At 58.3% G+C, this 57,452-nt stretch carries 63 protein-coding genes and 2 pseudogenes (1 of these 65 running past the window's edge); 53 read left to right on the forward strand and 12 right to left on the reverse strand.

Annotation, left to right across the window (positions count from 1 at the left end; all coding sequences use genetic code 11):
- Positions 1-62 precede the first annotated feature (62 nt).
- From N2315_00005 to pseC, 35 genes and pseudogenes are all read left to right on the forward strand, one after another.
- Positions 63-347: a DALR anticodon-binding domain-containing protein gene (locus tag N2315_00005; protein ID MCX7827584.1), complete on the forward strand. Its 285-nt coding sequence runs from the start codon at positions 63-65 to the stop codon at positions 345-347.
- A complete protein-coding gene (locus N2315_00010) occupies positions 348-647 on the forward strand; it encodes a septum formation initiator family protein (protein MCX7827585.1) in 300 nt (99 codons plus the stop codon).
- 81 nt (positions 648-728) lie between these two features.
- On the forward strand, positions 729-1,013 hold the full coding sequence (gene rpsF / locus N2315_00015) for a 30S ribosomal protein S6 (GenBank protein MCX7827586.1): 285 nt from the start codon (positions 729-731) through the stop codon (positions 1,011-1,013).
- A 21-nt stretch (positions 1,014-1,034) separates the two neighbouring features.
- Complete coding sequence (gene ssb / locus N2315_00020; GenBank protein ID MCX7827587.1) at positions 1,035-1,532, forward strand: single-stranded DNA-binding protein; 498 nt, start codon at positions 1,035-1,037, stop codon at positions 1,530-1,532.
- Between the two features lie 97 nt (positions 1,533-1,629).
- The gene (rpsR, locus tag N2315_00025; protein ID MCX7827588.1) at positions 1,630-1,890 is read left to right on the forward strand and encodes a 30S ribosomal protein S18; all 261 of its coding nucleotides are present in this window, start codon (positions 1,630-1,632) and stop codon (positions 1,888-1,890) included.
- Positions 1,891-1,993: 103 nt separating this feature from the next.
- Positions 1,994-2,953 (forward strand): YybS family protein, encoded by a 960-nt coding sequence (locus tag N2315_00030; GenBank protein ID MCX7827589.1) that lies wholly within the window; start codon positions 1,994-1,996, stop codon positions 2,951-2,953.
- A gap of 2 nt (positions 2,954-2,955) precedes the next feature.
- Complete coding sequence (gene rplI / locus N2315_00035; protein ID MCX7827590.1) at positions 2,956-3,390, forward strand: 50S ribosomal protein L9; 435 nt, start codon at positions 2,956-2,958, stop codon at positions 3,388-3,390.
- Positions 3,391-3,394: 4 nt separating this feature from the next.
- Positions 3,395-4,738 carry a replicative DNA helicase gene (gene dnaB, locus N2315_00040; protein MCX7827591.1) on the forward strand — a complete coding sequence of 448 codons (1,344 nt, stop codon included), beginning with the start codon at positions 3,395-3,397 and terminating at the stop codon, positions 4,736-4,738.
- A gap of 74 nt (positions 4,739-4,812) precedes the next feature.
- Positions 4,813-5,952 carry a ParB/RepB/Spo0J family partition protein gene (locus N2315_00045; protein ID MCX7827592.1) on the forward strand — a complete coding sequence of 380 codons (1,140 nt, stop codon included), beginning with the start codon at positions 4,813-4,815 and terminating at the stop codon, positions 5,950-5,952.
- Positions 5,936-7,750, forward strand: a complete 1,815-nt coding sequence (locus N2315_00050; protein ID MCX7827593.1) for an O-antigen ligase family protein — start codon at positions 5,936-5,938, stop codon at positions 7,748-7,750. Before N2315_00045 ends, N2315_00050 begins: the two co-directional genes overlap by 17 nt.
- A gap of 131 nt (positions 7,751-7,881) precedes the next feature.
- Positions 7,882-9,075 (forward strand): DUF3084 domain-containing protein, encoded by a 1,194-nt coding sequence (locus N2315_00055; protein ID MCX7827594.1) that lies wholly within the window; start codon positions 7,882-7,884, stop codon positions 9,073-9,075.
- 18 nt (positions 9,076-9,093) lie between these two features.
- On the forward strand, positions 9,094-9,300 hold the full coding sequence (locus tag N2315_00060; protein ID MCX7827595.1) for a hypothetical protein: 207 nt from the start codon (positions 9,094-9,096) through the stop codon (positions 9,298-9,300).
- 20 nt (positions 9,301-9,320) lie between these two features.
- Positions 9,321-9,746 carry a GNAT family N-acetyltransferase gene (locus N2315_00065; protein MCX7827596.1) on the forward strand — a complete coding sequence of 142 codons (426 nt, stop codon included), beginning with the start codon at positions 9,321-9,323 and terminating at the stop codon, positions 9,744-9,746.
- A gap of 86 nt (positions 9,747-9,832) precedes the next feature.
- Entirely contained in the window at positions 9,833-11,047 is a 1,215-nt protein-coding gene (gene metK / locus N2315_00070; protein ID MCX7827597.1) for a methionine adenosyltransferase, read from the forward strand.
- A 17-nt stretch (positions 11,048-11,064) separates the two neighbouring features.
- Entirely contained in the window at positions 11,065-11,727 is a 663-nt protein-coding gene (locus N2315_00075; GenBank protein MCX7827598.1) for a phosphoribosyltransferase family protein, read from the forward strand.
- 6 nt (positions 11,728-11,733) lie between these two features.
- A complete protein-coding gene (locus tag N2315_00080) occupies positions 11,734-12,087 on the forward strand; it encodes a hypothetical protein (protein ID MCX7827599.1) in 354 nt (117 codons plus the stop codon).
- Positions 12,088-12,175: 88 nt separating this feature from the next.
- Positions 12,176-12,457 carry a flagellar biosynthesis anti-sigma factor FlgM gene (flgM, locus tag N2315_00085; GenBank protein MCX7827600.1) on the forward strand — a complete coding sequence of 94 codons (282 nt, stop codon included), beginning with the start codon at positions 12,176-12,178 and terminating at the stop codon, positions 12,455-12,457.
- Positions 12,458-12,460: 3 nt separating this feature from the next.
- Positions 12,461-12,907: a flagellar protein FlgN gene (locus tag N2315_00090; protein ID MCX7827601.1), complete on the forward strand. Its 447-nt coding sequence runs from the start codon at positions 12,461-12,463 to the stop codon at positions 12,905-12,907.
- A gap of 12 nt (positions 12,908-12,919) precedes the next feature.
- Complete coding sequence (gene flgK / locus N2315_00095) at positions 12,920-15,502, forward strand: flagellar hook-associated protein FlgK (GenBank protein MCX7827602.1); 2,583 nt, start codon at positions 12,920-12,922, stop codon at positions 15,500-15,502.
- 13 nt (positions 15,503-15,515) lie between these two features.
- Positions 15,516-18,557 (forward strand): flagellar hook-associated protein FlgL, encoded by a 3,042-nt coding sequence (gene flgL, locus N2315_00100; protein ID MCX7827603.1) that lies wholly within the window; start codon positions 15,516-15,518, stop codon positions 18,555-18,557.
- A 7-nt stretch (positions 18,558-18,564) separates the two neighbouring features.
- Complete coding sequence (locus N2315_00105) at positions 18,565-19,047, forward strand: flagellar assembly protein FliW (GenBank protein MCX7827604.1); 483 nt, start codon at positions 18,565-18,567, stop codon at positions 19,045-19,047.
- Positions 19,047-19,304, forward strand: coding sequence for a carbon storage regulator CsrA (gene csrA / locus N2315_00110; protein MCX7827605.1), 258 nt, complete (start codon positions 19,047-19,049; stop codon positions 19,302-19,304). The genes N2315_00105 and csrA overlap by 1 nt, the downstream gene beginning before the upstream one ends.
- A 5-nt stretch (positions 19,305-19,309) precedes the next feature.
- Complete coding sequence (locus tag N2315_00115) at positions 19,310-21,991, forward strand: DUF115 domain-containing protein (protein MCX7827606.1); 2,682 nt, start codon at positions 19,310-19,312, stop codon at positions 21,989-21,991.
- Positions 21,992-22,161: 170 nt separating this feature from the next.
- Positions 22,162-22,578, forward strand: a pseudogene (locus N2315_00120) (flagellin).
- 1,545 nt (positions 22,579-24,123) lie between these two features.
- Positions 24,124-24,507: pseudogene (locus tag N2315_00125) on the forward strand (flagellin).
- A gap of 88 nt (positions 24,508-24,595) precedes the next feature.
- Positions 24,596-24,964, forward strand: a complete 369-nt coding sequence (locus N2315_00130; protein ID MCX7827607.1) for a flagellar protein FlaG — start codon at positions 24,596-24,598, stop codon at positions 24,962-24,964.
- A 113-nt stretch (positions 24,965-25,077) separates the two neighbouring features.
- Positions 25,078-25,956, forward strand: a complete 879-nt coding sequence (locus N2315_00135; protein MCX7827608.1) for an aldo/keto reductase — start codon at positions 25,078-25,080, stop codon at positions 25,954-25,956.
- Between the two features lie 8 nt (positions 25,957-25,964).
- The gene (locus N2315_00140; protein MCX7827609.1) at positions 25,965-27,143 is read left to right on the forward strand and encodes an N-acetyl sugar amidotransferase; all 1,179 of its coding nucleotides are present in this window, start codon (positions 25,965-25,967) and stop codon (positions 27,141-27,143) included.
- Positions 27,140-27,772 (forward strand): imidazole glycerol phosphate synthase subunit HisH, encoded by a 633-nt coding sequence (hisH, locus tag N2315_00145; GenBank protein ID MCX7827610.1) that lies wholly within the window; start codon positions 27,140-27,142, stop codon positions 27,770-27,772. The genes N2315_00140 and hisH overlap by 4 nt, the downstream gene beginning before the upstream one ends.
- On the forward strand, positions 27,769-28,530 hold the full coding sequence (locus N2315_00150) for an imidazole glycerol phosphate synthase cyclase subunit (GenBank protein ID MCX7827611.1): 762 nt from the start codon (positions 27,769-27,771) through the stop codon (positions 28,528-28,530). The genes hisH and N2315_00150 overlap by 4 nt, the downstream gene beginning before the upstream one ends.
- A gap of 3 nt (positions 28,531-28,533) precedes the next feature.
- Positions 28,534-29,037, forward strand: a complete 504-nt coding sequence (locus N2315_00155) for a GNAT family N-acetyltransferase (protein MCX7827612.1) — start codon at positions 28,534-28,536, stop codon at positions 29,035-29,037.
- A gap of 24 nt (positions 29,038-29,061) precedes the next feature.
- Complete coding sequence (locus tag N2315_00160) at positions 29,062-29,850, forward strand: glycosyltransferase family protein (protein MCX7827613.1); 789 nt, start codon at positions 29,062-29,064, stop codon at positions 29,848-29,850.
- Positions 29,837-31,156 (forward strand): aminotransferase class III-fold pyridoxal phosphate-dependent enzyme, encoded by a 1,320-nt coding sequence (locus N2315_00165; GenBank protein MCX7827614.1) that lies wholly within the window; start codon positions 29,837-29,839, stop codon positions 31,154-31,156. Before N2315_00160 ends, N2315_00165 begins: the two co-directional genes overlap by 14 nt.
- 54 nt (positions 31,157-31,210) lie before the next feature.
- A complete protein-coding gene (gene pseB / locus N2315_00170; GenBank protein ID MCX7827615.1) occupies positions 31,211-32,203 on the forward strand; it encodes a UDP-N-acetylglucosamine 4,6-dehydratase (inverting) in 993 nt (330 codons plus the stop codon).
- A 47-nt stretch (positions 32,204-32,250) separates the two neighbouring features.
- The gene (pseC, locus tag N2315_00175) at positions 32,251-33,393 is read left to right on the forward strand and encodes a UDP-4-amino-4,6-dideoxy-N-acetyl-beta-L-altrosamine transaminase (GenBank protein ID MCX7827616.1); all 1,143 of its coding nucleotides are present in this window, start codon (positions 32,251-32,253) and stop codon (positions 33,391-33,393) included.
- 26 nt (positions 33,394-33,419) lie between these two features.
- Here pseC and N2315_00180 read toward each other — a convergent pair whose 3' ends face one another.
- The gene (locus N2315_00180; GenBank protein ID MCX7827617.1) at positions 33,420-33,635 is read right to left on the reverse strand and encodes a DUF3343 domain-containing protein; all 216 of its coding nucleotides are present in this window, start codon (positions 33,633-33,635) and stop codon (positions 33,420-33,422) included.
- 123 nt (positions 33,636-33,758) lie between these two features.
- Here N2315_00180 and N2315_00185 point away from each other — a divergent pair, with 123 nt between their 5' ends.
- The gene (locus N2315_00185) at positions 33,759-34,199 is read left to right on the forward strand and encodes an OmpH family outer membrane protein (GenBank protein ID MCX7827618.1); all 441 of its coding nucleotides are present in this window, start codon (positions 33,759-33,761) and stop codon (positions 34,197-34,199) included.
- 104 nt (positions 34,200-34,303) lie between these two features.
- Here the strand turns inward: N2315_00185 and N2315_00190 are convergent, their stop codons facing one another.
- From N2315_00190 to N2315_00205, 4 genes are read right to left on the reverse strand one after another with little or no spacing between them, the layout of a single operon-like run.
- Positions 34,304-35,038: an ABC transporter ATP-binding protein gene (locus tag N2315_00190; GenBank protein ID MCX7827619.1), complete on the reverse strand. Its 735-nt coding sequence runs from the start codon at positions 35,036-35,038 to the stop codon at positions 34,304-34,306.
- Between the two features lie 5 nt (positions 35,039-35,043).
- Positions 35,044-35,811, reverse strand: a complete 768-nt coding sequence (locus tag N2315_00195; GenBank protein MCX7827620.1) for an ABC transporter ATP-binding protein — start codon at positions 35,809-35,811, stop codon at positions 35,044-35,046.
- A 2-nt stretch (positions 35,812-35,813) separates the two neighbouring features.
- Positions 35,814-36,686 (reverse strand): branched-chain amino acid ABC transporter permease, encoded by an 873-nt coding sequence (locus N2315_00200; GenBank protein MCX7827621.1) that lies wholly within the window; start codon positions 36,684-36,686, stop codon positions 35,814-35,816.
- 11 nt (positions 36,687-36,697) lie between these two features.
- Positions 36,698-37,582, reverse strand: coding sequence for a branched-chain amino acid ABC transporter permease (locus tag N2315_00205; GenBank protein MCX7827622.1), 885 nt, complete (start codon positions 37,580-37,582; stop codon positions 36,698-36,700).
- Positions 37,583-37,931: 349 nt separating this feature from the next.
- On the opposite strand from N2315_00205, the gene N2315_00210 reads away from it, so the two are divergent.
- Positions 37,932-38,426, forward strand: coding sequence for an adenosine-specific kinase (locus N2315_00210; protein MCX7827623.1), 495 nt, complete (start codon positions 37,932-37,934; stop codon positions 38,424-38,426).
- Here the strand turns inward: N2315_00210 and N2315_00215 are convergent.
- Entirely contained in the window at positions 38,414-39,802 is a 1,389-nt protein-coding gene (locus N2315_00215; GenBank protein MCX7827624.1) for a sodium:solute symporter family protein, read from the reverse strand. The two genes, N2315_00210 and N2315_00215, sit on opposite strands and share 13 nt — an antisense overlap.
- 139 nt (positions 39,803-39,941) lie before the next feature.
- On the opposite strand from N2315_00215, the gene N2315_00220 reads away from it, so the two are divergent.
- The 11 genes from N2315_00220 to N2315_00270 all read left to right on the forward strand — a co-directional run bounded on the left by N2315_00220 (position 39,942) and on the right by N2315_00270 (position 50,550).
- On the forward strand, positions 39,942-41,102 hold the full coding sequence (locus tag N2315_00220; protein ID MCX7827625.1) for an ABC transporter substrate-binding protein: 1,161 nt from the start codon (positions 39,942-39,944) through the stop codon (positions 41,100-41,102).
- 90 nt (positions 41,103-41,192) lie between these two features.
- Entirely contained in the window at positions 41,193-41,555 is a 363-nt protein-coding gene (locus N2315_00225) for a DRTGG domain-containing protein (protein ID MCX7827626.1), read from the forward strand.
- Positions 41,556-41,561: 6 nt separating this feature from the next.
- Positions 41,562-41,990: a hypothetical protein gene (locus N2315_00230; protein ID MCX7827627.1), complete on the forward strand. Its 429-nt coding sequence runs from the start codon at positions 41,562-41,564 to the stop codon at positions 41,988-41,990.
- A 47-nt stretch (positions 41,991-42,037) separates the two neighbouring features.
- Complete coding sequence (locus N2315_00235; protein ID MCX7827628.1) at positions 42,038-43,342, forward strand: 4Fe-4S dicluster domain-containing protein; 1,305 nt, start codon at positions 42,038-42,040, stop codon at positions 43,340-43,342.
- A gap of 7 nt (positions 43,343-43,349) precedes the next feature.
- On the forward strand, positions 43,350-43,685 hold the full coding sequence (locus N2315_00240; GenBank protein MCX7827629.1) for a hypothetical protein: 336 nt from the start codon (positions 43,350-43,352) through the stop codon (positions 43,683-43,685).
- Positions 43,685-44,473: a PHP domain-containing protein gene (locus N2315_00245; GenBank protein ID MCX7827630.1), complete on the forward strand. Its 789-nt coding sequence runs from the start codon at positions 43,685-43,687 to the stop codon at positions 44,471-44,473. The genes N2315_00240 and N2315_00245 overlap by 1 nt, the downstream gene beginning before the upstream one ends.
- A gap of 10 nt (positions 44,474-44,483) precedes the next feature.
- Positions 44,484-45,851, forward strand: a complete 1,368-nt coding sequence (radA, locus tag N2315_00250) for a DNA repair protein RadA (protein ID MCX7827631.1) — start codon at positions 44,484-44,486, stop codon at positions 45,849-45,851.
- Between the two features lie 46 nt (positions 45,852-45,897).
- A complete protein-coding gene (locus N2315_00255; GenBank protein ID MCX7827632.1) occupies positions 45,898-46,224 on the forward strand; it encodes an NfeD family protein in 327 nt (108 codons plus the stop codon).
- Positions 46,225-47,001, forward strand: coding sequence for a slipin family protein (locus tag N2315_00260; GenBank protein ID MCX7827633.1), 777 nt, complete (start codon positions 46,225-46,227; stop codon positions 46,999-47,001).
- Between the two features lie 142 nt (positions 47,002-47,143).
- Positions 47,144-49,633: a leucine--tRNA ligase gene (leuS, locus tag N2315_00265; protein MCX7827634.1), complete on the forward strand. Its 2,490-nt coding sequence runs from the start codon at positions 47,144-47,146 to the stop codon at positions 49,631-49,633.
- A gap of 71 nt (positions 49,634-49,704) precedes the next feature.
- Complete coding sequence (locus N2315_00270) at positions 49,705-50,550, forward strand: hypothetical protein (GenBank protein ID MCX7827635.1); 846 nt, start codon at positions 49,705-49,707, stop codon at positions 50,548-50,550.
- 120 nt (positions 50,551-50,670) lie between these two features.
- Here the strand turns inward: N2315_00270 and rpsT are convergent, their stop codons facing one another.
- A complete protein-coding gene (gene rpsT, locus N2315_00275) occupies positions 50,671-50,949 on the reverse strand; it encodes a 30S ribosomal protein S20 (GenBank protein MCX7827636.1) in 279 nt (92 codons plus the stop codon).
- A gap of 167 nt (positions 50,950-51,116) precedes the next feature.
- Here rpsT and rpmH point away from each other — a divergent pair, with 167 nt between their 5' ends.
- From rpmH to N2315_00300, 5 genes are all read left to right on the forward strand, one after another.
- Positions 51,117-51,251 (forward strand): 50S ribosomal protein L34, encoded by a 135-nt coding sequence (rpmH, locus tag N2315_00280; GenBank protein ID MCX7827637.1) that lies wholly within the window; start codon positions 51,117-51,119, stop codon positions 51,249-51,251.
- A 5-nt stretch (positions 51,252-51,256) separates the two neighbouring features.
- Positions 51,257-51,685, forward strand: a complete 429-nt coding sequence (gene rnpA / locus N2315_00285) for a ribonuclease P protein component (GenBank protein MCX7827638.1) — start codon at positions 51,257-51,259, stop codon at positions 51,683-51,685.
- Between the two features lie 4 nt (positions 51,686-51,689).
- Positions 51,690-51,920 (forward strand): membrane protein insertion efficiency factor YidD, encoded by a 231-nt coding sequence (yidD, locus tag N2315_00290; protein ID MCX7827639.1) that lies wholly within the window; start codon positions 51,690-51,692, stop codon positions 51,918-51,920.
- Between the two features lie 91 nt (positions 51,921-52,011).
- On the forward strand, positions 52,012-52,815 hold the full coding sequence (locus N2315_00295; protein MCX7827640.1) for a YidC/Oxa1 family membrane protein insertase: 804 nt from the start codon (positions 52,012-52,014) through the stop codon (positions 52,813-52,815).
- Between the two features lie 76 nt (positions 52,816-52,891).
- Positions 52,892-53,563 (forward strand): KH domain-containing protein, encoded by a 672-nt coding sequence (locus N2315_00300; protein ID MCX7827641.1) that lies wholly within the window; start codon positions 52,892-52,894, stop codon positions 53,561-53,563.
- A gap of 90 nt (positions 53,564-53,653) precedes the next feature.
- On the opposite strand, the gene N2315_00305 is transcribed toward N2315_00300, so the two are convergent.
- The 5 genes from N2315_00305 to N2315_00325 all read right to left on the reverse strand — a co-directional run.
- Positions 53,654-54,463 (reverse strand): putative hydro-lyase, encoded by an 810-nt coding sequence (locus N2315_00305; protein MCX7827642.1) that lies wholly within the window; start codon positions 54,461-54,463, stop codon positions 53,654-53,656.
- Positions 54,464-54,468: 5 nt separating this feature from the next.
- Entirely contained in the window at positions 54,469-55,242 is a 774-nt protein-coding gene (locus N2315_00310) for a LamB/YcsF family protein (protein ID MCX7827643.1), read from the reverse strand.
- Between the two features lie 52 nt (positions 55,243-55,294).
- Positions 55,295-56,383 carry a biotin-dependent carboxyltransferase family protein gene (locus tag N2315_00315; protein ID MCX7827644.1) on the reverse strand — a complete coding sequence of 363 codons (1,089 nt, stop codon included), beginning with the start codon at positions 56,381-56,383 and terminating at the stop codon, positions 55,295-55,297.
- Entirely contained in the window at positions 56,367-57,119 is a 753-nt protein-coding gene (gene pxpB / locus N2315_00320) for a 5-oxoprolinase subunit PxpB (GenBank protein ID MCX7827645.1), read from the reverse strand. Before pxpB ends, N2315_00315 begins: the two co-directional genes overlap by 17 nt.
- A gap of 118 nt (positions 57,120-57,237) precedes the next feature.
- On the reverse strand, positions 57,238-57,452 hold the end of the coding sequence (locus tag N2315_00325; GenBank protein ID MCX7827646.1) for a divalent metal cation transporter. It continues 1,000 nt past the right edge of the window; only the last 215 of its 1,215 coding nucleotides appear in the window; its start codon lies beyond the right edge, outside the window; it ends in the stop codon at positions 57,238-57,240.

Raw genomic sequence — 57,452 nt, forward strand, 5'->3', positions numbered from 1 at the left:
CGCTCGTCGGCAGCGTCAGATGTGTATAAGAGACAGGCCTTGAGAAGCCCACCCTCAAGGATCTGGATCCCGGGGCGTTCACCCTTCCGGAGGAGGTCAGGCTTGCCACTGTGATCGCCAAGTTCCCGGAGGAGATTCGCAAGGCCGCCCGGGATCTGGCGCCTCACAGGATGGCTTACTACGCCCAGGAGCTGTCCGAGGCCTTTCATTCCTTCTACAACGTGGCCCGCATAATAGGCGAGGAGGAGCGTTTGAGGAAGAACCGCATGCTCCTTATGGAGGCCGCCAGGATAACCCTTAGGAACGTGTTGGGAATACTGGGGGTCAGGGCCCCGGAGAGGATGTAGATGCCAAAGCTCCGTTGGGTGCTCTTTTGGTCTGCGTCGTCGTTGGTGGTGGCCATATTGGCCACCGCCTTTGTCATGGAGACCCGCAAGGTGGACCGCCTTGCCGCTCTGGTTGACAAGCGGATGGATGAGCTGGTGGCCCTAAACCGTAAAAACCAGGAGATGGAGCGCAAGATCCGTTACTATGCCACAGACGAGGGATTGGCCCGACTTGCCAGGGAGGAGTTCAACCTGTTCTTTCCCAACGAGGTGGTCTATCGCATAGAGGTGGTTCCGGAGAAACCCTTGCGGAGAAAATAGAAAGGCCATATAATCCCTTGATGTATGTCCCTGCCTTCCGTTTGGCGGAAGGCCTAAGTCCGTAGGGAGGAGGTGAAAGTCGTGAGGCCATACGAGTTGGTTGTCATTCTCACGGCGGATTTGGAGGATCCCAAGTCCGCGGCGGAGGAGCTGGCGGAGGTTCTCAAGTCCCAGGGTGCGGATGTGGAGAAGGTGGACCTTTGGGGCAAGAGGCGTCTTGCCTATCCCATAGCCAAGAAGTCCGAGGGTGTTTACGCCCTTTATACCTTCAAGCAGAAGCCCTCCATGATAAAGGAGATGGAGCGGGTTCTTCGTCTTAAGCCCCAGGTGATGCGTCACCTGGTGATAAGCCGCGACGAGAAGTAGTCATCTGGGGGGTGTTCTTGGATGTCCCGTGGCTTTAACAAGGTGATACTCATGGGCAACCTGGCCAGGGATCCGGATGTCAGGTACACGCCGAGCAAGCAGAAGGTGGCCCGGATAACCGTGGCGGTGGGACGTCAGTGGAAGTCCGCCAACGGGGAGGTTCAGAACCAAACGGACTTCGTCCCCGTTGTCTTGTGGGGATCTCTTGCGGACATATGCGAGAGGTACCTGAGGAAGGGCCGTCCCGTGTTGATTGAGGGACGCATATCCGTTCGGGATTTTGACGACCCAAAGAGCGGGCAGCGCCGTTGGATAACCGAGGTGGTGGCCAGCGGGCTTACCTTGCTGTCCGGTGGCAGGAGGGATGAAGAGGCTTCGCCTTTCCAGCCCGGATCTTCCAGGGGATCCTATGGGGACTTTGGCAGCCTCAGGGACGACAAGGACTTTGGCGATGAATTCCCGATGGACATATCCACCCTGTCGGAGGGTGACGAGGAACAGCCGGACATACCCTTTTAGTCGCGGCTTGTCATGGCGGATTTCTTGGCGGGGTTTGGACCCTGCCGTTCGATTGCGTTGAGCGATGCTGCTCTTCCGTGGAAGGGAGGGAATAGGTGTGAACGATCGTTACAGCAACAGCAACGGGAATAACAACCGCAAGCGCAGGAAGCGGCGTCCCAAGGTGTGTCATTTCTGCGTGGACAAGGTTGAGAAGGTTGATTACAAGGAGTTCGACAAGCTTCGCAAGTACGTTACCGAGAGGGGCAAGATAGTTCCCCGCAGGGTGACCGGTACCTGTGCCAAGCATCAGCGGCAGCTAACCAGGGCCATAAAGAGGGCTAGGATCCTGGCTCTGCTCCCCTTCACGGCGGACTAGTTCTTTTGGATCCTTAGGTTGTGACAGGTGGGGGGCGAAAGCTCCCCATCGGTCTTTTTGGGGCTTTGCCCCGGAGCACGCTTTTGCTTTTGGGAGGACAGATATGACGCCCATAAGGTCTTTGGTGGAGTCGGCCCTTCTTTCGGCCCTCGGGGCGGCCCTTTTCTTGGCCAGCAACTTCATCCCCGTGGCGGGAGCCTTCCTTACCCTTTTGTGTCCTGCCCCCCTGGTCATACTTGGGCTCAGGCACAGTCTTAAGAACGCGGTGCTTGGAATGTCCGTGGCATCGCTGGTCTCGGTGCTTTTCCTTGGCATTCAGGGGGGGCTTTTCTTCTTCCTGGGGTTCGGGGTTCTTGGGGTAGGGTTGGGAGCTTTAGCTAGGAGCAGGGAGAGAGGAGTTGAGATCCTGTTTTACGGGGTCTTGATATCCCTGGTCAGCAAGTTGGCCCTCGTGGCGGTGATGGTTAAGCTCACCGGCGTGAACCCCTTTTCCTTTGGGGATCCTGCTCAGATGGAGGCGGTGGTGGATCGGGTGTTCCGGTTCTACGCCAGCCACGGAATGGATCCGAAGTCCCTTGAACAGGTGAAGGCACAGTTGATGCAGACCTTCCGCATGTTGCCGGACATGTTCCCAGCCCTTATAACCATGGCCTCTGCGTTGGATACTTACCTTTCCTACACGGTGACCCGTGCGCTGTCCCTAAGGGTTTCCATGGGGTCGTTGCCTGCCTTGCCCAAGTTCTCCCGATGGCGGTTCCCCAAGAGCGTCCTTTGGGCCTTTCTCTTTTCGGTGGTGTTGTCCGTGGCGGCTGGGCCCGAGGGTCGTGGGGTACTGGCCCAGGGAGCTTTAAACCTTCGGATCGTACTTCAGATGCTGTTCTTCCTTCAGGGGGCGGCGGTTATGTGGTATTTTTTAGAGCGGCGCGGGGTGTCCAGGGGTTTCAGGTTTTTGTTGGCCGCGTTGTTGGTGTTGGTGCCCTTTTTGTCCGGCGGTGCCATAATGGTTGGGCTTCTGGACATATGGTGGGATTTTAGGACCCGTTTTGGAGGTGATGTGGCTTGAAGGTGGTTCTCAAGGAGGACGTGAGCAAGCTGGGACGGAAGGGCGATTTGGTGGAGGTGTCCGACGGGTACTTCCGCAACTTTCTTTTGCCCCGTGGGTTGGCGGAGGAGGCCACTCCCGGCAAGCTCAAGGAGATAGAGGAGAAGCGCAGGAGCAACGCCGCCCGGGAGGCGAAGCTCATGGCTCAGGCCAAGGAGAACGCCGCGGTTTTGGGAGGAAAGCGGGTGGTGGTTAAGGCCTCCGCTGGTGAGTCCGGCAAGCTCTTTGGCGCGGTGACCGCTCAGCAGGTGGCGGATGCCATAGAGGCCCAGCACGGGGTGAAGGTGGACAAGAGAGACGTCAAGATGGATCAGGTCAAGCAGATCGGGGAGTACCGCTTCAAGGTGAGGCTTTACCAAGGGGTAGAAGCGGAGATGTTCCTTTCGGTGGAGGCCTAGGGCTTTGGCGGAGCCCTCTTTCGATAGGATTCCGCCCCACAACCTGGAGGCAGAGCGGGCCGCTTTGGGGGCCTGTCTTTTGGACCGGGAGGCCATGTTGGCGGTTACGGAGACTTTAAACCCCCAGGATTTTTACGACCATCGGCATAGGCTCATATTTGAGCTCATCCAGGACATGGCCCGGAAGGACAAGCCGGTGGACGCCCTTACCTTTTTGGACGAAGCTCAAGGCAAGGGGCTTTTGGAGAGGATGGGAGGGCGGGCGTTCGTGGCTGCCCTGGCTGACTCGGTGACCACCACCGCCAACGCGGAGTACCACGCCCGCATGGTGAAGGATAAGGCGGTGCACCGTCGCCTTATTCAGGTGGGGAGTGAGATAACCCGGCTGGGTTATCAGGAGGACCGGGAAAAGGAAGAGATCCTGGATGAGGCGGAGCGCCTGGTCTTTGAGATAGGCACCGGTGCCTCGGGGGTATCCTTTAAACCCTTAAGGTCCGTGCTGGGAGAGACCTTCCGTCAGATAGAGGAGCGATTTAACTCCGGCAGTCTGGTCACCGGGGTTCCCACCGGTTTTGATGACTTTGACCGCCTTACCGGTGGCCTCCAGCCGGGTAGTTTGAACATCCTGGCCGCCAGGCCATCCATGGGGAAGACCGCCTTTGCGCTGAACATAGCTCAGAACGCGGCGATTCGGGCAGGAATGCCGGTGGTCGTATTCAGCCTGGAGATGGGGGCGGAGCAGTTGGTCCAGCGGTTGCTGGGTGCCGAGGCGGGGGTGAACATCCACGACTTGAGGACCGGTCGTTTCCCCGAGAGTTCCTGGGAGAAGCTGGCCAGGGCGGCGGGGATGTTGAGCGAGGCCCCCTTGTTCATAGACGACAGTTCCATGTTGTCCACCTTGGAGATGCGGGCCCGCTGCAGGCGTTTCAAGGCCCGTTATGGGGACTTGGGGCTGGTGGTGGTAGACTATCTTCAGCTTATGAGCCTGCCGGGCCGGGCGGACAACAAGCAGCAGGAAGTGGCGGAGATATCCAGGGCTTTGAAGGGGATAGCCCGGGAGTTCAACGTGCCGGTTTTGGCCCTTTCGCAGCTCTCCCGGGCGGTGGAGCTGCGTAACGACAAGCGGCCCCAGCTGTCGGATCTAAGGGACAGCGGCGCCATAGAGCAGGATGCGGATCTGGTGATATTGCTGTACCGCCCGGGTTATTACGACCGGGATCAGGCGGATACCAACATACAGGCGGAGGCCATCGTGGCCAAGCACAGGAACGGCCCCACCGGGAAGGTGGATTTGGTGTTCCTGAAGGAGTTTGCCAAGTTTGAGAGCCTAGAGAGGCGGTACAGTTAAGGGCGGCGGTTCCCGCCCTTGGCTTTATAAGCTAGGCGCCCCAGGAGGCGTAAAAGGAGGGTCTTCCCTTGGCGGTGGACAAGATGTGGGATGTTCTGCGATTTCTTAGGACCCCCCAGAAGGAGGAGGAGCCCCAAAGGGCCGAGGAATCCTCGCTGCCCCCGGAGGAGGCTAAGCATCGTATAGATTCCAAGCTGGAGGAGGCCCTTAAAGCGGCGGAAGAGATGGTGGACCTTTACTCCGCGGCCTCCGGTGGAGGCGCTGCGGGGCAGGGGGGGGCTGGTGTGGCCAGGCCTTTACCGGATGCCCCTGTCAGCCCTGCGGAGGAGGGGGTATTGCTGCCCCCTCCCGATGAGGCCCAGTCTTTCCCATTGCCCCCGGTGGGGGTGCCCTCCGAGGGGCTTGAGATGATACCCGTTGACCGGGTAAGGCCGAATCCATATCAGCCCCGGCTGTTGCTGGACGAGGAGGAGATAAGGGAGCTTGCGGACTCCATCCGGCAGGTGGGGGTTCTTCAGCCCCTGCTGGTCCGTCCCGTGGCGGATGGTTACGAGCTGGTGGCGGGTGAGCGTAGGCTTCGGGCCGCCAGGGAGGCGGGGCTGGAGAGGGTCCCGGCGTTGATAGTGGAGGTGGACCCCCACTCTCAGCAGCTGCTGGCCTTGGTGGAGAACCTCCAGCGGAAGAACCTGTCCGCGGTGGAGGAGGCCCGGTGTCTTCAGGACCTTTTGGAGAAGACCGGCTGGAGCCAGGGGGAGCTTGCCCGTCGTCTTGGCAGGTCCCAGGCGGCGGTGGCCAACAAGATAAGGCTTCTCAAGCTGGATCCGGAGGTGCAGGAGCTGGTGGTGTCCGGCCGTTTGAGCGAGCGTCACGCCAGGTCTTTGCTTGCGGTGCCCCTGGAGGAGCAGAGGGAGCTGGCCTACCGGGTGATAGAAGAGGAGCTGAACGTTCGAGATCTTGAGCGGGTAGTGGCCCTTAAGACCGGTGGGGAGCAGCGGTCTCAGAAGAAGCGCTCTGCCCAGCGGGATGAGCAGGAGTCCCAGGCTGCGGCGGGGCCTGCCGGCGAGCTGCTGAGGGAGGTGGCGGCGCTGGTGAGCAAGCATAGAAACCGAGGTCTTCCCGCCCAGTGGCAGGTCAAGGAGCTTGCCCAGAGCGTAATGGTGGTGGAGATAGTTGTGGACATGAAGGAGGCAATGCTTGATGACTCCAAGGGGTAGCGTCCCTGGTGGGGCTAAGGGTGTAGGCGATGGGGGGGGTAAACTGCCTGGGGATGCCGGCGGTATCGTGCCCCGTAAACTCTTTTTGCTGATGGGAGGAATAACCCTAGGCCTTCCCAACCTGGTCTTTTCGGGGTTCCTTTTCTACGACCCCCTTCACCTGCTTAAGTGGATGGTGACCATGGTGCCGGTGGCTGTGCTCTCTGTGGCGGCGGGTTGGACCGTTTTAAGGCGGGGGCCTGAGAAATCCCGCTTCATGGTGGACACGTTGGGTTGCATGTGGCTTTTGATCATCCTTTGGGCGTCGGTTCAGCCGTTGTTTGGGGACCTCAAGTCGCTGCCCACCTTCATCCGGGAGTGGTTTGCCCTGGGGGGCCTTGTGGCGTTCTACTTCGTGGCCTACAACGCCTTCGGCGGCGAAGAGGACCTTAGGGTTTTCCTGTGGCTTGCCATGGTGAACTGCGCTTTGAACGTAGCGTTCGCCGAGGTCCAGACCCGTTTGGACAAGATCCCGTTTCCGTTCATCCTGAACGCTCCGGGCAACTACGTGGGAAACACCGCTCAGCAGGAGATGTTTGGCCTTTGGGCCGCCATGGCGTGTTTTTGCGGCGTTTACCTTCACTTGTCGTATTCCGAAAGGCCCCCACGGGGCAGGTGGATGGAGCCTTTGAACCTGGCGCTTCTTGCGGTTAATGGGTGGGGCTTTTGGAACTCCACCGCCAGGGGGGGGATAGTGTCCTTTGTGGTGGGTCTTGTGGTGCTTGCTTTGCTGGTGGCAAGGAACTTCCCTTCCAAGCGGGTGGTCCTTTCTCGAAGGATGGCCGCGGGGGTTTTGGTGATGGGGCTCATGCTGGCCGCCACCATTGGGGCGGGGCATCTAGGGTTGAGCCGTTCCGCGGCGCTTTTGAGCAAGGCGGCGGACGTGGTGGAGAACCCCACCACCGTGGGGGGGCGCATAGGGATATGGCGGAGCAGCTGGGAGGTATTCAAGTTCCATCCCATTAAGGGTGTGGGGTTGGGGCAGTTTAAACTGCACTACCTGGCGGGGCAGAGGCTTATGTTCGATCGTCATCCCGACGGGCTTTGGCAGTACACCCTTTGGGCCCACAACGAATATCTTCAGTGGCTGGCGGAGTTTGGGGTCATAGGAGCGGTCCTCCTGGGGTTGGCCATGGTTTGGTGGCTTAAGGGGTTCCTTTTGGCGGTCTTAAGGGGCGTTGAGGTGCCCTTGTATTGCGCCTGGGCCTGCGGGATGGCCTTCATCGTGGCCGCCGACGCGGTGTTCAGCCGTCCCTTCCACCGGGTTGAGAACGTGGTTTGGCTTGCCTTTGCCCTGGCGGTTTCCGCCAGGTCGTTGTTGCCCAGGGAATCTTGGTTTAACGGCATAAGGAACCAGTGGGTTACTAGGGCCTTTGGGGGGGCTTGGATGGCGGTGGCGCTGCTGGGGCTCATGTACCTGGCGGACGGCTACGTGGGGGATAGGATGCTCTTGACCGCCAGCAGGGTGCAGGATCCCGACGCCAAGCTTATATACGTCAACAAGGCGGCAAGCCACATCATGACCCGCGAGGAGGCGGAGGAGCAGAGGGGCTACTACTTTTTGGCCTTAGGGCGCTATCTCAAGGACCCGGTGGTGTTTCGCAAGGGGGCGGACATACTGTACCAGGCGTTCGGCCATAAACCGGACACCAAGAAGCTGTTCGAGCTTATAAACGCCTACGGCATGCTTAGGGACAAGGAGAAGGTGCTGGAGTTGGTTTATTACCTAAAGCCCGGCACCTACCGGCTGCACTTCTAGGTGCATAGGAAGCCGCAAATCCTTTTTGATGAAGGGGTCTCTGATTTGAGGCCCCTTCGGTTTTTTTATGTCCCGTTTTGTGGTAATTTGGGTGCCGTAAGAGATCGCGGCCTTTCGTTGGGGGTATAGATGTGTCCTTTTGGCAGGATATAGGTGAGCTGAACTGGCAGCTTATATTGGCTTTGGTGCTCATAAGCGCCGTTGTGGCCTACGTGGGGGACGTGCTTGGCATGCGGGTGGGGAAGAGGAGGGTGTCCCTGTTCGGGTTAAGGCCCAGGCACACGTCGTCGGTTATAACCACCGTGACCGGCGTGCTGATAACCTTAAGCACCTTGGTGGTTCTTGGCTTTGCGTCATCCACGGTTCGAAGCGCCCTTTTGGGGATGAAGATAATAAACCGTCAGATGCAGGAACTTAACGTCAAGCTTGAGGATAGCCGCCGGGAGCTTTCCGAGTCCCAGGGCAGGCTTTTTGAGAGCCACGAGGCGATGGAGTTGATGGAGGCCCGTCTTAAGGAGATGGAGGCCCGCCTTGGCGCCGCTTCGGGGGAGCTTGAGGCGGTAAGGCGAAAGTACCAGGGGCTTCTTGCAAAGACATCTGAGCTGGAGGGTAAGAGATCCCAGCTGGAGGAGCAGCTTAAGGAGCTCAGCTCCCAGCGGGACCGGTTGGCGGCGGAGGTGGCGGATCTCAAGGCAAAGAGGGATGCTTTGGAGAAGGAACTGCAGCAGATGAGGTCCGGCCGCATAATGGTGTTTGCCGGGGAGTTGTTGCACCAGGTCTCTTGGAATGGGACCGGCGATCCCATGGAGGCGGTTTTGGCCCTTTTGAACCGGGCGCGGGCCAGTCTTGCCCTTAGGTTTGGCCTTAGGCCAGAGGCCGTGGCATTAAGGCTGGATCCGCAGGAGGAAGCCAAGGCCCTTGCGGCCCTGAAGGAGGGGGCGGGGAGGAAGGTTTTAAGGCTTTTCGCCTCCTCCAACGCCACCATGGGGGAGACGCTGGACTGTTCCATTAAGGTCTACAGGAGCGTTTTGGTGGTTAGAGACGGTGAGGTCCTGGCGGCCGAGCGGTTCAAGGGGGCCTTGAATCCCTCTGATGCGGAGCGGGTGTTGTACGGCATCCTTAAAGAGGTAAACCAGAGGGTGGTAAGCCGCGGCTTGCTCAAGGATCCTTTGAGCGGTAACGTCGGAGGGGTTACGGCGGCGGAGTTCTTCGACGCGGTGGAGCGGATGTCCAGCGGGGACGGGCCTTTTGAGGTGAAGGTGGTGGCCAAGGGGGACGCCTATACGGAGGGGCCCCTTGAGGTGACCATAAGGGTGGAAAGGTGACTTTTGGGGGTGTTCCAAGTGCTCATAGTTGAGTGTCAGAACTGCGGACAGGTCAGGGTTTTGGCGGGTTCTTCGGATCCCTCCGGGATGGTCAAGGTGGCCTTTACCTGTGGTTCCTGCGGGGCTGGGCAGGTGCTTCAGCTCAACGTGTCGTCCAGCGCGGAGGGAAGGGATCTTAGGGGTATGGTGCTTGGCATGGCCATTGCGGGTCCTAGGACCGCGTGATCTAGCGGGAGGGTTGATTTTTGACCGTCCTTGGGGACTATGTGACCTACGACAGCAAGGAGTCGGTGAGGCCCGAGGAGCTTCAGGAGCTTTACCGGTTCACCCACTGGGGGAAGAGCAGGACCTTGGAGCAGATAGACCGGATGCTCCAGGGTACCAGCATGTGTTTCTCCATGAGGTACAAGGGCAGGTTGGTGGCCTTTTGCCGCTTCATAACCGACTTCGTGTTCAGGGGTACCATATGGGATATACTGGTTCACCCGGATCACCAGGGCAAGGGGGTTGGGAGCGCCCTGTTGGACTACGTTTTGGAGCATCCGGTGGTGAGCCCCATCCCGCTCATCATAACGTACAGCAGCGATTTGTCGTCCTTTCTTACCAGGAAGGGTTTTGAGCGCCGGGACGGGGCGGTGGTTTTGATAAAGAGGCCAATAGAGTATACTTGATTTTAGTATTGGGCCTTGGTGGCCAGGGAGTTTTGTGGTATAACCCCATCGTCCCCTTTAATTGGAGGGGGTAATAAATCTTGGAGGTGTGTTTGTTGAGCAAAGAGAGGTTCCTTTTCACGTCCGAGTCGGTGACGGAGGGGCACCCCGACAAACTCGCGGACCAGATCTCCGACGGCATATTGGATGCCATACTGGAGAAGGATCCGATGGGTCGGGTTGCCTGTGAGACCTTGGTGACCACCGGGCTTGTGGTTGTGGCGGGAGAGATAAGCACCAACTGTTACGTGGACATCCCCAGGCTTGCCCGGGACATAGTCAAGGAGATAGGTTATACCAGGGCCAAGTATGGTTTTGACGGGGACACCTGTGCGGTGGTTACTTCCATAGATGATCAGTCTCCGGACATAGCCCAGGGGGTTGACAGGGCGCTGGAGATAAGGGAGTCCCATATGACCGACAGCCAGATAGACGCCATAGGTGCGGGGGATCAGGGGATGATGTTCGGTTATGCCTGTGACGAGACCGAGGAGCTAATGCCGGCTCCGATCTCCCTGGCCCACAAGCTGGCAAGGCGGCTTGCCATGGTCAGGAAACAGCGTATACTTCCGTACCTTAGGCCCGATGGGAAGACCCAGGTGACGTTGGAGTACGTGGATGGGAAGCCCGTACGGGTGGATACCATAGTGGTGAGCACCCAGCATCATCCGGCGGTCGACGCCTCCCAGATAGAGGCGGATGTGGTGGAGCACGTCATTTATCCGGTGATACCGCCGCATCTCATGGAGCGGAAGCCCAGGATACTGGTTAACCCCACCGGGCGTTTCGTTTTAGGGGGTCCCTTGGCGGACACGGGGCTTACGGGGCGCAAGATAATAGTTGACACCTACGGTGGCATGGTGCCCCATGGGGGCGGCGCCTTTTCCGGGAAGGACCCCACCAAGGTGGACCGGTCGGCGGCTTACATGGCCCGTTACGCCGCCAAGAACGTGGTGGCCGCGGGGCTTGCCAAGGCCTGTCAGATCCAGGTGGCCTACGCCATAGGTGTGGCGCACCCGGTCTCCATAATGGTGGACACCTTCGGAAGCGGCGTGATATCCGATGAGGCCATGACGCAGCTCATCCGGGAGCACTTCGATTTCAGGCCCGGTGCGATAATAAGGGACCTTGACCTCAGGAAGCCTCAGTACCGGAGGCTTGCGGCTTACGGCCACATGGGACGGACTGATCTGGATCCCCTGCCCGCCTGGGAGCGGACCGATCGGGCGGAAGCCCTTCGGAAGGCGGCTGAAAGGGTCTGATGCTGAGAAGGGGGGCCTTGGTCCCCCTTTTTTCTTTTCTGAAGGGGCTGGTCCACCTCTTCTTCCCCGCCTCTTGCCCTGTCTGCGGGGCCCTGGGGGAGGTGCTCTGTGCTGCATGCGGGGACGAGTTGTTGTCTTCCTCCGGGACGTCCAGCATTGCCCTTTGCGGTGGGGCGGTGGAGGTTCTGTACGGTGGGGTCCACGAGGGGGTTTTAAGGGACGTGGTCCACCTCTTTAAATATCGGGGATGGAGGTCCTTGGCCTTTCATGCCGGGGTGGCGATGGGTAGGCGGTTCTCCCCTTTGGGGGCTTGTCTTGTGCCGGTTCCTCTTCACCGGGACAGCCGAAGGGGGTACAACCAGGCTTTGTCTTTGGCGGAGGGGCTGTCCAGCGTCTGGGGATTTCCGGTGGAGGATCGCCTTATCTGGCGGGCCAGGGTGGTCTCCCAGGTGAAGTCCAAGGATCGCCTGGTGCCCAAGGGTGCCATGGGTTGGTCTGGTCATGGCGGGCGGAAGGGGGTTGTACTAGTGGATGACGTTTTGACCACCGGGGGTACCCTTAGAGCCGCCGCGGAGGCTTTAAGAGGGGCGGGTTGTTCTGTGGCTGGGGTTGTGGTTTTAAGCCTTTCCAGCGCCTTCGAAGGCGGCAGGACAGGGGGGAGCTTGAGCTCTTCCGTTTAAGGGGTGGTGAAGTTGGGGGAGTTGGACCTTATATCCTGCGTCATGTGCGGTAAGGCCTTTGTGGCCCCGAGGGGGGGCGCCCCCTTTTGTCCCGCTTGCAAGGATGAGGCAGTGAGGCTGTACATGGTGATAAGGGCCATGTTGCGGGGCTTCCCTTCCCTTCGGCTGTCGGTGAGGGATGCGGCGGACGTCCTTGGAGTTCCGGAGGAGGTGGTTAAGGCCCTTTTTGCCTGGGATTACTCCCCCGTGTTTGGGGCGGAGGACTCATGCCCCATGTGCGGGGAGAAGTCCCCCATGGGGGGGCTTTGCGACCGTTGCCGGGCTTACGTCAAGCACAGGATGATGATTTCGGATCATTAAAATTGGGTTGGGCTACTAAAGATTTTCCCGTTGGGTTCCGATAAGTTCGGTGAGGACCTGGGGATCCTGGAAAAGGGGAGATCGTGAGATGATAGATCGCATAGACAGGATATATGGCGGCCATCCGGTGGACCGCAAGTCGCGCAGGGCTTATGGGGGCGCCGTGGATGGGGCTGGGAAGGACCACGTTGAGGTGAGCTCCTTTGGCAAGGAGCTTGCGTCGGCGGTGAAGGAGATGCAAAAGTTGCCCGACGTAAGGGCCGATAAGATAGAGGAGCTTCGTTCCAGGATTGAGGCGGGTTCTTACCGGCCGGATCTTGGGGTGTTGGCGGAGCGGCTGCTTAAGGCGGGAATAACGAGGGGTGTGTAGCCGTTGAGCTTCCCTGAGCTTGTGAAGACCCTTGAGATGCAGGATGAGGTTTTAGGGCAGTTGGGGGATCTTCTTATAAGGCAGAGGGAGGCGCTCAGGGATGGGCGCCTTCAAGTTTTGCAGGACCTCTTCCGGGAGATGCAGTTTCTTTCCGTGAAGGCCCAGGCGTTGGAGGGGAAGCGCGTGAGGCTCTGTGCCGCTTTGGCGTCGGGGTTGGGCTGTGAACCCGTGGTGTCCGAGATGTGCGAGCGGCTGAGCCCTGAGGAGGGGGAGCTTCTCAAGGCGAGGGGCAGGGCTTTGGCCAATCGGGTGGGCTTGCTGAGGTCTGAGATGAAGCTGTTGGAGATGCTCATGGACGAGGCCAGGATGCTCAATGAGATGATGATAAGCGAGTGGCGCAGGATGAGGGCCCCTTTCGATGAAGCCGGGGGATTCAACGCCAGGATATAGGGGGGTAGGGCTTTGCTCAACAGCTTCTTTGGTTTTGAGATGGGCCGAAGGGCCATGGACTACTTCAGGCGGGGCATGGAGGTGGCGGGGCATAACATGTCCAACGCCCAGGTGGAGGGTTACTCCCGCCAGAGGGTTGAGGCCTCTGCCAGCGATCCCTTCACGGATCCCGGTCTTGCCCGGCCGGCGGTGCCGGGTCAGATAGGGACTGGGGTTCAGACCGATGCCATAAGGCGCCTTAGGGATCTCTTCCTGGACGCCCAATACCGGGAGGAGGTCTGCGTCAAGGGTTACTGGGACACGGTGCTCGGGGCCATAAACCAGACGGAGACCTATGTGAACGAACCGGGGGGAAAGGGCTTCCAGGCCTCCATGAACGAATTCTGGGCGGCCCTGCAGGAGGTGTCCAAGAGGCCGGATAACAGCGCCACCAGGGAGAATTTGGTGCAGAACGCCAAGAACGTGGTGGTTTTCCTGCAGCAGCTCAAGACCAACTACGACCAGTACAGGACGGCGTTGAACAAGGAGGTTCGCCTCAAGGTTGATGAGGCCAACTCCCTTATAGACCAGATCGCCCAGCTCAACGGGGTAATAGAGGAGATAAAAGGGGTGGGGGGTAATCCCAACGACCTATTGGATCGTAGGGATCTTTTGGTTGAGAAGCTCTCCAAGATGATCGACTGCACCGTGGGAAGCCCCTGCATGGACGAGGCCGACGGGGATTTCAAGGTTGACCTTGGGGGCAAGCTCTTGGTGCAGGGCACTAAGACGAGGCACCTGGTGCTTGTGCCGGTGGCGGGCAATCAAGGCTTCTTTGACGTTCAGGTGGAGGACAACGAGTTCCAGCACGTTTCGGATCCCACCGTGGCGTTGGCTATAATAGAACAGCGGATGCCCGAATCGGTGGTCTCCCTTGAGGTTCAGCGTTTGGCCAACGAGAAGCGTTGGGAGCTGGGCCGGGGGGACGCGATGCTTTCTGTGACCGACAAGGACGCGGCCATTGGCTTAAGGGGCAGCTTTGCCCTTCAGGTTTCCTCGTCGGGGGTGGTTAAGAGCACCTCGTCGTTCCCCGCCTCCGGGGGCAACCCCGCTGGGACGGTTTTAATACCCCCCTCTGGAGGCTCAGCCTCGTACAGGTTCAGGTTGGCGGCGGGGTCCTTTGAGTCCCTGGTGTCGGCGGTGTGGAACAGCGGCACCTCCCAGTGGGACATATCGGACAACCTTGGCAACAGCGCGTCCACCGCTGGAGGGCTTTTGAACCTTTCGGACCTCAACGGCTTCTTCACCGCCAACTACGGTTCCGCCTTCAACTCATCGGTGTCCTCCGGTGGTGACCAGCTCACCCTTTCGAGCGTGGACCGGCACTTGATATCCATATCGGATGTACAGGGTGATCTGGCGTACCGCATGGGGCTTACGGGGAGCTCTCCGGCGGTCACCATAGAGATTACCGAAGGGGACTCCCTCACCACCATAGCCAACAAGATAAACTCCGCTTACTCCAGCGATCTTGCGAGGAAGATCCCGCCGGAGATGACCACCAATCCTCCGGGGACTCCTCCGGCAAGGCCGGAGGAGTGGCTTCGGTGCCTAATCGAGCAGGACGGCACCACCGGCAACTATTATCTAAAACTCCAGAGCGATCTTGTGGGTGAGGGTTACAGGATAAACGTCCTTGGGGGCAGCGACTGCGGGACCGGTCAGGGGGGCAGCCTCTACATGGCCCGTAAGCTGGGGTTTGTTAACGCCGATGACTCAACCAGCGTGGTAGCTTACTCCGAGGACGCCTACTTCAAGTTCGAGGGACGGGAGTACCTCTCCAGCACCAATTCGTTCAAGGACGCCCGGTCCCTGTCGGCTTCGGACCTTTGGTCCGCCTCTTCCGCCACGGAGGTCTACAAGGGGCTTCGCCTGGAACTCAAGGGGGTAGGCCTTACCCAGATTCAGTGCCGCCACCACGTCAAGGGAGGCGAGATACGGGGGTTGCTTGAGTCCAGGGACGATTTTCTCCTGGCTCAGACTGACTGGTTCGACGAGATAGTCTACGGGTTGGTCACGGAGTTCAACTCCCTTCACTATTCCGGGCACGGGGCGGGGGACTACATAAACACCACCGGCATAGAGTTCTTTTCACCCGTAACCGGCAAGTACGGGGCCTCGGGGAGCTTTTCTCTTAACCCATTGCTGGAGGTGCACTCGTCGTTGATCGCCTCCTACAGCGGGGACGGCAAGGGCAAGGCCCAAGGGGCGGCGGGCAACTCGTCGGGGGACGGTTCGGTGGCCCTTAAGCTGGCCCAGCTCAAGCAGGCCAAGGTCTTAGACGGCCGCTCCGCGGACTTTAACTCCTACTACGAGAGCTTCATCGCCGAGCTGGGCGCCGCGGGGCAGCGGGCCACCACCATGTCCAAGAACCAGAAGGCCCTGGTGGACCAGATAGAGACCCAGAGGCAGTCGGTGATGGGGGTCAACCTGGATGAGGAGATGATGGACATAATAAAGTTTCAGCAGGCCTTTAACGGCATGGCCCGTTACATAACCACCATAGACGAGATGTTGGACAAGATAATAAACGGCATGGGCCGGGTGGGCCTGTAGGGGGGTGTGAGGGGTGCTTCAGCGGGTAACCAACAGCATGATGCACAACATGTTGCTTACGGATATGCAGAATAACCTGGCCAAGATGCTGGAGATACAGAAGCAGCTGGCCACCCAGAAGAAGTTCTCAAGGCCTTCCGACAACCCAATAGACGTAACCAGGTCCTTGGCGATGGACACCACCATAACGGAGAACGTGCAGTACCAGAGGAACCTGGACGACGCCCTTACGTGGCTTAAGAACACCGAGACCGCCTTCGACCAGATAACCAGCGTTTATCAGCAGGTGAGGCAGCTGGCGGTTTACGCCGGCGACGGGGGGTTGGTGGACGTGGATATGGGGGCCATAGCGGAGCAGCTTTACCAGCTTCAGGAGGAGATGAGGAACGCCGCCAACTACGAGGTGGAGGGGCGTTTCCTGCTTTCAGGCCTTTCCACCGGCGTGAGGCCCTTTGTTCGGGACGAGCGGGGGCGGGTTGTATACCAGGGCAGCACCATGCCCGTCTACTTTGAGATGGAGCGGCAGCAGCTGGGTCGGGTCTCCTTCACCGGCCGGGACCTGTTTCAGCTGGACGACAAAAAGTACACCATAACCGGTTTTGACGTTCCGCTGGACTTTTCTTGGAAGGGGCGGGACGAGATAATCCAGCTTCAGGTGGGGGATCAGGTGGTCAAGGCAAGGCTTCCTGAGAAGTGGAAGGATGAGAAGCTGGACAACGTGGCGGACAGCACCGACTACGACCGTTTCAGGGAGGCCCAGGAACTTGAGGGTTACAGCCTGGACGACATAGCGAAGGCCCTTAATGAGAGCATAGAGATGGGGGATCTCAAGCGTCTGGTATCTGTGTCGGTGGAGAAGGACGTCTCCAAGGGAGTTCAACGGCTGGTGGTCCGAAGCCACAACGGCCTTCCGGTTAGGCTTACAACCTGGCCGGAGACGGACATCCCGAACCTATCACAGGGGATCAAGGGTGCCGGTGTTCCCCTTGGGTTCACCGCCGATGCGGCTTCTACCATGTCGGTGGATTTCGGCGGCGGCGTGGTCTACCAGGTGCAGGTGGCGGGGAAGACCGTTGCCCAGATAGCCGATGAGCTCATGAAGGTGCCGGGCATATGGGCGGCCCGGAAGACCGACGGGGTTAACGAGTGGCTGGACGTGGTTAGCCGCGATCCATCAAAACCCTTCAGCCTTAAGATGGAGGGCACGGTGCAGAACCTCTTCGGAGGGGTTGACACGGTAAGCTCTTTGGAGGTCAGGAAGAACGTGGATCACAGCCACGTGGACCTTGGAAGGCTTCTTGGGATGGAGACGTCCCTTAAGTCTACGGAGGTAAGCACCGTTTGGAGTCAGGATACCACCGCCAGCCCACTGCACTGGAAGTTCGTCTCCGGCGCCAACAGGGCTGAGCTTTTCATAAACAGCGACCCGGATCTTACCATGGAGGAGCTTGCTCAAAGGATAACCGCCGTGGCCGGTGATTGGTTGGAGGCGGCGGTGGAGGCCGACGAGCCGGACGGCACCTATCCAAGCCCCGATCCGCTGGGCAACAGCGGGTCCAACGCGGAGGCAGCCACGAAGCGCCTCATATTGAGGACCCGTGACGGTTCTCCCCTGGTGCTTTACGACGGAGAGAAGGCGGGGGCCAACTACGCCGTCCAGTTGGGGGTTGACACGGCGCTTAGGGGAAGCGGGCCCGTTGTTTACCCCTCCGACGGATCAGGGGCCTTTGATGAGAACATGCCCGCCATGGTGGAGGTCACGGTGGGGGACAACACTTACACGGTGAAGCTTTGCCGCCTTAAGCACGACACGGGGGAGAAGATAGCGGAGGCCATAGTATCCCAGGTTAACCAGCAGGCGGGGGAGACCATCCTTGGGGTGGATAAGCTTGCCTCCATCTCCGACGACTTTGCCATACTGTCCCTTACGGGGCAGCCGGTTAGGATATCGGACCGGGGTTACGGGGACCCCGCTTACAGCGCTTACACCGGCGGATTGGCCATACAGCTTGGCGTATCCTCCGGTATATCGGGTGGCGGCGTGGCTGGCAACCTGGCGGCGGGATCCGATGGCATGTTGCGCATATCCTCCCTTGGCAGGTCCGTGGACGTGCCGGTGTTGGCGGGGGACAATGTTAAGAGCCTTTTGGACCGGGTTCGGGAGCTGGCGGGTGAGTGGCTTAACGTGTCCTACTATGACCCGGCGGTGGCGAATCCGCCAGGGGCGGGGCAGGTGAGGTTCTCTATATCGTCCAAGGACGGTTCGCCGGTTTCCATATTTGACGTCACCGGGACAGCGGCCTCCACATTTAACATGGGCACCGCCATTGAGGGTTCGTCGCTGGCCGCGTGGTCCCCCGTGGCGGGGGATGTGCTCACCTTGCAGGTGAATGGACTTAGCCACAGCATAGACCTTTACGATGAGAGCTCGGGACAGCCCATAGTTTCCAGCCTTGATGAGCTGGCGGACCTTATAAACGCCCGGTTTCAGGGGCAGGATTTGTTGGCCCGGGCGGTGGACCAGGGCGGTGGCAACAAGAAGCTTGTGTTGACCTCCCCCAGGGGGTACGTGGTGACGGTTGACGAGAGCGCCATGAGCGCCGCCACCAGGCTTGGGCTCACCAGCGGCCCCACCTGGACGGCTTCGTCCCCCAACAGGGGAGGCAGCGGGCCCTTCAACCAGGTGCAGCAGGTGAGGACGTTGGGAAACCAGTCGAAGCAGGATTTCTTCGGCGTCATGGACGACCTTATAAACGCGGTAAGAAACCAGGATCGACGGGGTATATCGGACTATCTCTTGGGCAAGGTTACCAGTTGGGGGGACAACCTGCTGAGGTGCCGCACCGAGTGCGGCGCCCTGGTGAACCGTTACGAGAACACCCAGGGAAGGCTTAAGCAGAACAACGTGAACCTCACGGACCTTCAGAGCAAGATATCCGACGTGGACCTTGCGGAGGCGGCCACCCAGTTCCAGATGTCCCAGGCGGTTTATCAGGCCAGCCTTGCGGTTATAGCCAGGATAGTTCAACCCACTCTTGTGGACTTTTTGAGGTGATGAAGGTTTGAGCGAGATAAGGCGTTTTGAGACCTCCCGGTTCGGTTTGCTTGAGGTGGGGGAAGAGGCGGTGATCCGCTTCCCCTTGGGGATCCCCGCCTTTGAGGATCACAAGGAGTGGGCCTTTGTGGGGGATGACCAGGTGCCCATCAAATGGCTTCAAAGCCTGTCTGACGGGGACGTGGCCTTGCCGGTGTGCCCCCCGGAGCTTGTGTTCCCCGGTTACAGGGCTGAGGTGGCCCAAGAGGACCTTGAGGTGATAGAGGCCTCTTCGGAGGAGGAGTTGGGCATAATGGTGGTTCTCACCATACCGGGGGACGTTAAGAAGATGACCGCCAACCTGAGGGCGCCTTTGATATTTAATCATGTAAAGAGACTGGGATGTCAGGTGATACTGAAGAACGAGGACTACTCCATAAGGCACCGGGTTTTTGGGGAAGGCCCGGAGGAGGAGATAGTTGAGCCAAGCCCCTTGAGGGAGGGGTCGTAGTGCTGGTTTTATCCAGAAAGCCTGGGGAGTCCATAGTGATAGGGGACAACATAGAGATCCGCTGCGTGGAGATAAGGGGCGACGTGGTGCGCCTTGGGATCGTGGCCCCTAAGGACGTCAAGGTTTGGAGGAAGGAGCTGCTGGAGGAGGTAGGTATGGCCAACGCCTCCGCTGTGGCGTCTTCCCCTTTGAGTTTGTCGGAGATACCGCTGATTGGGGTCAGGGTTGAAGGGGAAGTCCGGAAGGAGAGGGATTAGGGTTTATGAACGACCTTTTATCTAAAAACCTTGGGGAGCTCCGGGAGAGGCAGCCCCTTTTAGCCCGTAGGATCGAGGAGGATCTTAAGGGTCGCCCCCCCGTGGGTGAGCCGGCGGTGGAGGCAGTGCCTTCGGGCCGTTGGATAAGGGGACTGGGGGAGACTTTTTTTGATGAGGAGCCCAAGATCCAGGACATGGGGGGTTATTGCCACCTGGTCCTTGGGGTTGGGTATCCGCCATATCTTTTCAAGATATTGAGGGCCCTTCCAAAGGACGCCCTTTCGGTGGTGGTGTTGGAGCCCAGCGTTGAGAGGCTCATAGCCACGCTGTCCGCCACCTCCGTTTACATGGCCCTCCCAAGGGGCTGCAGGCTTTCCTTCGTGGTTTGGGATGATACAGCGCTCTTGGAGGAGGCCCTTTTCCACAACGTGGTTCCCTTGGGGATATACCTCTTCACCGAGGCCCGCCGCCACGTGCACCGGGGCATATGGGAGGCCCAGGAGCGGGAGATGGGCCGTCTGGAGGCCAAGTTCTGGGAAGCGGTAAGACACCGTATAGAGATGCTGGGCAACTCCCCGGAGGACACCCTTTTGGGCATAAGGCATGGGGCCTTGAACCTCTTGAGGATCCTAAGGGGGGTTGACGGCAGACGGCTCATAGATCGTTGGGGTGGACGCCCTGCGGTTTGCGTGAGCTCCGGCCCGTCACTCAAGAGGAACGTGGAGCTGCTGAAGGGTGAGGAGGATAGGTTCCTCATCATAGCCTGCGATACCTCTTTGGTGACGCTGTTGCGGCGGGGGATCGTCCCCCACGCGGTGGTCACCATAGAGCGCAACTCCATGTACGAGGTTTGGATGCCCAAGGTGTTGGAGGAGTTCCCGGAGGAGTGCAAGAGGATACTGTTGGTGTCCCAGTCGGTGAGCGAGCCCTTGACCGCCGGCCGGTGGCCCGGGCCGGTTTTCGTGGTGGGCAAGATGGACAGCCCCGCCGATACCTGGCTGGTTAAGGAAGTGCTCAACATGAACACCATGACCTCCGGGATGAGCGTGGCCCACATGGCCATGTGTTTTGCCGTGGGGCTTGGGTGTCCCAAGGTGGCGTTGATAGGCCAGGACCTATCTTTTGACGATGACGGCCTTACAACCCACGCGGAGGGGGCCGCTTCGCTTACCCCGGACGGTATCGCCAAAGAGCTTTCGTACCCGAGGCTGGAGGTGGAGGCCATAGGGGGCGGCAGGGTGAAGACCCACTACATGTGGTACTACTTCCTGCAGATCTTTGAGAGGCTCCTCAGCGGCTTTAGAGATGAAATGGTCTTCCAGTGCTCTGAACGGGGGGCCGCCATAAAGGGGGCTGCCGCCATTCCGCTTAAGGATTTCATGCTCCGGTTTGGCGGGGACCGGGCAGTGTCGCATCTTGACGGTGAGGACGCCAAGCCTCGGGATATAACCGAGGAGGGCACCAAGGATCTCATGGCCAGGATCTCAAGGGCCAAGCACGACATAGACTTTTGCCTTGGCGTGCTGGACCAGATGGATCAGGAGATAGACCGGGCAGCGTCGGCGGGGCTTTCGCCCTCCAGGAGGAGGCAGCACGCCCTTAAGGTGGCGGATCTTTTGGACCGGCTGCACAACGCCCACAGAGCCCTGGCCTTCATAGGCCAGAGCTACACCCACCTTTCCGGCGTCGCCATAGCCAGGACCAGGTTCCTTGAGACGGTGGAGCAGGTTAAGGAGTGGGAGAGGGTCCACCGGGAGATGGTGGCAAGCCACAGGGTTAATTTAAAATTCATGAATCAGTGGCTTGATTACATGGAGGCGCTGTTGTCCCCAAGTTCTTTGGAGGTTTTGAAGGACACGCTGGACTTGAAGGATGGGGATCTTATCGAGCCTTTGGGGCGTGCCCTTGAGGAGCTTATGGGGCAGGAAGAGCCGGATCTTCTCTCCCCCTTGGGGCTTTTGATATCGGACATGCTCTGTCGGGTGGACCTGGTTAGGGGGGAAGGGGTGTCGCCGGAGCTTCTTTGGATGGCCGCCAAGTTCCTCTTCGCCCAGGGCAGGGCCTTTGAGGCCCGGCACTGCATGGGAAGAACCTACGGCATGTTGGAGGGCAGGGAGGCGGAAGCGGAGAAGGTGGCGTCCTTCTTCATCGATTGGGCGTTGATAGAGGGGGCCAACGACCTCATAAGGGCCCCGCAGTATGAGTTGGCGGTAACGCTTCTGGACAGCGCCAAGTCGGTCATGCCCGAGTGGTCCTGTAGGATAGACGAGGTAAAGCGCGATATTTTAAGGTCCCAGCGGGAGTATGCGGACGCGGCCTCCGAGGTGGCGGAGTACGACCTTGCGGCAAGGCTGATGGGCTTTAGGAACGCCGCCCAAAGGGCCCTCATGGAAAAGGATCTGTCCAGGGCTTTTGACGAGGTCATGAAGATGGAGGCGGGGCTTGAGCGGTACCCTGGAGACGTGGTGCCACACTTCGCTTGGCTTGCCAAGACCGCCTTTGACGTGCTGGGGTGCGACGATAGTTCCATTGACCAGGCTGCCAGGAGGGCCCTTGACTTTATGTTTGGCCGGAGGGAGGTCCTCTCAAGGGCGGGGTTTCAGTGGGAGCCCCGGTGGGTGGACTACCTTAGATCCTGTGGGATGGACGTTAGCTTGGTTCCAGCAGCGTCCCAGGATAACAGCTAGCGGATCGTTCTTTAGGAGGCCCTAAAGTTAAGCGGTATGGGTTCCGATAAGGGGAGCAGGAGGTGGTGCCGCGTCGTTTGGATGGGTTAATGTGTTTAAGGTCAAGTGGTTATCATAAGGCAGGGGCGCCACGGAGGACGCCCTGGAACATCACAAGGAGGTAGATTAACATGAGAGTTTACCACAACATACCGGCGCTTTTCGCGTACAACTCCCTCAGCGCCACCAACAACAGCCTTCAGAAGTCTATAAACAAGCTCTCCACCGGTCTTAGGATCAACTCCGCGGCGGACGACGCGGCGGGGCTTGCCATAAGCGAGAAGATGAGGGCTCAGATCCGCGGCCTTGATCAGGCGGTGCGCAACAGCCAGGACGGCATATCCATGATCCAGACCGCCGAGGGCGCCCTCAACGAGACCCACTCCATCCTGCAGAGGATGAGGGAGCTGTCCGTCCAGGCGGCCAACGACACCCTGACTCAGCAGGACCGCAGCTACATCCAGGACGAGATCGAGCAGCTGAAGGACGAGATAAACCGTATATCCAGCACCACCCAGTTCAACAAGAAGAAGCTGCTGGACGGCTCCGCCGCGGTGCTCTGGTCCTCCGACAAGCTGACCACCAAGGCCTTCGTCCGGGGCGGCCTTAGGACCGTGGACCAGTTCGGCCAGAAGAACAGCGCCGAGGGCAACTACAAGATAAGCATCATAGCCAACCCCGGTGACGCCCAGATCCAGAAGACCGACATCTTCAAGATCAAGCACGAGAACGTGATCATGAACGTCACCAAGAACACCAACAAGGGCGTGGAGAAGGTCCGGGTGGACTCCCTGCCCGCCGGCAAGTTCACCATCCTTGCGGTGTCGGCTGATAACTTCTCCGTGGATGGTGGTCCAATTAATAACCAGCAGGTCTTCGGTGCTGCTACCGGCGTGTCCATAATCAGCGCCCTTTCCGGCTCCGTTAGCGCCGCGGGCGGCGGCGGCTCCATATACCTCGAAGTGGTTGCGGTGGACACCGCCAACAGCTCTGTCACGTTCCGGGGCGTGGCGAACACCCTGTCCCTGAGCGGTGATTCCTACACCTTCACCAACGAGAACATAATCCTGCAGACTACGGCTCTCTCCGCTACCTCTATGACCGCTTTTGGAACCACCGCTATGGGTGAGGGTATCATAGCCATAAGCGCTGTCACCAACTATACGGTTGGCGACAAGATCGTTGTGAACTTTGCGGCCGGTAGCGCCACTGCGGACCTGCAGGTCACCATCTCCGCCACCAACAACACCAGCTGGTTTGGCAACTGGGACACCGGCGCCTACACCCTGACCGCCGCTTTCAACGTTGTGGCTGCCAACGTGGCGGGCAAGGACGTGCACTTCAGGAACTTCTACCTCAACACCGCCAACGGCACCCTCTACGAATCCGACATAGTCCTTACCTTGAGCACCAGCTTTGTGGCCACCGGCGCTACCCTTGCGGCCTTCGACGCCGCCTACGTGGGGCAGATCGCCGAGGCGGACGTGCAGCTTAAGGACCTTGACAAGTTCTGGGACGCCAATGGCCGGTTCCTCCTGGACGATCCCAAGGACATCACCATAGTCCAGGGCGACGGCACCAAGGCCTCCATCACCCTCTACTCCACCGACACCCTGCGGGACGTGCAGACCAAGCTCAACAACGCCATCGCCTTCGACCTTGGTCAGGCCAAGTACCTTACCTCTGACACCGACAAGTTCGTAACCTTCGTTGGTAAGAACGACGTAATTTCCGGAACCTCCCAGTCGGTGCAGGGCACCTTCGTCATAAGGTCCGCCATAGCCGGCAAGGCTGGAGAGCTCAACTTCTCCGGCGACGAGGACCTCATCAAGGCCCTGAGCCTCAACGTGATCAAGAAGTCCACCGAGAACCAGTTCCGGGTCTCCGTGCAGGACGCCCACAGTGGCGCTACGGTGGTGAGCAACGCCAAGGTGACGGGCAACGTGCTCTACGGCGTGGTGCACCCCAACGTGGACGTTGAGTTCGACGCCATGGCCAACGTAAAGGTGAGCTTCCTCAACAACGAGTTCGTCCTCTCTCAGGACACGGGCAAGATCTACGAGACCAAGCTGCACCTTGCGGACAACACCACGGTCTTCCAGATCGGCGCCAACGAGAAGGAGGACATGGGGGTCAACATCGGCGACATGAGCGCCAGGGCCCTTGGGGTTCACAACATACTGGTCACCGACCGCGACTCCGCCGCCCGGTCCATAACCGTGATCGACAACGCCATCGACCGGGTGTCCAAGCAGCGGGCCGCCATAGGTGCCTACCAGAACCGCTTGGAGCACACCATCAACAACCTCACCGTGGCGGGCCAGAACCTCACCGCTGCGGAGAGCCGCATAAGGGATCTGGACATGGCCAAGGAGATGATGAACTTCACCAGGCTCAACATCCTCATGCAGGCTGGCAACTCCATGCTTGCCCAGGCCAACCAGCTTCCCCAGAACGTGCTGCAGCTCCTCCGGTAACGCCGGAGGCCGCTTGAGGGAGGGGGGCCTTCGGCCCCTCTCCTTTTTTAAAGCCCCATGGGAACCGTTCTAAGGTGGTGATGTGTCGATGACGTTCCACGATGATGTGAGGGCGTCGTGGGGCTCCCCTTCCGCCCTGGAGGGATTTGATGTTTTGATGAGCCGCCGGGGATTGACAAGTCCCAATGCGGTGGGTCCCGTTGAAGCCCCCCAACGATCCAAGGGCGAGTTGACCGAGGATGTCCTCCTGGACGCCCTTCGGAAGGCGGAGCAGACAAGCCGCGTCTTCGGAAGGGACCTTAAGTTCCGGTACCGCAAGGAGGCGGACGTTTACCAGGTGGAGGTCATAGACCGGGCGGATGATAAAGTAATAAGGAAGATCCCCCCCGATGAGGTGGTAAAACTCATTGAGAACATCAACAAGATGCTGGGCATCCTCTTTGACGACAGGTTTTAGCCTTTTAACCGGTTAAGCCCCCTGGGTTTCTCACCCCGGGGGCTTAACCTTTTGCTTTTCGTAGTTCCCGCGTAGAATTGAAATACCCAAACACAGGAAAGGGGTGTTTGCCCGTGAGCAAAGACCCGGTGGAGCGTCTTGCCCTGGGCGGTGCTCAGCTTGGGCTGGCCTACGGCATCCGTGGTTCCGCAAAGCCCGATTATGGAAGGGCGTTGGAGATACTAAGCACCGCCCTTGAGGAAGGGTTCTGCATGGTGGACACCGCCTGCCTCTACGGCAGCTCCCATGAGTTCATAGGAATGGCGCTGGGTGAGCTGGGGGCCTCCATGAAGGTGGTCACGAAGCTGCCCACGATGAGGGCCGGTGATTTGGAGGAAGCGCTGGCCAAGGCCCTCCAGGACCTAAGGACCCCCAAGGTCTACGGTCTTATGGCGCACCATGGCAAAGACTTTAACGGACCCTTGGGAGAGGAGATGGCGAGTTTCCTTTCCCGCCAGCGGGATTTAGGGTTGGCGTACAAGATCGGGTTCTCGTGCTACTCTCCAGAGGAGGCCCTTGCGGCTTCCGGAGTGCTTGCCCCCCAGGTGGTGCAGCTTCCCCTTAACGCACTGGACCAGCGGTTCCTGGCCTCCGGCGCCCTTAAAAGGTTTAAGGCAATGGGGGCGGAGATACACGTTCGTTCCTGTTTCCTGCAGGGGTTGCTCTTAATGGATCCAGCCGAGGGAGCCGAAAAGGTTAAGGGAGCGGGGCGCTTCCTTGAGCGCTTTGCGGAGAGGGCGTCGGATTTTGGGTTGTCTTCGATGGAGCTTGCCCTGGGCTTTTGCCTGTCCATTGAGGAGGTGGACCGGGTGGTGGTGGGGGTTGATTCTCCCTCGCAGGTTTCGGAGATAGTTTTAGCCGCCCGTTCCGCCGCGGGTAGAGTGAGACCTGAGGATTTGGAGGACCTTATGTGTTTTGATGAAGCGGTGATAGACCCCAGGACTTGGGGATGAGGGGGGATATGAGGTTGGACGAGTTTCAGAGGTGTAGCCGGTGTGTGCTGCCCATAACCTGGGAGACCGTATACTTTGACGAAGACGGGGTTTGCAACATATGCAGGAACTGGGACGTGAAGCAAAGGGAGATAGACTGGCAGGCCCGGGATCGGGAGCTTAGGCGGATCTTCGACGAGGCCAAGGCCCGTGGGGCTCAATATGACTGTATAGTGCCCTTCAGCGGCGGGAAGGACTCCACCTTCACCCTTTGGGCCATAGTGAGGGAGTATGGTTTGAAGCCCTTGGTGGTATCCTTTGACCACTGGTTCTACCGGCCCAACATGGTGGAGAACCGTAAGAGGACCTTTCGGCGTCTTGGGGTGGACGTCATTACCTTCACTCCCAACTGGCAGGTGGTGCGCCGTCTCATGCTGGAGGCCCTTATAAGGAAGGGTGACTTCTGCTGGCACTGCCACGCGGGGGTTTTTGCCTATCCAATGCAGATAGCGGTCAAGTTCAAGATTCCCCTGCTCATATGGGGAGAGGGGGGCGGTGAGTACGAGGCCTATTTCAAGTTCGCCGATCTGGAGGAGACCGATGAGTGGAAGTTCAACCGTAGGATAGTGCTTGGCATGAGGGCTGAGGACATGGCGGGCTTTATAGGGGTGGAGCCCAGGGATCTCGCTCCTTACGTGTACCCATCGAGGAAGGAGCTTGAGGAGGCTGGAGTGAAGAGCCTTCCCTTGGGCAAGTACCGTCCTTGGGACGTGAGGAGGCACGTGGAGATAATAAAGCGGGAGCTTGGCTGGCAGGAGGACGAGATAGAGAGCGGCTTCCCCGGCCCCACCTACGAGAAGATAGAGTGCATGTTCACCGGCGTAAGGGATTACATAAAGTACCTCAAGAGGGGTTTTTCCAGGATAACCCACCTTACCACCCTTGACATAAGGCATGGCCGCATGTCAAGGGAGGAGGCGCTGGAGCACATAAAGCGTTACGAGGACAGGAAGCCCCAGAGCCTGGAGGTATTCCTTGAGTACATCGGCATAACAGAGGATGAGTTTAACGAGATAGTGGCAAGGCACCTTATAAAGCCCGCACTTCCGAGGGACCCCAGGGATATCCCTGAGGGGGAGAGGTTGAAGGATCAGGATATGTGGTTCAGGGACCAGGCGGACAGGGAATACAGGGGAAAGGTGTGGTGAGCCCCGTGGCTTTGAGGATAGGCGTGGTTTCCAACGGTCTTGGCAACGTGGGGTCCGTGATGAGCGCCCTGTCGTTTTACGGTTATGAGACGGAGCTGTTGTCGGAGCCCTCTTGCGCGGACAGGTTCTCCCTTTTGGTTTTGGCTGGAGTTGGAACTTACGGCGCGGCGGTGAAATCCCTTAAGGGAATGGGGATGTGGGACCTTTTGCGCTCTTGGAATGAGAAAGGGCGTCCGGTTATCGGCATATGTCTTGGCATGCAGCTCTTTGCCTCCGTTGGTGAGGAGGAGGGCGAGAACCGGGGTTTCGATTGGATACCCGGCAGGGTGCGCCCCATGGAGGGGGTAAGGGTGCCCCACATGGGGTGGGAAATGGTGGCCCCTTCAGAAGGAGAGCTGGCGGTGGAGATATTCAAGGGGGTTCGTTACGGGGCCTTCTACTTCATGCACACCTACCATTTTGATGTCTTATCGGAGGAGCACGTGCTTGCCCGGTTTGATTACGGTGGCAAGAGCTTTGTCGCGGCGGTGGCGAGGGAGAACGTGATGGGGTTCCAGTTCCATCCAGAGAAGAGCCAGGGAGATGGGCTCAGGGTTTTAAGGTCCGCGGTGGAGGTGTTGTGTCGATGACGGCCAAGCGCATCATCCCTCAGTTTCTCCTTAAAGGCGCGAGGCTTGTGAAGGGGACCCGTTTTGTGGACCACGTGGATGTTGGAGACCCCATATCCCAGGCGATGATCCAGGATGCCCAGGGGGCCGATGAGATAGCCCTGGTGGACATAACCGCCTCCAAGGAGGGGCGTACGGTGGATCCCGGCCTTGTGATGAAGCTTGCGGAGCGGTGCCGGCTGCCCATAGCGGTGGGAGGCGGGGTGAGGTCCGTGGAAGACGCGGCCAGGCTCTTCCTCTCCGGGGCGGACAAGGTGATAGTCAACACCGCCTGCGTGTTAAACCCCGGCCTCATAAGGAGCCTTGCGGAGCGGTTCGGCTCCCAGTCGGTGGTGGCCTCGGTGGACGTTAAGGGGAACGCCTCGGAAGGTTGGAAGCCGGTGGTCCTCTCTGGCTCCAAGGAGGTGGAGGTTGACCTTGTGAAGCTCCTGGAGGCCCTTGTGGAGAACGGCGCCGGCGAGGTGTTGCTGACGTCCGTGGACCGGGAGGGCACCCTGTCTGGTTTTGACCTGGACCTTATGAAGCTGGCCCGGCAGGTGGTTTCAGTTAACCTCATAGCCTCCGGAGGGGCCGGCAGTTACCTGGATCTTGTGGAACTCTTCCGCTCCGTGGACGCGGAAGGGGTTGGCATAGGCAAGATGCTGTCCTTGAGGGATTATGACGTGGTGAGGATAAAGGCGTTTCTTAAGGGACGGGACATACCGGTCAGGGAGGCTTGAGGCATGGAGCTGCGTTTTAAGCTTCTCTCCCCCGATGACGTGGGGGAGAACTACGTTAAGTGGATGAACGATCCGGAGGTCACCCGCTACCTTGAGAGCCGCTTTAGATCCTACACGAGGCAAGACCTTGTGGAGTTCGTGAAGGCCGCATCCTCCAGCGGTCGGGATTTCCTGTTTGGGATATTTGACGGGGAGCATCACATCGGGAACATAAAGATAGGATCCGTGGATTGGAGGCACCGTTACGGAGATCTTGGGTTGGTGGTGGGTCTTAAGGAGTACTGGGGACGGGGCATAGCCACCCAGGCCATAATGTTCTGCTGCTCCTATGCCCACCGGGAGCTGGGTTTAAGGAAGCTGTTCGCCGGGATATACGATGGTAACACCGGGTCCCTTAAGGCGTTCCTGAAGGCCGGTTTCCGGAGGGTGGGCGTTTTTGCGGAGCACCGTTTGCTGGATGGCAGGTACGTGGACGAGGTGTTGGTGGAGAAGCTTCTGTCCAGTTGATGGCTTAACAGGGGTGGTGATCCTATGATCTTGGCGGTTCTTCAGGCTAGGGTGAGCTCCTCCAGGTTTCCCCGCAAGGTGCTTGCGGAGATAATGGGTCTTCCCATGGTCCTAAGGCAGATAGAGAGGGTTCGAAGAGCCCATCGGATAGACCATTTAGTGCTTGCCACCAGTTCCGATGAGTCCGATGATCCCCTGGTGGAGTTGTGTCGGGCGGAGGGGGTTGATGTCTACAGGGGCTCCCTTGAAGATGTGCTGGGGCGTTTCTACGGGGCCTGCGTCGCCCATGGGCCGGATCACGTGGTGAGACTCACCGGAGATTGCCCGCTGGCGGACCCTGACGTGATAGATAGGGTGATAGAGATGCACCTTGAGGAGGGCAACGATTACACCAGCAACACGCTGGAGCCCACGTTTCCCGATGGCCTTGACGTGGAGGTGGTGCGGTTCTCCGCCCTGGAAGAGGCCCACAGGGAAGCGGTGCTGCCCTCCGAGAGGGAGCATGTGACGCCTTTCATCTACAAGAGGCCCGAGAGGTACCGATTGGGTTGCCTTAAGCTGAATGGCCGAAACCTTTCCCACCTCCGCTGGACTGTGGACGAGGCGGAGGATTTCAAGGTGATTTGCGCCGTATATGAGGCTTTGTACCCAAAGAACCCCGCCTTCGGCATGGATGACGTCCTTGGGCTTCTTGAGGAGAGGCCCGATCTTATGGATCTTAACAGCGGCTTCGTAAGGAACGAGGGATACCTTAAGTCCCTTGCGGAGGACCAAGAGTTCTTGAAAGGAGGACGACGGAGTGCCTCAAATTGATAGATCCCTTAAGATGCAGCAACTGGGCAAGTCCCGCATACCAGGCATGACCCAGCTTCTGTCCAAGCGGCCGGACATGTTCAGCTTAGGTGTTTGGCCCGGCTACTACTCCAAGGCCGCCGGCGCCTTCGTTTGGGACTTGGACGGCAACAGGTATTTGGACATGAGCATATCCGCCATAGGGGCCAGCGTGTTGGGGTACGCGGATCCCGACGTGGACGGGGCGGTTGTGGAGGCCATAAGGGGAGGTGTTGCGTCGTCCCTTAACTGTCCTGAGGAGGTTGAGCTTGCGGAGCTCCTGTGCGAGATACATCCCTGGGCTGATATGGCCCGGTTCACCCGGTCCGGCGGGGAGGCCATGGCTGTGGCGGGGCGGATAGCCCGTGCCCACACGGGCAGGGACAAGGTGGCCTTTTGTGGATACCACGGATGGCACGACTGGTATCTGGCGGCCAACGTGGGCACCGAGAACGCCCTGGGAGAGCACCTTATATCCGGCTTGGATCCAAGGGGTGTCCCGAAGGGGCTTGCGGGAACCGCCTTGCCCTTCCGCTTCAACAGGATCGAGGAACTCAAGGCCATAGTGGATTCCTGTAGGGACCACCTGGCGGCGGTGATACTGGAGCCCATAAGGAACGATGAACCCGAAAGGGAGTTTGTGGAGGCCGTGAGGGACCTGGCGTCCTATGCGGGGGCGGTCTTGGTGGTGGACGAGATATCCTCCGGCTTCAGGCTTAACAGCGGAGGGGCGCACCTGCTTTACGGGTATGAGCCCGACATGGCGGTGTTCTCCAAGGCCATGGGCAACGGCTATCCCATAGGTGCGGTGATAGGCAAGGCGAAGGTCATGGAGTCCGCCCAGAGGACCTTCATAAGCAGCACCTGTTGGACCGAGAGGACGGGCTTTGCGGCGGCTTTGGCCACCATAAGGAAGCATCGGAGGGTGGACGCGGCGAAGCACCTCTGTGCCATGGGGCGGATGGTTCAGGAGGGGTGGAAGAACCTGATTGATAAACATTCCATGGATGCCCATGTAAGCGGGATATACCCCATGAGCCACGTGGACTTCCAGGGTCCGTTGAGCCGCCACATGAAGGCCTTTTACGTGCAGGAGATGCTGGAGCGGGGAATACTGGCTTCAAACCTCTTCTACGCCATGCTGGCCCATGAGGAATCCCACGTGAAGACCTATCTTGAGGCGGCGGATCAGGTTTTTGCCCGAATGATGAATCTCATCAAGTTGGGGCGCTTGGAGGAGAGCCTTAAGGGACAGCCCTCACAGGTTGGTTTCAAGAGGCTTAATTGACATGGAGGTCAGCAAGGAAGAAAAGGAAGAATTCGTCTCTTGGAGGTGTAGGTTTTGTTTGACGGTTCCGCAATACTGATAACCGGGGGCACCGGTTCCTTTGGCAAGGCCTTCGTGAGGAGGGTCCTTGAGCGTTACAAGCCAAGGAGGGTGGTCATATACTCCAGGGACGAGCTGAAGCAGTCGGAGATGGAGCGGGACTTTGACTGTGAGTGCCTGCGCTTCTTCATAGGCGACGTCAGGGACCTTGACCGGCTGAGGCTTGCCATGCGGGATGTGGAGTACGTGGTGCACGCCGCGGCTTTGAAGCAGGTCCCAGCGGCGGAGTACAACCCAATGGAGTGCATAAAGACCAACATCATGGGGGCTTGGAACGTGGTCCAGGCCTCCATAGACCTGGGGGTGAAAAAAGTGGTGGCCTTATCAACTGACAAGGCCGCCAATCCAATAAACCTCTATGGGGCAACCAAGCTATGTTCCGATAAAATCTTCGTCTCCGCCAACAACATAGCGGGCGCCCATGAGACCCGGTTCTCGGTGGTGCGGTACGGCAACGTGGTGGGCTCCAGGGGTTCCGTGGTTCCGGTCTTCAGGGATCTCATAGCCAAGGGGGCCCAGTACCTTCCCATAACTGATCCTAGGATGACCCGCTTCTGGATAACCTTAGATCAAGGAGTGGACTTCGTGGTCAAGGCCTTCGAGCGGATGCGCCAGGGGGAGATCTTCGTTCCGAAGATACCATCCGCCAGGATAGTGGACCTGGCTTCCGCCATGGCGCCTCATATACCAACGAAGGTGGTGGGGATACGCCCTGGGGAGAAGCTCCACGAGGTTCTCTGCCCCAAGGACGAGGCGCTGAACATCCTGGAGTTCCACGACCACTTCGTGGTGAAGCCCGCCATATCCTTCCAGCGTGAGGTGGATTACGCCGTTAACCCCCTTGGGGAGAGAGGCGGTCCGGTGGCCGATGATTTCGAGTACCAGTCGGGCACCAATCCGTGGTTTTTGACCGTGGAGCAGATAAGGGAGCTAGTGGGTAAGAGGTAACTTAGGCCTTTTACAGCCGTTGAAGCCGTAGATGGGGAGTGGTTCGTTTGTCCTTCATCCCTTATGGAAGACAGTTCATAGATGACTCAGATGTGCGGGCGGTGGTGGAGGTCCTCAAGGGGGACTGGCTCACCCAGGGGCCTGCGGTGGCGGCCTTTGAGGAGGCCTTTGCGGAGAAGGTGGGGGCAAAACACGCGGTGGCGTTTTGCAACGGAACCGCCGCGCTCCATGGAGCCTATTACGCCGCCGGCGTATGTCCTGGGGATCGAGTGATAACCTCCCCCTTGACGTTTGCCGCCACCGCCAACGCCGCTTTGTACCTTGGAGCCCATGTGGGATTTGTGGACGTGGACCCTTCAACCCTTTGCCTGGACCCCTCCAAGCTGGATTTCAATTGGGATCACGGGGAGGGAAGGGTGAAGGTGATAGCGCCGGTGAGCTATGGGGGTTACCCGGCGCCGTTGGAGCGCATCATTCCCGTTGCCCGGTCTTTGAACGCCGTGGTGGTGGAGGACGCATGCCATGCCCTTGGGGCTGAGCGGAACGGCAGGATGGTGGGATCTGAGGCCGATATGACGGTGTTCAGCTTCCACCCGGTCAAGCACATAACCACCGCCGAGGGTGGAATGGTGGCCACCAACGACGATGAGTTCGCAAGGCGCCTTAGGCTCTTCCGGTCCCACGGTATAGAAAGGGAACCATCAAGGATGAGCCGTTGCGACGGCCCCTGGTACTACGAGATGGTGGATCTAGGTTACAACTACCGCCTGTCGGATGTTCATTGCGCCCTTGGATTATCGCAGCTTTCCAAGCTGGAGAGGTTTGTTGAGGCCCGGCGTAGGATAGCCGAAAGGTATGACCGGCTGCTTTCCAATATGCCGCAGGTGGAGTTGCCCCCCCGCCATCCTGGGCACTCGTATCACCTGTACCCAATTCAGGTCCCAGAGGAGCTGCGGCTCGGCCTTTTTAACCATCTTAGGGATGCCGGGGTAGGGGGCCAGGTGCACTACCTGCCCGTGCACATGCACCCCTATTACAGGAACCGTTACGGATTTTCCCCAGAGGACTTCCCGAGGGCCCTTGATTTCTACCGGCGAACCATATCGCTTCCCATGTTCCCAGCCCTTGAGGAAGCCCAGCAGGACCGTGTGGTGGAGGTCATAGGGGAGTTTTTGGCATCTGTGTTGTAGGCGTTGCCGTTGGCAGCACGGGGTTTTTATACCCTGTTGTATCCGGACACGTCTATCCTGTGTTCCTCAGCCAGGCGCATCACCCGGTCATGTTCATCGCATGGGTATCGGCATGCCAGCCCGCAGCTGGATGAGAGGGATCTTGGCACGGGGACTATCTTGACATTAAGCCCCTGGGACCTCATGGTCCTTTCGAAGAGAAGGGCCATATGGGTGGTGTCGAAGGTGGCGATGCACTCCAAAGCGGGATCCTCCTTTTTTGTGTGCGGTTCTAGGTAATTATACTTGTGGACGTGGATGCATGAAGGGTATAAAATCTAGCCCAGTTTGCGGGTTTCAACAAATTGAAGGAGGTAGGTTTTTTCATGAGGTTCAACGTGCGTTTCGTTGGTATGATCCTTGCGGCAGTCATGCTGATAGGTGTGCTTGGGGGGGCGGCCTTCGCGGATGAGAAGGTGGGGGTCATGGATCCCCAGAAGGTGCTCTACCTGCACCCCAAGTTCCAGCAGACCCAGAATCAGATAAAGGCCATGATGAGCAAGAAGCAGGCGGAGATGAAGGCCGCCATAGACAAGGAGAAGGACAACAACAAGAAGGCCCAGATATTCGAGGCCAAGCGGAGCGAGGCTGCCCAGGAAGAGAAGAAGCTCATGGATCCCATCTTTAAGGACATAGACACCGCCATAAGGACGGTCTGTAAGAACAAGGGCATAACCGTGGTGGTGGATAAGAACTCCGTGTTCTTCGGCGGCATAGACATCACCGACGAGGTCATCCAGGAGCTTAAGAAGAAGTCCGCGAACTAAGAAAATAAGATCCTTTAGGTTTTTGGCCATTAAGCTATTAACAAGAGAGGGAGGGGGTTGCCGCCCCCTCCCTCTCTTGTTGGGTTTTTGCCTTATGGCAGAGCCTAGCGCTTTTTGCCTCCCAGATATGCCTCTTCCACGTGGGGGTCGTGGAGGAGGTCCTTGGAAGGCCCTTCCATTATCATGTGTCCGGTCTGGAGCACATAGGCCCTGTGGGAGAGCATGAGGGCCTGCCTTGCGTTCTGCTCCACTATCAGGATGGTGAGCCCCATCTCCTCGTTTATGCGCTTAAGCTCCTTGAAGATCTCCTTGATTATTATGGGCGCAAGCCCCAGAGAAGGCTCGTCCAGCAGCAGCACCCTGGGTCTTGCCATGAGGGCCCTTCCTATGGCAAGCATCTGCTGCTCTCCGCCGGAGAGGGTGCCCGCGTACTGGTTCATCCTCTCCTCTAGGCGTGGGAAGAGGTCGAATATCTTCCGCATGTCTGCCTGGATCTGGGAGTCTGACTTCTGAGGGAAGGCTCCCATAAGGAGGTTCTCCTTTACGGTAAGGGGCGCGAAGACCTTCCTGCCCTCGGGGGATATGGCCACCCCTCTGGTAACCACCTGGTAGCTCTTGGATGGGAGTTCCTGGCCGTCAAGGAAGATCTTGCCGCCCTGTCTTGGCACGCTTCCCATTATGGCGTTCATGAGGGTGGACTTCCCTGCCCCGTTGGCGCCGATGACCGCCACTATCTCCCCTGCATATACGTCCAGATCCACTCCCTGCAGGGCCTTTATGGCCCCGTAGTTTACCACCAGCCCGCGGACCGACAGCAGCGGGGACTTATCCTGGCTCATAGAGATCAATCCTCCTCTCCCAGGTAGGCCTTGAGGACCTCTGGATGGTTTTGTATGTCCTCAGGTCCTCCCTCTGCTATCTTGGCCCCGAAGTTCATGCATATTATGTGGGGGCATATGGTCATAACGAGCTCCATGTGATGTTCTATCACCAGGATCGTGAGGTCGAAATCCCTGTGGATGCCCACGATGAGCTCGTTTAGCTGCTCCACCTCCTCGGGGTTCATCCCCGCGGCGGGTTCGTCAAGCAGGAGCAGCTCAGGCTTGAGGGAGAGGGCCCTTGCTATCTCAAGCCTTCTTTGAAGCCCGTAGGGGAGGGTTCCCGCTGGCTGATTAGCCCGGTCCGCAAGCCCTACCCGCTCAAGCAGCTCCATGCTGAAATTGCGGTTCTCCCGCTCCATGGAGCCCCAGCGCCCCAGGTGGGAGAATGCCTCGAAGAAGCTGTACCTGTAGTGTTGCTGACAGGCGGTCATGACGTTCTCAAGCACCGAAGAGGACGCAAAGAGCCGCAGGTTTTGGAAGGTCCTTGCTATGCCCCGGCCTATGACCTCATAGGTCTTAAGGGGGGTTATGTCCTCCCCCTTGAAGGTTATCTTCCCCTCGGACACGTCGTATACGCCGGTTATGAGGTTGAAGATGGTGGTCTTGCCCGCCCCGTTGGGGCCGATCAACGCCGCCAGCTCGCCCTTTTCCAGGGAGAAGGTCATGTTCTGAACCGCCTTGACGCCGCCGAAGTTCTTGCTGACCCCAGCCAGCTCCAGCACCGAGGACACCGTTACGCCACCTCCTTAGGCCCGCCGGCCTTCTTGCCCAGTAGACCCATGAGGACGCCCTTAAGTTCCCGCTGCCCCATTATCCCTTCGGGCCTTAAGACCATTATGAGCACCAGAACCAACCCGTATATGAGCATTCTGTACTGGGAGATGGGGCGGAACAGCTCGGTAACAAGGGTTATGACGGTGGTGCCCAGTATGGATCCGCTCATGGAGCCAAGCCCCCCGAAGACCACCACGGCGGTGAGCTCCGTGGACTTGTTTATGTCGAACATTACGGGCTGTATGAAGGACATGAACCCCGCAAGCAGCCCCCCCGCGATGCCGCAATAGAAGCCCGATATGGTGAGGGATAGGACCCTGTAGCGGGCGGTGTTGAAGCCAAGTAGCGACGCTGCCAGGTAGTCGTCCCTGCAGGCCTTGAAGGCCCGGCCGAAGTTGCTGTTCACCAAGAAGAACATGAAGGCTCCCAGGGCGATGGCAAAGCCTAACGCCACCGGCATGGTGGTGAAGGCGTCGATGCCTGGGTAGCCCCTGGCCCCCCTGGTGACCGACTGCCAGTTCTCGATTATGAGCCTTATGGCCTCCCCCAGACCTATGGACGCTATGGCGTAGTAGTCCCCCATGAGTTTTAGGGTGGGAACCCCTATCACGAAGGCCAGAAGCGCCGCCAGAAGGCCCGCGATGATAAGAGCGGCGAACCATGGGATTGAGTGCTCCACCGTGAGTATGGCCACCGCGTAAGCTCCTATGGCCATGTAGCCCGCGTGGCCTAGGCTGAATATGCCGGTGAAGCCGGTGAGCAGGCTTACTCCCATGGCGGCTATGCAGTTTATGCACAGAAGAATTATTATTCCCTGTCCGTATCCTTCCATACCTGCCACACCTACACTTTCTCCCCTACGGACTTTCCGAAAAGTCCGGTGGGTCTTATGAGAAGGGTAAAGATGAGAAGCGCAAAGACCACCAGGTCCCTGAACTGGCTGGAGATGAGCCCCGCGGTGAGCATCTCCGCAAGACCTAAGATTAGGCTGCCCGCCACGGCTCCTGGCAGGCTGCCAAGGCCGCCGATAACCGCCGCCACGAAGGCCTTGATGGTGATCGCCCCAAGCTGTGGGTAGAGGGTGTAGCGGACCGACAGGAAGATGCCTCCCACCGAGGCGAGAAGCCCTGCTACGAAGAAGACTATAGATATGAGGAGGCTGACGTTTACCCCCATGAGGCCCGCGGTCTTGAGGTTGTAGGATGCGGCCCTTATGGCGAGTCCCCATTTGGTCTTGCTTAAGAACAGCTGCAGCCCCGTGAGGCACACCACCGCGGTTATAAGGGATATTATGTCGAAGGCGCTTGTGGTGGCTATGCCCAGGAAGTTCACCGGATCCGTGGGTATCACCGGGGGAAGCGCCCTGAAACGTCCTCCCACGGTCACCACGAACAGGTTTTCGATCACGATGCTCATGCCCATTGACGCTATGAGCAGATACAGGGTAACGGAGGTGCGCTCCCTTATGGGTTTGTAGGCCACCTTTTCGGTGAGCACCGCAGACAGCCCCCCCGCCAGAAGGGATATGGCCCCCGCCGCCCAGATGTTCATCCCAAGGCCCCTTAGGGCGTAATAGCAGGTGTAGCCCCCTATGACCAGAAATCCGCCGTGGGCGAAGTTTGAGAATAGGAGGATCGAGTAGACCAACGAGTACCCTACCGCTATCAGCGCGTAAACGGAACCTAGGGACAGGCCGTTTATGACCTGCTGAACTACAGAGCCCCCCATCTTGAACACCTCTCTCTTGATGGTATACAAAGACCCCTTAACAAAAAGACCACCTCCCGCCTTTGTGTGGTGCGGATACCGCACATATGAATTGTATCAGAAAATTAGTTCACTTAGCCCTTGTTGAAAGGGCATGAAGCTGTAGGGGGCGCTAGGCCGCAATGGGCTATTCGCTTTTTATTTATAACTGCTTCGGGTTATTTAGAATAATAAGATAGGATTATATGAAATATTGCTTTCTGTATTTACGAGGCCCCCCGTCGGGCATCTTTTTTCGCAATTATGTGGATTTTGGCCTCTTCGCCCGGGAAGGGGTGGGGTGATAATATGCTGTCCAGGGGGTGATGTCATGTCAGCAGTCAACCTTTCAGTGGTGCCGGTGAAGATACCGGAGGGGTGTAACGTTATCCTTGGACAGAGTCACTTCATAAAGACCGTGGAGGACCTTTACGAGGCCCTGGCCACCTCTTCCCCTTCCCTGGAGTTCGGCATAGCCTTTTGTGAGGCCTCCGGGGACTGCCTGGTCAGAAGGGACGGCAACCGGGAGGATCTTGTGGAGGCTGCGGTATCAAACGCCCTTGCCATAGGGGCGGGACACCTGTTCGTCATCGTATTGAGGAATGGTTATCCCATCAACGTGCTGGATCGCATAAAGTCCATTCAAGAGGTCTGCTCCATCTACGCCGCCACCGCCAACCCCCTTCAGGTGGTTGTGGCGGCCACCGAGCAGGGGAGGGGCATCCTGGGTGTGGTGGACGGTTTCTCCCCCAAGGGGGTTGAGACGGAGGAACACGTGAGGGCCAGGAAGTCCCTGCTCAGGGACATAATAGGCTATAAGCGCTGACCTTCTGACAGCTTTAACCCCGCCATAAAGATCGCCATGGACAGGGCGAGTCCCACGTAAAGGGGCTCGCCCCCGTATCCTAGAGCTTCCCATCCCATGGTGCCCACAAGCCCCGCCACGGAGGCCCCAAGAGCCCACCTGGGACCGATCCTTCCGGGGAAGAGGACCGCCCCTATCATTGGGAAGAAGGTCCCAGACCCCCTAAGCCCCATGCTCATGTATCCCCAGTTGAGGATGGTGCCGTCTTTGCCGTTGAGGGCCACCAAGAGGGCCGACAGGACCACCGCCGCCACCGATGTCCTCAACACCAACATCTCTGTACCCCTGGCGTTTATGCCCTTGGAGGCCATGAAGCCTTCGATGGCGGGGGATACGAAATCCCTTGCCAGGTTTGTGGCCATACCCAACGAAAGCCCCGCCGCACAGCCCACGGTGGTTATAAACAGCGATGCCCATAGCATCCCTCCCACCATGGGGTTGAAGTGATGCACCACGAACCACGGAAGCGCATGGGAGGGCTCTATGTCCACCCCGGCGCTCCGAAGGGACAACCCGACCCATATCCCCATAAGTCCCAACGGCGGCATCAGTAGCGCCGAGAGGAAGGCTCCCTTCTTGGCGGTGGCCTCATCCTTGGCGGCGAATATGGATTGCAGGTATATCTGGGTTGAGAAGACCCCCACGATGAGCGCCGCGCATGCCCCCAGGTCCTTAAGGAACCCCCTGCCAAAGGGGTTGAGGTAGGGCTGGAACGGGAGGGTAGAGGCGATCTTCAGCGGCGTCTCCCCGATGCTCATGGCCTTGAAGGCGCAAAGGCCCATCAATATGTAGAGCATGAGGAGCTTTGCCTTTCCCAAGACTCCGTAGCTTTTAAGCCCCCCCGAGGCTATGAAGGCGAAAACCATGACCGCCATCAACCCAAGCGCCACGGGGGTCTTCACCTTTGCCACCGTTTCTATGAGGGCCGCGCCGGACAAAAACTGGGCCACCACTGACAGGAACGTCCCCGCCAGGGAAGATATGAGCACCGTGGCCGCCACCTTAGGCCCGAAGGCCTCCCGTATTATCTGGATTATGGTCTCCTTCCTGCCCCGCCTCAAGGGACCTGCCATGGTAAGGGCCAGCAAAAGACATCCTATCCCAGCCCCCAGGGTGAACCAGATGGCCGATAGCCCCCACATGTAGGCCATCTGGGCGGTTCCTATGGTGGAGGCCCCTCCGACCAAGGCCCCAAGCAGAACCCCAACCACCGACAAGGGGGATGACTTGCGGCCCGCCACGGTGAAATCCTCCGCCCCTTTGACGCCTCCCTTGGGCATGATCCCAAGCAGGGCGAACGAAAGCAGCACCAGCGCGACTCCGAAAAAGAAAAGCATAGTCACCATACCTCACCTCATGGGGTATCATACCCCATGAACACCATATCGAAGCAAGGAATGGGGAGATATTGCCATGTTGCGGAACCTTTTGTCATTTAAAAGATTTTTAGCTTCCCTTGCTTTGATCCTCTTGGGGTTGGCAGCATCGACCTCCTCGTGCCTAGGCGAGGACAGGGCGTCCCAGGGGGAAGAACTGTCATCCCTTAAGGAGGGCTGGGGGTGGCCCGTGGTGGTTATCCCCCCCGAAGGAGGGTGGGGGTCCCCGGAGGGGCAGTCGGTTAAATGGGCCTTAAGGACTGCGGAGATGGAGATCTCCAAGGTCCATGATGGAGTTCACGGCAGGGACGTGGTCTTCCTGTACCCGGACATATCTGGCCCGGAGGATGCGTTAAGACGCCTTAAGACCTGGCGGGCAATGAAGGCGGGGGTCATAGTATGCTTCGATCGAGGACCTGTCATGGAGGCTTTGGTCAAGGCATGCAGGGATGCAGGCCCTTCGGTTGTCCTGTCGGACGGCGAGGACCTCTCCCTCCGGGGGCCTTCCGGCAAGCCAAGTCCCTATCTTTTCGCCCTGGGGCTCTTCCGTAACTACAGGGCCAACGTGTTGTCCCAGCTGATGGCCAGGCGTTCCTTAAGGGGGGCTGTGATATCGGATAGGTACGACCCCGCCATGGCTCAGGGAGCCCAGGTCACCCTTGCGCTGTTGTCGAAACGTCAGCCCGATGTAAGGCTCTTCTGGCTCATGGGATCTGGGGACGCGGGATACAGGTACCGCCTGGCGGAGGCCTCCGCTGAGGGGGCAAAGGTGGTGGTAAGCTGGCTTGGCTCCATGGGCTCCCTTTCCCTTTGGAAGACCGCATATACATACCGCATGCCCTTGGAGATCTGGCACGGCGCATATCCAGACCAGAAGCTCCTCAAAGAAGCTCAAGGGCTATTGTACGTGGACGCGGATCATCTGCTGAATCTTAGGGAAAAGGAGCTGCAGGGGATACGGTGGAACATAATAAGGACCGTAAAAAGGGACGTGTCCAATCTGGTCAGCGCCGCCAAGGCCTACGCCCTGGGGGTTTGGGTCATAAAGGCCTACGATGCCGCGGGTTCCGCTGATCCCGCCAAGCTGGCGGCCTTTCTAAGATCCGCCAGGGATATCCCCCTTGCGGGGGAGATGCTTAACATAAGCCCCATTACCCACAGGCCTATGAAGAGGTCCGTGGGGGTCATACGAGTTAAGGATAAGTCCCCCGTTTTGGAGGAGGTGGTTCAGGTAAGCTCTGGCTCCGTTTTGGAGAAGTGATGCGCTTGTGTATCCTCGGATCTTTTGTTAATCTTTTCTCAAGTGTTTTTTGCTAACCGGGGATCACTACTGGGAGGGAGTTGTTAGACGATGAATCTTAGGGAGATAGTGGAAGCCATCGACGGTAGGGTGCTCTGCTGTGAGGATAAACTGGACGATGAGGTTCGCTCCGCCTACGCTTCGGATCTCATGAGCGACGTCCTTGCGTTCTGCACCCCTGGATCCATGCTGATAACCGGGTTGACCAACATCCAGATAGTAAGGACCGCCCAGATGCTGGATCTGTCGTCCATCCTTTTCGTAAGGGGAAAGGCCCCCCAGGAGGACACGGTTAAGTTGGCTCAGGGGAGCGGGATACCCATAATACTTTGCGGGCACAGCATGTACAAGGTGTGTGGAGAGCTGTACAAGATGGGGGTCCCCGCCTGCCATCTTCCCAGCGAGGGGGAATGATGAGCGGTGGATGTGCCGGTCAGCTTGGAGTACAGGGTTGAGGGAGACGATTTCCTAGCCGCCGGGGAGGCGTCCAACAACATAAAGGAGACGTTGAAGATGCTTGGCGTTCCTTCTGCCATATGCAGGAGGGCCGCTGTGGTAACCTATGAGATGGAGATGAACCTGGTAATACACGCCGGCGGCGGAACCCTTAAGGCCATGATATACCCGGACAAGCTGGAGATCCTGGCGGTTGATCAGGGGCCTGGCATACCGGATGTGGAGAAGGCCCTTCAAGAGGGCTGGTCCACTGCCCCGGATCATATAAGGGAGATGGGGTTCGGTGCCGGCATGGGGTTGCCTAACATCCGAAAGAACTCCGATGAGTTCAGCATAGAAACCGAGGTTGGAAGGGGTACTTCGGTGAGGTCGGTGATAATATTCCCCTCCTAGGGTGCAGGGGCTGCGGTCTACTATAGAAAGGCCAAGGGGTGGTCCTTTTGTCTCACAGCGTAAGGATATTCGAATCCGCATGCAAGGGGTGCGTAAATTGCCTTAAATCCTGTCCCACCGAGGCCATCAGGGTGGTGGACGGTTCCATAAGGATTCTGTCCGATCTCTGCATAGACTGCGGGGAGTGCCTTAGGACCTGCGGCAAAAAGGCCCTTGGCCTTGAGGAGGATGACTGGGACCTCATAAGATCCCACACCCCAGGGGTTTTGGCGGTGGACCCAACGTTCTTCGCGCAGTTTGGGGCCTATTGGCACCCTTCCATGGTGATAGAGTGCCTTAGGGAGTGGGGCCTTGAGATGATAACCTCCCAGGCGCCGAAGGCCTTCGACCTGGCGGCCTATGCGGTGGCCTCCGCGGTGGACACCGCATCGAGGGAGCAGCTTCCACTCATATCAACATACTGCCCTTCGGTGGTAAGGCTCATCCAAGTTCGCTTTCCCGAGCTTTTGGGTAGACTGGTGCCGGTTCAAAACCCACTTGACATAATGGGGGACCTTTGGCGCCATGAGACCGGCAGGGACGACCCAATAACTCTGCTTTCCCCGTGTCCCTCGAAGATCACCCTGGTGAGGAATCCGGTGTCCCGTTCCTCCAGCCCCTTTCAGCACGTGGTTTCCGTGAGAAAGGTTACAAGGCAGCTCCTGGCGGCGGGTCCCCAGGTGGCGGACAACCTGCCGGATCCCGTTAACAAACGTTGGCTTAAATGGGCCCTGAGGGGAGGCGAGGCAAGGCACGTGAGGGCCTTTGCCTCCAAACCCATTGTCACGTTGGCGGTATCGGGGCTTAGAAATACCCTTGACCTCCTTCAGGACCTTGAACTGGGACGCCTTGCGGGGGTGGACTTCGTGGAGTGCCGCATATGCGACCTGGGCTGCATAGGCGGCATCGCCAACGCAGAGTCCCGCTTCCTGGCGAGCCTCCGGCTGCAGCCCCTGCCGGCTCCATGGGAGATAGAAGCCGACGAAAGGGAAGAGCTGGCGGCGATGTACGAAAGTGGCATATGGGCATTGGAGAAGCCCGTGCCCCCCCGCCCACGGATCCCACTTTCTGAAAACCTGACGGAGGCCATGGCCAAGCTGAAGGAGATGAAGGCCATATACGCCGAACTTCCCCACATAGACTGCGGATCCTGCGGCAGGCCCTCGTGCAATGCCATGGCGGAGGATATAGTAAGGGGCGAGGGGGAGATTACGGACTGCATATTTAAGCTAAGAGACGAGATATCCGACCTTGCAAATCGAATAGTCCTTCTCTCCAAGAGCGTGCCTCATACGATGAAAGGAAGGAGCTGATCCCCCCTTGAAGGTCAAGGATTTGGCAGCTGCCCTAGGGGGTACCGTATACTCTGAGGGGAATCAAGATGCGCAGGTGCTCCATGGGATAGTTGGAGACCTCCTGAGCCACGTCATGGGCACTGCCCCTGAATCCGCTGCTTGGGTAACAATCCAGACCCACGTCAACGTGGCGGCGGTGGCGGTGCTGAAGGATATGCCCATGGTGATACTGGCTTGCGGGAGAGAGCCTTCGCCGGACCTGGCGGACCGCTGCGCCAAGGAGGGCATATGCCTGGTTTCAACTCCGATGTCTGCCTTTGCGGTATGTTCCCTGCTGGGGTCCATGGGGCTTAAGGGTTGATGAGGGTTTTCAACCTGGATCTTCACCTGCACTCAGTTCTGTCCCCCTGTGGCGACCTTGAGATGGGGTTAGGGGACATAGCCCGCAGGGCCATGGAGATTGGGCTTGACGGTCTGGCCCTTACGGATCACAACAGCTGTGCCAACGTAAGGGGCCTTCTGGACGCCGCGGATGCCCTTAATACGCCTCTTTGGGTCATCCCTGGCTGTGAGGTGCAGACCGAGGAGGATATACACGTGGTGGCCCTGTTTGAGGGAGTTGATGCCGCCATGGACTTTCAGGATTGGCTTTTTGAGCGTCTTGGTCCGGTGATGAACGATCCCGACGTGTTCGGTTACCAGTTGGTGGTGGACAAGGATGGGAACATACTCGATCAGGTTGATAAACTCCTTGTGCAGGGAGTTTCCGCCGATGTTGATAGGGTGCTCCAAGAGATTCGAGCTCGTGACGGAATCTCAATCCTGTCGCACGTGGACAGGCCGTCCTTTTCATACACCGCCGTTTTGGGGCCCGTGCCGGAGGACCTGGACGTGGACGGCATAGAGATATCCTCAAGGGCATCGGAAGAGCAGGTTCGACAGTTGATGGCCTCCCTGCCCGCCGGCAGGTTCCCCTTCATAAGGTCATCCGACGCCCATAACCTTTCCCAGATGTCAATTGAAAGGTGTACCAAGTTCCTTTTGGAGAAGCCATCCTTTGATGAACTAAGACTGGCGTTTCGCGGCGAGGGCGGCAGAGGGATCGCCGAGCCATGGCCCTTTCCTCTAAGTTTGCTTGCTGGAGAGTGATAGTTCAATAATGCCTTCCAATCAATCTAAGCCCCATGGCTCGAAGATATCATCCCGCTATCGGTGCTCTTCCTGTGATTTCGTAAGCCTCACCATGGTTGGGCGATGCCCGTCCTGTGGCGCCTGGGGCACCATGGAGAAGGAGGACGTCCTGCCGATATCATCCGCGGCGGCGGAAGGGCCCCCTCCCGAGGCGGTGACGTTGGATCAGGTGATTCCTGAAAAGAGGATATTAAGCGGCCTGGAGGATCTGGACCTGGTCCTTGGCGGCGGGTGGCTTCCCGGCGGGGTGGTGCTGCTGGGCGGCGAACCGGGGGTTGGCAAATCCACGCTGCTTCTTCAATCCTGCGCTTCCGTAGCTTCCTCCGGCAGGCGGGTTTTGTACGTCTCCGGCGAGGAGACCGCCTCCCAGATAGCCATGAGGGCAAGGCGCCTCGGGCTTAAGGGGTCCGAAAACCTCAAGATTCTGGTATGTCAGGATGTCCTAAGGGCGGTAGCGGCGGCGGAGGATTTTGGATGCCAGTTCTTCGTACTGGACAGCGTACAGGCCCTAAGGCACCCGGAGGCTACCGGTTGGCCCGGTTCCCCAAACCAGGTGAGGGCGGTTGCGGAGAACGTGATCGGATTTGCCAAGCACTCGATGGCATCGGCGGTGATGATAGGCCACATAACCAAACAGGGTGCCATAGCGGGCCCCAAGGCGCTGGAGCACCTGGTGGATGTGGTGCTCCTGTTCTTCGGGGAGAGGTCGTCTAGAAACAGGCTGCTTAGGGCGGAGAAAAATCGTTTTGGCAGCACCGACGAGCTAGGCATATTTGAGATGGGAGAAGGGGGCTTGCGGGCGGTGTTGGATCCCAGCGCCCTCTTCTGGGGCGACGAGGACGGGGTTTCGGGGGTTGCCATGGGGGTTCCCATGGAGGGCTCAAGGCCCATACTATCGGAGATTCAGGCCCTGGTCTCCCAGTCCCCCTTTCCCTACCCCAAGCGGGCCTCAAAGGGGGTTGAGCTCAACAGGCTTCAGCTCATGCTGGCGGTTATGGAGAGGCGTTGCGGCATCTCCTTAAGGTCCAGCGACGTTTACCTTAACGTGGCGGGGGGGCTTACCCTGCAGGATCCCGCCGTTGACCTGGCGGTTTTCATGTCCTTGGTAAGCGCCGCAAAGGACGCGCCCCTTGACCTTAGGACCTGTTTTATAGGCGAGGTTGGCCTTGCCGGTGAGGTAAGGCCTGTGCCGAGGCTGGCGAACAGGATCAGGGAGGCGGAGCGTTTCGGGTGCAGCCGATTTTTCGTAAGTTACAAGGGAGCTCAGGAATTCAGGGTAGATGGTATCATACCCGTAAGGAACGTAAGGGAAGCGGTGGATCTGGTGTTTCGGTGAGGCGATATCAAATATCATTTTTTCGCTGATAGGGGGAGTGCGGTTCTTGGAGGCATTGCCTATGGGCTACCCTTGGTGGATGTGGCTTATCTTGGTTGGGGCGGTGGTTTTGGTGGCCATCCTTTCCGTAAGGGCCCTCCGTCAGAAGCCTTCCTTCGGCCTTGAGGGCATGGAGGGGGCTCAGGCGGTGGCCCTGACGGACCTTTCTCCCGGGGGCACCGTGTTCTGCCACGGGGAGATTTGGAAGGCCCGGTCCCTGGCGGGAAGGTTACCAAAGGGGGCTTCAGTGGTGGTTGAGAGGGTCGATGGCCTGGTGCTTTTGGTGCGCCCCATTGAAGAAGAGGGGGCGGAGGAGGAGAGGAGGGGGATTTAAATGTTTGATTTGTTGTGGTTTATCCTGGACATGGGTGGGAGCATCTTTGGGCTGCTCTTCATCATTTTGGTTCTCACCTCCTCGATAAAGGTGGTGCCGGAGTATCAGCGGGCGGTGGTGTTCCGTCTTGGTCGGCTCATAAAGGCAAAGGGGCCGGGGCTGATCGTGGTCATCCCCTTCATAGACCGGGTGATGAAGGTGGACCTTAGGGTGGTAACCTTGGACGTCCCGGTTCAGGAGGTCATAACCAAGGATAACGTCCCCATAAAGGTTAACGCGGTGGTCTACTTCCGGGTCATGGACCCCTCCCGCTCGGTGGTTGAGGTGGAGAACCACATAATGGCCACCAGCCAGCTCTCTCAGACGACCTTGCGGTCCGTGATAGGTAGGTCCGAGCTGGATGAGGTGCTTTCCGCCAGGGACAAGATCAACATGGAGCTGCAGCAGATAATAGACGAGAGGACCGATCCGTGGGGAATAAAAGTGAGTGCCGTTGAGGTTAAGGAACTGGAGCTCCCAGAGGGCATGAAGAGGGCCATGGCGCGCCAGGCGGAGGCGGAGAGGGAGCGCCGCGCCAAGGTGATAGCCGCGGAAGGTGAGCTCCAGGCCGCCAGGGCGCTCTCTGAGGCCGCAGGGGTCATGGAGAGCTCCCCCATAACGCTCCAGCTCAGGTACCTTCAGACCCTGAGGGAGGTGGCCAGCGAGAAGAACTCCACCACCCTGTTCCCCCTCCCCATCGACCTTATAAGGCCTTTCCTGGAGAAGAAGGGGTCCTGAAGCCGAGAAGCAGCTTAAGAATCGCAGGTTTAGCCTGTCCCGGAGGGGCCTTAGCCCCTCCGTTTTGCTATAGCCCCGTTGGGTGGTTATAATGTGGCCCATTACGGATGAAGCAAAGTCTACGGTCATGGAGGCGAGGGGTATGGCTTACGATTTTGGCACCATAGAGCCCAAGTGGCAGAAGGCGTGGGAGGAGAGCGGTGCTTTTCACGTTGAGACCGGAGGGGATAAGCCGAAGTTCTACTGTCTTGAGATGTTCCCCTATCCAAGCGGGGCCCTTCACATGGGACACCTTAGGAACTACTCCATAGGGGACCTGATGGCCCGGTTCCTCAGGATGAGAGGCTATAACGTGCTGTATCCCATAGGATTCGACGCCTTCGGCCTCCCGGCGGAGAACGCGGCCCTTAAGTTCGGAGTTCAGCCTGCGGATTGGACCTGGAAGAACATAGAGCATATGACCAGCCAGCTGAAGCGGATGGGATGCAGCTATGACTGGCGCAGGCGGGTGGAGACCTGCAACTCTGACTATTACCGTTGGACCCAGTGGCTTTTCCTTCAGTTCTTCAAGAAGGGGCTTGCCTACCGAAAGGAGGCCCCGGTGAACTGGTGCGAGTCATGCAAGACCGTTCTGGCCAACGAGCAGGTGGTGGACGGAGGGCACTGTTGGCGGTGCGGAACTACGGTCACCAAGAGAAACCTGAAGCAGTGGTTCTTGAGGATAACCGACTATGCCCAGGAGCTGCTGGATTGTCTTGACTCCCTTACCGGTTGGCCGGAGAGGGTTCGGATGATGCAGCGAAATTGGATAGGCAGGTCCGAAGGGGTTCGTCTGAGCTTCAAGGTTGATGGCACGGACCTTGAGATAGAGGCCTTTACCACCCGGATAGATACCATCTATGGGGTCACCTTTGTGGCTTTGGCGGCGGAAAACCCGCTGGTAAGACGCCTTGCGGAGCTGTCCCCCAAGGGGCAGGAGATACTGGACTTTGCGGCTAAGGTAATGCGCCAGAGCGAGATAGAGAGGAGCTCCGTGGGGGCCGAGAAGGAAGGTTTCGACACCGGGTTCTTCGCCGTGAGCCCCGTTGACGGCCGCAGGATACCCATATGGATAGCCAACTACATCCTCATGGACTACGGGACCGGGGCGATCATGGGGGTTCCCGCCCATGACCAGAGGGATTTTGAGTTCGCCAGGAAGTACGGGATTAAGGTCATAACGGTTATAAGGCCGGTGGACGGTCAGATCCCCGACGGAAACTCCATGGAGTCCGCCTTCGAGGACGATGGCATCCAGTGCAACTCCGGTGAGTTCGACGGTCTTCCTACCAGGGAGGCCATTCCAAGGATGGCCCAGTGGTTTGAGGATAAGGGATGGGGACGCAGGGAGGTCAACTACCGTTTGAGGGATTGGCTCATATCCCGCCAGCGTTACTGGGGAGCCCCCATACCGGTGGTCTATTGTGAGCATTGTGGAATAGTCCCCGTGCCGGAGGAGGAGTTGCCAGTCACCCTTCCCATGGACGTAACGGTTCTGGAGGGAGGTGGTTCCCCGTTGCCAGAGGCCGCCCATTGGGTCAACACCAAGTGCCCCTCCTGCGGAGGACCTGCCAGACGCGAGACCGATACCATGGACACGTTCATATGCTCATCCTGGTACTTCCTCCGCTACACTTCCCCCTGGAGCGACGATGCCCCCTTTAGGATGGAGGACGTTTCCTACTGGATGCCGGTTGATCAATATATAGGTGGCATAGAGCACGCGTGCTTGCACCTCATATATGCAAGGTTCTTCACCAAGGTCTGCTCGGACCTCGGACTCTTGCCGCCCAGGGTGAGGGAGCCCTTTACCAACCTTCTGACCCAGGGAATGGTCATAAAGGACGGATCCAAGATGTCCAAGTCGAAGGGCAACGTGGTGGATCCCGACGAGATAATAAGGCGTTACGGGGCGGATACTGCAAGGCTCTTCATCCTCTTTGCCGCTCCTCCGGAGAAGGACCTCGACTGGTCCGACAAGGGAGTGGAAGGAGCTCACCGTTTCCTCGGCAGGGTCTTCCGCCTTGTGGAGGACAACCTGGAGGAGCTGAAGGCCGCGCCTAAACCTATGGAAGTGGGCTCCATAGAGGATAAGGCCGTGAGGGATCTTAAGCGCCTGATCCACAGGACGGTGGAGAAGGTTACAAGGGACATAGAGACCGAGAAACAGTTTAACACTGCGGTGGCAAGCCTTATGGAGCTGAGCAACGCGTTAGGATCTCTTAAGTCCCGTACACCGGAGGCCAGGAGCGTTTTCAGGGAAGGGGTTGAGTCCCTCTTGCTCTGCCTTGCCCCGTTTACACCCCACATATGCGAGGAGCTTTGGGGGATGATGGGCAATGGGGGGATGATATCCTTAGCCCCATGGCCCGAGGTTGACGAGGAATGTTTGAAACTTGAGGACGTCACCGTGGTGTTCCAGGTTAACGGAAAGGTTAGGGAGGGGATCATAGTTCCAGCTGGCCTTTCCAGGGAGGAGCTCCAGCGGGTCGTTATGGACGACCCGAGGGTGGTCAAGCGGCTGGAGGGCAAGGAGGTAGTGAAGGTAATAGCGGTGCCGGATAAGCTGGTCAATGTGGTGGTGAAGCCCTAGTGCCCCACCTGGTCATATTGGCGGGGGAGCCCTCCTCTTGGCGGGGGCTCCTCAGCACCGCTGCCCAAAAAATGGGCTTTTCAACCTCCGATGTGATACGAAGAAGCTGTGAGAGCTGGGCTGAGGTGTTGGCGGATAGCGCATCCGGAGGGCTATTCTCTGAGAGGTCCTTCTCCCTTGTGGAGGCGGGAAGGGATCTCGGCCCCTTCCCGGAGCCGTTGTTGCCCCTACTGGAGGGGCCGGACGCTTTGGGGGTGGTCCTTGTAACCGCGGAGCAGGTCCCCAAGGGGCTGGAAGAGCTGGTGTCCCGCGGTTCTAAGAAGGTGTCCTTATACTTGGATCAGCCCATCCCCAGGTTCGGTGCGGAGAGGCTCCGATGGATCTACGACAGGGCCAAGATGGAAGGGCTTGTGATGACCAGGGATGCCTTGGCGTTCATATCCGAGTCATTCGAGGACCGGGAGGAGATATGCGGGGAGCTGAGAAAGCTATCGCTGCTTGGGCGGGAGGTTTCCCTTGAGGACGTGGCGGCCCTCTGCGTGGGGGATGGACAGAGGCGGCTGGTGTCCTTCCTGGACGACCTGTGTCTTGGAAGGCGTTTGCAGGCCATAGGGGGGCTTGAATTTCTCAAGCGCCGAGATGACCTGTTGCCGGTGATAACCGCCCTTCATAACAGGTTTCGACTGGCCTTTTACGTCGCCCGTTTTGGTGAAAGGTGGGTCCAGGGGGCTTTGTCCCCCAGACCCTACGCGCTCAAGATGGCGGTTAAGGCCTCCCAGATCTATGTCAAAGGGGCCTTGGCCCGTTTCCTGAGAGATGTCATAGAGGTCAATTTGATGGAGAAGATGGGTCTGGGCTCCGGATGGGCCCGGCTTGATCTTGCGGTGTTTCTTCTTTTGGAGGGCACGAAACGCTGAAGGGTATGTTACATGCATTAGCGTCGTGGTAGGATGCAAAAAAGGTCCCCAGGCTTCCGGCGGAGGCTCTAAGGGGACCTTGTTTTGGCGGTATTGAGAGGTGCCCGGTTTTACGCGTCGCTAGGCCTGGGCGCCCTTGAGCAGGGCGTGTACCTTGGCGGCGACGCCCGACTTCCGCCGGGCCGCGGTGTTCCGGTGGATGACCCCCTTCACCACCGCCTTGTCCAAGACGCACTGAGCCTCGTTCAGGCGCTTCTGGGCCATCTCCACGTCCTTCTCGTTAACCGCCTCAAGGACCTTCTTGATGGCGTTCTTGCAGCGAGTCTTCCAGAAACGGTTGTAGAGCCTGTTCCTCTCGGCCACCAGAACCCTCTTGGCTGCGGACTTCTTGTTCGGCACTGCCGTCACCTCCTTTTTTTCAAACGACAAGCATCATATCACAATAATCCTACCAAGGGCAACCTTAGAGGCCATTATTGCCCCCACGGCGCGGCTGTGTTATAGTACCGAAGCATGCCTTGAAGAGGCTTTAGGGCCCACCAAGACCAAACGGGGGGGTGTAGACATTGAAGCGCACTTATCAGCCGCATAACACGCCCAGGAAGCGCAGCATGGGTTTCTTGGTGCGCTCCGCTTCCGCCAGCGGTCGCCGCGTTCTTCGCAACAGGCGCCGCAAGGGTCGCAAGCGTCTGGCCGTCTAAGGGCCGTGTCGGGTAGGGGTTTATGTCCCGGCAGGCCGAGGGGGCTGTTCTCCTTTCCGAGGGAGCTTCGCCTTAAGAGCGGATGGGAGTTCGACTTCGTGTTCCGCACCGGCCGCCGGTCATGCGGCGAGCTGGTGCGGCTGTTCTTCGTGGATTCGCCGGATGGAACCTTGAAGGTGGGGGTCACGGTAGGGAAGCGGGTGGCCAAGGCTGCCAAACGGGTTCGAGGGCGCCGCTGCGCCAGGGAAGCCTTAAGACGCCTACTTCCGTGGACGAAGAAAGGGGTTTGGCTTGCGGTATCTCTCAGGGAGAAGGCCCTCGGCGTCACAGCCAGGGACATCTATCGGGAACTGGCCTTGCTCATGGAGAGGAACGGCCTCATGTCGGATCAGTGGCCTGGTGGGGATTGGGAGGTGGACCGGGGGGATCTATAACCCGCTGGTCCTCCTCTGCTTGTTGTTCATAAGGATATACCAGGCATTCATATCGCCTTTGTTGGGTAAAAACTGCCGCTTTTATCCTACTTGCTCCCAGTATGCGTATGAGGCGTTGCTGCGGTTTGGACTCATGAGGGGGATGTGGCTTGCGGTAATACGTATCCTCCGCTGCGGTCCCTGGCATCCTGGGGGGTACGATCCGGTCCCGTCAAAGAAGTGGCGGACTTTTTAGGCTGTAGCCCTTGGCCCCATTGGGCGCCATTTGGTTTTGGTATAAGGATATGGAGACTTAAAATAAAGACACCTTAAGGAGGCTGAGACGAGTGGGTTCCCTCTGGAATGCCGCGGGTGATTTGATGTTGGCCACCCTGAACTTCTTCTACTCCATAACACGTTCCTACGGGCTGTCCATAATACTTCTCACCGTTGTGGTGAGGATACTTTTGCACCCCCTCTCCCATAAGCAGATGGTGAGCATGCAGAGGATGCAGAAGATACAGCCTAGGCTTAAGGTGATACAGGAGAAGTATGCCAACGATAAGGAAAAGATGAATCAGGAGATGATGCGGCTCTATAAGGAGCATGGGGTTAACCCTGCCGCAGGATGCCTCCCGCTTCTGGTTCAGTTGCCTATCTTCATCTTGCTTTATCGGGTTCTCATGAACTACGACTTCTCCAACACCTCTTTCCTGGGGGTGCCATTGAGCACATCCACGCTTGGGGCTTTGGGGGCTGCCCTTGGTATGGGAACTTCTAAACCTACGTTTACCGCGGTCTTAGGGTCTGTGATATCTAATCCCGCCGGCCTTGCCAGGGTTGACCTTTATGGAGCGTCTGTGCTCCTCATAGCGGTGGTGGGTTTCCTTACCTGGTACCAGCAGAAGATGAGCTCCGGCAACAATCCGCAGATGGCCTTCATGAACTGGTTCATGCCGCTCTTCATGTCCTTTATATGCTTGAGCCTTCCCGGGGGAGTCATGATCTACTGGGGCGCTTCTTCCCTTATAAGCGTGGCTCAGCAAAAATGGGTTCTCATGAGAACAGAGGAGGAGATGAAGGTAAAGCCGGTGCTTCACAAGAACAAGCCGGACCATAGGGAGGATCATGGGGTGGAAGGGCAGGATTAGAGCTATGTCTTTTCAAGGGCTGGGCCTTTGTTAGGCGGCTTGTTGGTGGCTCTTTTGAATGGTGAGGTGATCTCTTGTGAGCCTGGATTTGGAGGGTTCCTTGCTGGTGGAGGCCTCGTCGACCGAGGAGGCCAGGATGCAGGGGGCAGTGAGGTTGGGGCTGGACCCGTCGGATCTGGATGTGGAAGTGGTTGGAGAGGAGAAGCGTCTTTTCGGACTTTTGGGCAGGAAGCTTAAGATAAAGGTGGCGCCCAGGGGACCGTTGGAGCTCCTTAAGGTTAGGCGCTGCGCTTTGGACATGTTGGCTCGCATGAACCTGGATATAAAGGCCTCGATATCGGAAGAAGGGCTCGTGAACTTAGAGGGACCCGATTCGGGGATAATCATAGGCCGCTACGGAGAGACCCTTAGGGCTTTGGAGCATCTTTGCAACCTAATGGTGAACAACCAACCGGGCTCGCCTAGGGTGAGGTTCGATTGTGGCGGATATCGGGAGAAGAGGGAGGCCAACCTGGTCCGGCTTGCCAAATCCGCTGCCGTCAGTGCCATGAGACGGGGCAGGCCGGTGAGCCTTGAGCCCATGTCCAGCTGGGAACGGCGGGTTATTCACGTGGCACTGAAGGATAACGACCAGGTGGAAACCAAGTCGGTAGGTGAGGAACCGTTTCGGAAGGTTGTGGTGTGGCCCAGGCGTTCGCAGAGAAGTGGCGCCTTTGGCGCGGGAAGGCCCCGCAGGGACGGCAACTAGAATACCTTTTTTATGGCTGAGTGTGACTAAGGCCCGGGGGTTTCCCAGGCCTTAGTCGTGTTTTTAGAGTTTTTAGGTTTGCTTGGGCGATTAGCAAACAGCGAGGTCCGAGTTCTTAACATCGCATATGAACATGTGGCCCGGGGAGTGGGAGATCATAAAGGGTATTCCGCTGGCCATGGCCACCGCTTGGGGCGTTACCCCGCAGGGCCAAAAGACAGGTACCTCGCCGTCCCTTATGGTAACTGGGTCTCCAAAATCAGGCCTTGCCAGATCCTTTATCCCGATGGCGGAGGGATCCCCTATGTGTATAGGCGCTCCGTGAACCGATGGGAATCGCCCTGTGCATAGGACCGCCCTTGGTACCATATGGTGCGGTATTGGTCTCATGCTGACCACCATGGGGCCCTTAAAGGGGCCGGCGGGTTTGCACTGGATGTTGGTGATGTACATGCTTACGTTTACACCCTCTTCGATGTGCCTTACTGGTATGCCCTGCTCCATGAGGGCCCATTCGAAGGAGAACGAGCAGCCAAGGAGAAACGCCGTGAGATCTTCCCTCCAAAAAGGTGATGCGTCGCTTGTCTCCGTGGCCATGCGCCCCTTTTCATACACCCTGTACCGGGGGATGTCGGTGCTGACGTCTGCCCCGGGCGCTACCATTAAAGGTTCCAGCTTGCCCGGTTCCGTTACGTCTAATACGGGGCATGCCTTGGGATTTCGCTGGCAGAAGATCATGAAGTCAAGGGCGTAGTCCCTGGGTAGTGCCACCAGGTTCGCCTGAGCGTAGCCCTCGCACAGCCCCGCGGTGGGACCGTCCCATTTGCCGGTCCGGATTATTCCCCTCACCTCTTTGGGGGAGAGCCTTCTTAGCTCCTCAAAGTTTTTGCCTTTCGTCATATCCGTCATAGTCCAAGCACCTTCCTTATGGGCCTTATTTCTACCCCCGCGGCATCAAGGCTTTCCCGGATCTTAATCGCCATCTCCACCGCTCCCTTGGTATCCCCGTGAACGCATATGGATTGGGCCTTTATCGCCACCGTGGACCCGTCATCTGCGGTGACCCTTCCGTGAAGGACCATTTCAACCGCCCGTTGGGATGCCAAAACCGGATCGTGTATAACCGCCCCTTGCTGAGAGCGGGGTACCAGGGTTCCATCCGGTTGGTATGCCCGGTCGGCAAAGGCCTCCCCGGCGAAGGGTACCGATAGTTCCTTCGCTGCCTCCTGGAGCTTGGAATTGGCAAGTCCTAACATTATAAGCTCCCTTTCCCCTTTGCCCGCGTCCTTGATCGCTGCGGCGATGGCCTTTGCCAGGTTGATATCCTTTGCCGCCTGGTTATAGAGGGCCCCGTGGGGTTTGACATGCTCCAGAGTAGTTCCAGCGGCTTTGCAGAACCCAATTAGGGCCCCAATCTGGTATATGCATATCTCGTAGACCTCATCAGGAGTCATGGAGAGGTTTCTACGCCCGAAACCTTGAAGATCCGGGTAGGAAGGATGGGCTCCCAGGGCCACCTTCATGTTGGAACACAGACCTACGGTACGCCTCATAACCGATGGATCTCCTCCATGAAACCCACACGCCACGTTGGCGGAGCTTACCACCCTAAGAAGCGCTTCGTCGTCACCCATCTTGTAAGCCCCGAAGGATTCCCCGAGGTCGCTGTTAAGGTCCATTTGCAAAGTCAACGGAACCAACCTCCCTTTTTTTAAATTTAAAATTCCATAACTACACTTCTCTTCTGTGGATATCCTCTACACTCACCATAAAAGATCTGCCACCCACCCGGATGTTGAATGAAACAGGTCCTATGGTGTGATGTGAAAACCCGAGGCAGGCATCTCCAGAGCTGCTGCGATGCCGGGCCCGAAGGTGGTTGGCTTGTTTTAGTGTTTCATTAAATTGAATCAGGCGGTGCAGGGCTTCGTCCACAGTAACCGGGCGGAAACGGAAAGACTCCCCGGGTACTGCCTGGGATAACCTTGCGCAAGACCAGGCGCTCAGGACGCCTATCTTTGTATAGCCCCCGGTGGTCTGCCGGTCCGCCATCATTACTATGGGGGTGCCGCTGCCTGGAACTTGAATAGCCCCCAGGGCTATGGGATCTGATATGATGTCCGCCCCGCCTACATGCTCAATTGCAGGTCCTTCCATCCGATAGCCCATCCGATCCGCTTCGTCTGACACCCTATATTCGGAGGAGTAGAAGGTCTTAATCCCATCGGGGGTGAACATGTGTTCTTGAGGGCCTGGGATGACGTCCAAGACCTGTTCGTTTAGCATTTGATCCAAATGGGTGGGCCCATCGAAGGCCAGCCCTTCCCCGGATTTCCACAGCGGATCCGCTTCCCCCGATTGGATCATGTCCCCCGCCCTTAGGGGACGGCCGTCCAATCCGCCAAGCTTAGATCTTAGGTGGGTTGAACGGCTGCCCATGATGGCAGGGACCTGGATGCCTCCGCTGACGCATATGTACCCCCTGCAGCCTGGACCCACGGGGCCTCTGAAGGAGATCATGTCCCCATTCCTGGGTATGATGACCCCCCATGGGGGCACCATTGTGCCGTTTAGCGTCATCCCAAGGTCCGGTCCGGCGAAGAGCATGGCGCCTCCTTCTTCCATGACCTCCAAGGAGGGCCCTAAGATGGTCACTTCCAATGCCGACGCTTCTTGGGGGTTGCCCAATATTACGTTGCCCAACCTAAGGGAGAAGGGGTCCATGGCCCCCCCTACGGAGACGCCCTTGTCCTGATGGCCCCATCTTCCAAGATCCTGCACGGTTGTGAGCAGCCCAGGGGTTTTAACCAGCAGCTTCAACCCCGTCACCTCCCTTTATCCTAACTGGCCCGTAGGTCCCCTTGCGCCATCGTTCAGCTATGTGCTGGAACTCGTCTTCACCTATGGGCACGAATCGCACCAGATCCCCAGGCTTTATTAAGGTCGGCTCTTTCTCGTTGGAGGGGTCGAATAGGGGAAGGGGGGTTCTCCCTATCAGCTGCCAACCTCCAGGGCTTTCTATGGGATATACGCCGGTCTGGCTTCCCGCTATCCCGACGCTGCCGGCGGGGATTGACTTCCTTGGGGTGGATAGCCTTGGAGTGGCAATCGATTCGTCCATCCCTCCAAGGTAGGGGAAGCCGGGAGTGAAGCCCAGCATGTAGCAATGATAGTCCCTGGAGGAATGGCGTCTTATGACCTCTTCCTTGGAAATACCCGCGTGGGATGCCACGGTTTCAAGGTCCGGTCCCATGGAGCCTCCGTATGCCACTGGTATAAGCACCAGGTCCTGTGACTTCCCTTCCTCATCTTGATCGCTTGTCAATAACCCCTCTAGCTTAAGGATGACCTTCCGATGGCTCACCGCCATGGGGTCGAAGTACACCGCCATGGAGGAATAGGCCACAACGCAGTCTTTAATTCCGGTCATGGCTTCAAGCAGCAAAGCCTTTCTTAGCCGGTGCAGTCTTAGGTTGACGTTCCGGTCTATTCTATCCGACAGTTCCAGCAGAACCGCCCCTTCCCCGAGAGCGGAGATCTTGGGCGTCAAGTCCAATTCGCGTCCCCCCTTATGTTTCCCTTCATTCCCTTCCAGGATCTTGGAAACTGGAGAAGGGATATCTGGAGGCCCCCATGACATGCATGGGGGCGCTTTTAGTTTGCAGTATACCGTATCACCTAAAAAGGTCAGCGATTTTGCTTAGGGAAGTGATCCCCATCCACCCCGTGAAGGCCACCATCACGTATCCGGAAAGGGTTAGCAGGGCGGGGTGTCTGTATTCTCCAATAACGTCCTTCCTGTGTGCTGCAAGGAGCATGGAGAGGAGGGATAGCGGCAGAATAAGGCCGTTCACCGCCCCTGCCAGTATAAGAAGCTTCACCGGTTTTC

It is taken from the genome of Thermanaerothrix sp. (genome assembly GCA_026417795.1).
GTDB lineage: Bacteria > Synergistota > Synergistia > Synergistales > Synergistaceae > Thermanaerovibrio.

What these genes read in the sequence shown, in the direction of transcription:
- N2315_00010 (MCX7827585.1), top strand. Translation starts at nt 348, where the DNA reads ATGCCAAAGCTCCGTTGGGTGCTCTTTTGGTCTGCGTCGTCGTTGGTG.
- ssb (MCX7827587.1), top strand. Translation starts at nt 1,035, where the DNA reads ATGTCCCGTGGCTTTAACAAGGTGATACTCATGGGCAACCTGGCCAGG.
- N2315_00030 (MCX7827589.1), top strand. Translation starts at nt 1,994, where the DNA reads ATGACGCCCATAAGGTCTTTGGTGGAGTCGGCCCTTCTTTCGGCCCTC.
- N2315_00050 (MCX7827593.1), top strand. Translation starts at nt 5,936, where the DNA reads ATGACTCCAAGGGGTAGCGTCCCTGGTGGGGCTAAGGGTGTAGGCGAT.
- flgM (MCX7827600.1), top strand. Translation starts at nt 12,176, where the DNA reads ATGATAGATCGCATAGACAGGATATATGGCGGCCATCCGGTGGACCGC.
- N2315_00115 (MCX7827606.1), top strand. Translation starts at nt 19,310, where the DNA reads ATGAACGACCTTTTATCTAAAAACCTTGGGGAGCTCCGGGAGAGGCAG.
- N2315_00130 (MCX7827607.1), top strand. Translation starts at nt 24,596, where the DNA reads ATGACGTTCCACGATGATGTGAGGGCGTCGTGGGGCTCCCCTTCCGCC.
- N2315_00140 (MCX7827609.1), top strand. Translation starts at nt 25,965, where the DNA reads ATGAGGTTGGACGAGTTTCAGAGGTGTAGCCGGTGTGTGCTGCCCATA.
- N2315_00150 (MCX7827611.1), top strand. Translation starts at nt 27,769, where the DNA reads ATGACGGCCAAGCGCATCATCCCTCAGTTTCTCCTTAAAGGCGCGAGG.
- N2315_00155 (MCX7827612.1), top strand. Translation starts at nt 28,534, where the DNA reads ATGGAGCTGCGTTTTAAGCTTCTCTCCCCCGATGACGTGGGGGAGAAC.
- N2315_00160 (MCX7827613.1), top strand. Translation starts at nt 29,062, where the DNA reads ATGATCTTGGCGGTTCTTCAGGCTAGGGTGAGCTCCTCCAGGTTTCCC.
- N2315_00185 (MCX7827618.1), top strand. Translation starts at nt 33,759, where the DNA reads ATGAGGTTCAACGTGCGTTTCGTTGGTATGATCCTTGCGGCAGTCATG.
- N2315_00190 (MCX7827619.1), bottom strand. Translation starts at nt 35,038, where the DNA reads ATGAGCCAGGATAAGTCCCCGCTGCTGTCGGTCCGCGGGCTGGTGGTA.
- N2315_00200 (MCX7827621.1), bottom strand. Translation starts at nt 36,686, where the DNA reads ATGGAAGGATACGGACAGGGAATAATAATTCTTCTGTGCATAAACTGC.
- N2315_00205 (MCX7827622.1), bottom strand. Translation starts at nt 37,582, where the DNA reads ATGGGGGGCTCTGTAGTTCAGCAGGTCATAAACGGCCTGTCCCTAGGT.
- N2315_00210 (MCX7827623.1), top strand. Translation starts at nt 37,932, where the DNA reads ATGTCAGCAGTCAACCTTTCAGTGGTGCCGGTGAAGATACCGGAGGGG.
- N2315_00215 (MCX7827624.1), bottom strand. Translation starts at nt 39,802, where the DNA reads ATGCTTTTCTTTTTCGGAGTCGCGCTGGTGCTGCTTTCGTTCGCCCTG.
- N2315_00225 (MCX7827626.1), top strand. Translation starts at nt 41,193, where the DNA reads ATGAATCTTAGGGAGATAGTGGAAGCCATCGACGGTAGGGTGCTCTGC.
- N2315_00245 (MCX7827630.1), top strand. Translation starts at nt 43,685, where the DNA reads ATGAGGGTTTTCAACCTGGATCTTCACCTGCACTCAGTTCTGTCCCCC.
- radA (MCX7827631.1), top strand. Translation starts at nt 44,484, where the DNA reads ATGCCTTCCAATCAATCTAAGCCCCATGGCTCGAAGATATCATCCCGC.
- N2315_00260 (MCX7827633.1), top strand. Translation starts at nt 46,225, where the DNA reads ATGTTTGATTTGTTGTGGTTTATCCTGGACATGGGTGGGAGCATCTTT.
- leuS (MCX7827634.1), top strand. Translation starts at nt 47,144, where the DNA reads ATGGCTTACGATTTTGGCACCATAGAGCCCAAGTGGCAGAAGGCGTGG.
- N2315_00270 (MCX7827635.1), top strand. Translation starts at nt 49,705, where the DNA reads ATGGGCTTTTCAACCTCCGATGTGATACGAAGAAGCTGTGAGAGCTGG.
- N2315_00305 (MCX7827642.1), bottom strand. Translation starts at nt 54,463, where the DNA reads ATGACGAAAGGCAAAAACTTTGAGGAGCTAAGAAGGCTCTCCCCCAAA.
- N2315_00310 (MCX7827643.1), bottom strand. Translation starts at nt 55,242, where the DNA reads ATGGACCTTAACAGCGACCTCGGGGAATCCTTCGGGGCTTACAAGATG.